This window comes from Staphylococcus marylandisciuri, from assembly GCF_025519785.1.
Classification (GTDB): Bacteria; Bacillota; Bacilli; order Staphylococcales; family Staphylococcaceae; genus Staphylococcus; species Staphylococcus marylandisciuri.
Genome location: NZ_JAOPKZ010000003.1, coordinates 115,343 through 173,013, shown reverse-complemented (window position 1 = coordinate 173,013; position 57,671 = coordinate 115,343). Strand labels below are relative to the sequence as shown.

44 protein-coding genes and 3 pseudogenes (1 of these 47 cut by a window edge) are annotated in these 57,671 nt (G+C 35.1%); 36 read left to right on the top strand and 11 right to left on the bottom strand.

All coding sequences use genetic code 11. From position 1 onward, the window contains the following. The 3 genes in view from N9R04_RS02720 to thrB are tightly spaced (at most 5 nt apart) and all read left to right on the top strand, a layout consistent with a single transcriptional unit that may run on beyond the window. A protein-coding gene (locus N9R04_RS02720; protein ID WP_262854969.1) for a homoserine dehydrogenase crosses the window boundary here: on the top strand, nt 1–490 show its end. The gene continues 791 nt to the left of window position 1, outside the view; only the last 490 of its 1,281 coding nucleotides appear in the window; its start codon lies off the left edge, out of view; its stop codon occupies nt 488–490. A 5-nt stretch (nt 491–495) separates the two neighbouring features. Further along, nucleotides 496–1,557, top strand: coding sequence for a threonine synthase (gene thrC, locus N9R04_RS02715; RefSeq protein ID WP_262854968.1), 1,062 nt, complete (start codon nt 496–498; stop codon nt 1,555–1,557). Between the two features lies 1 nt (nt 1,558). Further along, entirely contained in the window at nt 1,559–2,473 is a 915-nt protein-coding gene (gene thrB, locus N9R04_RS02710) for a homoserine kinase (RefSeq protein ID WP_262854967.1), read from the top strand. A 113-nt stretch (nt 2,474–2,586) separates the two neighbouring features. Here the strand turns inward: thrB and N9R04_RS02705 are convergent, their stop codons facing one another. The 3 genes from N9R04_RS02705 to rpmG form a co-directional block, all read right to left on the bottom strand. Further along, nucleotides 2,587–2,901: a hypothetical protein gene (locus N9R04_RS02705; protein WP_262854966.1), complete on the bottom strand. Its 315-nt coding sequence runs from the start codon at nt 2,899–2,901 to the stop codon at nt 2,587–2,589. Nucleotides 2,902–3,053: 152 nt separating this feature from the next. Then, entirely contained in the window at nt 3,054–4,499 is a 1,446-nt protein-coding gene (locus tag N9R04_RS02700) for an amino acid permease (RefSeq protein WP_262854965.1), read from the bottom strand. A gap of 208 nt (nt 4,500–4,707) precedes the next feature. Next, the gene (gene rpmG, locus N9R04_RS02695) at nt 4,708–4,857 is read right to left on the bottom strand and encodes a 50S ribosomal protein L33 (protein ID WP_262854964.1); all 150 of its coding nucleotides are present in this window, start codon (nt 4,855–4,857) and stop codon (nt 4,708–4,710) included. A 223-nt stretch (nt 4,858–5,080) separates the two neighbouring features. On the opposite strand from rpmG, the gene rpsN reads away from it, so the two are divergent. The 3 genes and pseudogenes from rpsN to N9R04_RS02680 form a co-directional block, all read left to right on the top strand. Continuing rightward, nucleotides 5,081–5,350 (top strand): 30S ribosomal protein S14, encoded by a 270-nt coding sequence (rpsN, locus tag N9R04_RS02690; RefSeq protein WP_262854963.1) that lies wholly within the window; start codon nt 5,081–5,083, stop codon nt 5,348–5,350. A 774-nt stretch (nt 5,351–6,124) separates the two neighbouring features. Then, nucleotides 6,125–7,003: a CAP domain-containing protein gene (locus tag N9R04_RS02685; protein ID WP_262854962.1), complete on the top strand. Its 879-nt coding sequence runs from the start codon at nt 6,125–6,127 to the stop codon at nt 7,001–7,003. Between the two features lie 1,000 nt (nt 7,004–8,003). Then, nucleotides 8,004–8,156 (top strand): annotated as a pseudogene (locus tag N9R04_RS02680) (IS110 family transposase); the annotation flags it as partial. Between the two features lie 110 nt (nt 8,157–8,266). Here the strand turns inward: N9R04_RS02680 and N9R04_RS02675 are convergent. The 3 genes from N9R04_RS02675 to lexA form a co-directional block, all read right to left on the bottom strand. Continuing rightward, nucleotides 8,267–8,680, bottom strand: coding sequence for an Rrf2 family transcriptional regulator (locus tag N9R04_RS02675; RefSeq protein WP_262854961.1), 414 nt, complete (start codon nt 8,678–8,680; stop codon nt 8,267–8,269). A 69-nt stretch (nt 8,681–8,749) separates the two neighbouring features. Continuing rightward, nucleotides 8,750–9,379 (bottom strand): NAD(P)-dependent oxidoreductase, encoded by a 630-nt coding sequence (locus tag N9R04_RS02670; protein ID WP_262854960.1) that lies wholly within the window; start codon nt 9,377–9,379, stop codon nt 8,750–8,752. Nucleotides 9,380–9,857: 478 nt separating this feature from the next. Next, nucleotides 9,858–10,481, bottom strand: a complete 624-nt coding sequence (gene lexA / locus N9R04_RS02665; RefSeq protein WP_262854959.1) for a transcriptional repressor LexA — start codon at nt 10,479–10,481, stop codon at nt 9,858–9,860. A 142-nt stretch (nt 10,482–10,623) separates the two neighbouring features. Between lexA and sosA the strand changes: the two genes are divergently transcribed. The 7 genes from sosA (at nt 10,624) to sbcC (ending at nt 19,581) form a co-directional block, all read left to right on the top strand. Next, nucleotides 10,624–10,878 carry a DNA damage-induced cell division inhibitor SosA gene (gene sosA, locus N9R04_RS11420; protein WP_306439794.1) on the top strand — a complete coding sequence of 85 codons (255 nt, stop codon included), beginning with the start codon at nt 10,624–10,626 and terminating at the stop codon, nt 10,876–10,878. Between the two features lie 98 nt (nt 10,879–10,976). After that, a complete protein-coding gene (locus N9R04_RS02655; protein ID WP_262854957.1) occupies nt 10,977–11,213 on the top strand; it encodes a DUF896 domain-containing protein in 237 nt (78 codons plus the stop codon). A 387-nt stretch (nt 11,214–11,600) separates the two neighbouring features. Next, entirely contained in the window at nt 11,601–13,589 is a 1,989-nt protein-coding gene (tkt, locus tag N9R04_RS02650) for a transketolase (RefSeq protein ID WP_262854979.1), read from the top strand. 266 nt (nt 13,590–13,855) lie between these two features. Then, nucleotides 13,856–14,095 (top strand): YneF family protein, encoded by a 240-nt coding sequence (locus N9R04_RS02645; RefSeq protein ID WP_262854956.1) that lies wholly within the window; start codon nt 13,856–13,858, stop codon nt 14,093–14,095. 451 nt (nt 14,096–14,546) lie between these two features. Next, entirely contained in the window at nt 14,547–15,014 is a 468-nt protein-coding gene (locus N9R04_RS02640; RefSeq protein WP_262854955.1) for a CcdC family protein, read from the top strand. A gap of 398 nt (nt 15,015–15,412) precedes the next feature. Beyond that, a complete protein-coding gene (sbcD, locus tag N9R04_RS02635; protein ID WP_262854954.1) occupies nt 15,413–16,546 on the top strand; it encodes an exonuclease subunit SbcD in 1,134 nt (377 codons plus the stop codon). After that, entirely contained in the window at nt 16,543–19,581 is a 3,039-nt protein-coding gene (gene sbcC / locus N9R04_RS02630) for an exonuclease subunit SbcC (RefSeq protein WP_262854953.1), read from the top strand. Before sbcD ends, sbcC begins: the two co-directional genes overlap by 4 nt. A 250-nt stretch (nt 19,582–19,831) precedes the next feature. Here the strand turns inward: sbcC and mscL are convergent, their stop codons facing one another. After that, complete coding sequence (gene mscL / locus N9R04_RS02625) at nt 19,832–20,197, bottom strand: large conductance mechanosensitive channel protein MscL (protein ID WP_262854952.1); 366 nt, start codon at nt 20,195–20,197, stop codon at nt 19,832–19,834. Between the two features lie 212 nt (nt 20,198–20,409). Here mscL and N9R04_RS02620 point away from each other — a divergent pair, with 212 nt between their 5' ends. From N9R04_RS02620 to menI, 3 genes are all read left to right on the top strand, one after another. Next, on the top strand, nt 20,410–22,044 hold the full coding sequence (locus N9R04_RS02620) for a BCCT family transporter (protein ID WP_262854951.1): 1,635 nt from the start codon (nt 20,410–20,412) through the stop codon (nt 22,042–22,044). 424 nt (nt 22,045–22,468) lie between these two features. Next, nucleotides 22,469–25,174: an aconitate hydratase AcnA gene (gene acnA / locus N9R04_RS02615; protein ID WP_262854950.1), complete on the top strand. Its 2,706-nt coding sequence runs from the start codon at nt 22,469–22,471 to the stop codon at nt 25,172–25,174. 117 nt (nt 25,175–25,291) lie between these two features. Then, the gene (gene menI, locus N9R04_RS02610; RefSeq protein WP_262854949.1) at nt 25,292–25,774 is read left to right on the top strand and encodes a 1,4-dihydroxy-2-naphthoyl-CoA hydrolase MenI; all 483 of its coding nucleotides are present in this window, start codon (nt 25,292–25,294) and stop codon (nt 25,772–25,774) included. A gap of 519 nt (nt 25,775–26,293) precedes the next feature. On the opposite strand, the gene plsY is transcribed toward menI, so the two are convergent. Further along, nucleotides 26,294–26,902, bottom strand: coding sequence for a glycerol-3-phosphate 1-O-acyltransferase PlsY (plsY, locus tag N9R04_RS02605; RefSeq protein ID WP_262854948.1), 609 nt, complete (start codon nt 26,900–26,902; stop codon nt 26,294–26,296). Nucleotides 26,903–27,098: 196 nt separating this feature from the next. On the opposite strand from plsY, the gene parE reads away from it, so the two are divergent. The 5 genes from parE (at nt 27,099) to mprF (ending at nt 37,491) form a co-directional block, all read left to right on the top strand. After that, nucleotides 27,099–29,099 (top strand): DNA topoisomerase IV subunit B, encoded by a 2,001-nt coding sequence (gene parE / locus N9R04_RS02600; protein WP_262854947.1) that lies wholly within the window; start codon nt 27,099–27,101, stop codon nt 29,097–29,099. Beyond that, complete coding sequence (gene parC / locus N9R04_RS02595; RefSeq protein ID WP_262854946.1) at nt 29,096–31,516, top strand: DNA topoisomerase IV subunit A; 2,421 nt, start codon at nt 29,096–29,098, stop codon at nt 31,514–31,516. The genes parE and parC overlap by 4 nt, the downstream gene beginning before the upstream one ends. A gap of 337 nt (nt 31,517–31,853) precedes the next feature. Next, nucleotides 31,854–33,314, top strand: a complete 1,461-nt coding sequence (gene alsT / locus N9R04_RS02590; protein WP_262854945.1) for a glutamine transporter AlsT — start codon at nt 31,854–31,856, stop codon at nt 33,312–33,314. Between the two features lie 150 nt (nt 33,315–33,464). Then, nucleotides 33,465–34,715: an AI-2E family transporter gene (locus N9R04_RS02585; protein WP_262854944.1), complete on the top strand. Its 1,251-nt coding sequence runs from the start codon at nt 33,465–33,467 to the stop codon at nt 34,713–34,715. 256 nt (nt 34,716–34,971) lie between these two features. Then, nucleotides 34,972–37,491, top strand: coding sequence for a bifunctional lysylphosphatidylglycerol flippase/synthetase MprF (mprF, locus tag N9R04_RS02580; RefSeq protein WP_262854943.1), 2,520 nt, complete (start codon nt 34,972–34,974; stop codon nt 37,489–37,491). A 59-nt stretch (nt 37,492–37,550) separates the two neighbouring features. On the opposite strand, the gene msrA is transcribed toward mprF, so the two are convergent. Beyond that, nucleotides 37,551–38,069: a peptide-methionine (S)-S-oxide reductase MsrA gene (gene msrA, locus N9R04_RS02575; protein ID WP_262854942.1), complete on the bottom strand. Its 519-nt coding sequence runs from the start codon at nt 38,067–38,069 to the stop codon at nt 37,551–37,553. Between the two features lie 137 nt (nt 38,070–38,206). Here msrA and N9R04_RS02570 point away from each other — a divergent pair, with 137 nt between their 5' ends. Further along, nucleotides 38,207–39,196, top strand: a complete 990-nt coding sequence (locus N9R04_RS02570; RefSeq protein ID WP_262854941.1) for an LCP family protein — start codon at nt 38,207–38,209, stop codon at nt 39,194–39,196. Between the two features lie 517 nt (nt 39,197–39,713). On the opposite strand, the gene thmT is transcribed toward N9R04_RS02570, so the two are convergent. Continuing rightward, nucleotides 39,714–39,899, bottom strand: coding sequence for a 2-hydroxymuconate tautomerase (gene thmT / locus N9R04_RS02565; protein WP_262854940.1), 186 nt, complete (start codon nt 39,897–39,899; stop codon nt 39,714–39,716). Nucleotides 39,900–40,042: 143 nt separating this feature from the next. On the opposite strand from thmT, the gene N9R04_RS02560 reads away from it, so the two are divergent. From N9R04_RS02560 to N9R04_RS02500, 13 genes and pseudogenes are all read left to right on the top strand, one after another. Continuing rightward, on the top strand, nt 40,043–41,305 hold the full coding sequence (locus N9R04_RS02560) for a Y-family DNA polymerase (RefSeq protein ID WP_262854939.1): 1,263 nt from the start codon (nt 40,043–40,045) through the stop codon (nt 41,303–41,305). Nucleotides 41,306–41,479: 174 nt separating this feature from the next. Next, nucleotides 41,480–41,602 (top strand): annotated as a pseudogene (locus N9R04_RS02555) (transposase); the annotation flags it as partial. A 352-nt stretch (nt 41,603–41,954) separates the two neighbouring features. Further along, a pseudogene (locus N9R04_RS11535) lies at nt 41,955–42,200 on the top strand (zinc ribbon domain-containing protein). A 789-nt stretch (nt 42,201–42,989) separates the two neighbouring features. Continuing rightward, entirely contained in the window at nt 42,990–44,396 is a 1,407-nt protein-coding gene (locus N9R04_RS02545) for an anthranilate synthase component I (RefSeq protein WP_262854938.1), read from the top strand. After that, complete coding sequence (locus N9R04_RS02540; protein WP_262854937.1) at nt 44,393–44,983, top strand: anthranilate synthase component II; 591 nt, start codon at nt 44,393–44,395, stop codon at nt 44,981–44,983. Before N9R04_RS02545 ends, N9R04_RS02540 begins: the two co-directional genes overlap by 4 nt. After that, on the top strand, nt 44,970–45,983 hold the full coding sequence (gene trpD, locus N9R04_RS02535; protein WP_262854936.1) for an anthranilate phosphoribosyltransferase: 1,014 nt from the start codon (nt 44,970–44,972) through the stop codon (nt 45,981–45,983). The genes N9R04_RS02540 and trpD overlap by 14 nt, the downstream gene beginning before the upstream one ends. Further along, nucleotides 45,967–46,749, top strand: a complete 783-nt coding sequence (gene trpC, locus N9R04_RS02530; RefSeq protein ID WP_262854935.1) for an indole-3-glycerol phosphate synthase TrpC — start codon at nt 45,967–45,969, stop codon at nt 46,747–46,749. The genes trpD and trpC overlap by 17 nt, the downstream gene beginning before the upstream one ends. Then, complete coding sequence (locus N9R04_RS02525) at nt 46,746–47,375, top strand: phosphoribosylanthranilate isomerase (RefSeq protein WP_262854934.1); 630 nt, start codon at nt 46,746–46,748, stop codon at nt 47,373–47,375. The genes trpC and N9R04_RS02525 overlap by 4 nt, the downstream gene beginning before the upstream one ends. Next, nucleotides 47,376–48,605 carry a tryptophan synthase subunit beta gene (gene trpB, locus N9R04_RS02520; protein WP_306439793.1) on the top strand — a complete coding sequence of 410 codons (1,230 nt, stop codon included), beginning with the start codon at nt 47,376–47,378 and terminating at the stop codon, nt 48,603–48,605. Next, complete coding sequence (trpA, locus tag N9R04_RS02515; protein WP_262854933.1) at nt 48,598–49,332, top strand: tryptophan synthase subunit alpha; 735 nt, start codon at nt 48,598–48,600, stop codon at nt 49,330–49,332. Before trpB ends, trpA begins: the two co-directional genes overlap by 8 nt. A 100-nt stretch (nt 49,333–49,432) precedes the next feature. Continuing rightward, complete coding sequence (locus N9R04_RS02510) at nt 49,433–50,092, top strand: type 1 glutamine amidotransferase domain-containing protein (RefSeq protein ID WP_262854932.1); 660 nt, start codon at nt 49,433–49,435, stop codon at nt 50,090–50,092. Between the two features lie 449 nt (nt 50,093–50,541). Then, entirely contained in the window at nt 50,542–51,807 is a 1,266-nt protein-coding gene (locus N9R04_RS02505; RefSeq protein WP_262854931.1) for an aminoacyltransferase, read from the top strand. A gap of 26 nt (nt 51,808–51,833) precedes the next feature. Beyond that, complete coding sequence (locus N9R04_RS02500; protein ID WP_262854930.1) at nt 51,834–53,093, top strand: aminoacyltransferase; 1,260 nt, start codon at nt 51,834–51,836, stop codon at nt 53,091–53,093. 1,978 nt (nt 53,094–55,071) lie between these two features. Here the strand turns inward: N9R04_RS02500 and N9R04_RS02495 are convergent. Further along, nucleotides 55,072–55,488: a hypothetical protein gene (locus N9R04_RS02495; RefSeq protein ID WP_373316334.1), complete on the bottom strand. Its 417-nt coding sequence runs from the start codon at nt 55,486–55,488 to the stop codon at nt 55,072–55,074. A gap of 202 nt (nt 55,489–55,690) precedes the next feature. On the opposite strand from N9R04_RS02495, the gene pepF reads away from it, so the two are divergent. Beyond that, a complete protein-coding gene (gene pepF / locus N9R04_RS02490) occupies nt 55,691–57,502 on the top strand; it encodes an oligoendopeptidase F (protein ID WP_262854929.1) in 1,812 nt (603 codons plus the stop codon). Nucleotides 57,503–57,671 lie beyond the last annotated feature (169 nt).

Sequence of the window (57,671 nt, the reverse complement as noted above, 5' to 3'; positions counted from 1 at the left end):
GCCTACTTTAATTAAAGAGACACACCAATTAGCTGCCGTTGAAAATGAATATAACGCAATTTATGTTATCGGGGATGCGGTTGGCGAGACGATGTTTTACGGTAAGGGTGCTGGTAGTTTGGCAACAGGAAGTGCTGTAGCAAGTGATTTATTAAATGTTGCATTACAATTTGAATCAAACCTGCATACATTGCCGCCTCACTTTGAACTTAAGACGGAACAAACTAAAGAGTTCATCGAAAGTGATGAACCAGTTACGATCAAAGATAAAGAGAATTATTACGTTGTTCTTTACAACGATTCACAAACTATAGGTCAATTCGAGAAAGAAATAAAAAATGCACTACCATTCCATAAATCGCTACAACTTTCTCAAAGGGATGATAATACTATTGGAGCTATTATCGTGGGGATTGACGAATCACCTGAACAAACTTTAATAGAAGCAGGGTTTGAGATTAAGAAAATTTTTCCAGTCGAAGGGGTTTAAATATTATGAAAAAATGGCGAGGTTTAGTTGAGGAATTTAAAGAATATTTACCGGTGGATGACCATACACCTAAAGTTTCGTTAAACGAAGGTAATACGCCCTTAATCTATTGTGAGAATCTTTCACAAATGCTTGATATAGAACTGCACGTTAAATTTGAAGGAGCTAATCCTACGGGATCTTTTAAGGATCGTGGCATGTGCATGGCAATCACTAAAGCTAAAGAAAGCGGCAAGAAGGTGGTCATATGCGCGTCTACAGGAAACACCTCTGCCTCAGCAGCGGCTTATGCAGCACGTGCGGGTTTAAAGGCTATAGTAGTGATACCTGAAGGTAAGATCGCATTAGGTAAGTTATCTCAAGCGGTGATGTATGGAGCAGAAATTGTGTCTATTGAAGGGAATTTTGATCAAGCTTTAGAAATAGTGAAAGAAGTTGCTGAGAACGGAGAGATTGAACTAGTTAATTCAGTTAATCCATATCGCATTGAAGGCCAGAAGACGGGGGCGTTTGAGGTTATAGAGCAATTAAGTGGTGAGGCACCTGATATTTTAGCTATACCTGTAGGAAATGCAGGTAATATTACTGCTTATTGGCAAGGGTTTAAAGAATACAATAAGCATCATCAAACTCAATTACCGACCTTATTTGGTTTTCAAGCCGAGGGAGCTTCCCCTATAGTGCAAAATAAAAAAGTTGAGCAACCTGAAACGATTGCTACTGCTATTAGGATTGGTAACCCAGCTAGTTGGGAGAAAGCAAACAATGCACTTGCGGAATCTAGCGGATTAATCGATAGCGTGACTGATGAAGAAATATTGGAAGCGTATCGGTTGATGGCGAGTAAGGAAGGGATTTTTAGCGAGCCAGCTAGTAATGCTTCTATAGCTGGATTAATTAAATTGCATCGAGAAGGAAAGTTACCTAAAGATAAAAAAGTGGTGGCAGTGCTGACAGGAAATGGATTAAAAGATCCAGATACAGCTATTTCTCTATTAGATAACCCTATTAAAGCATTAGCTAACGATAGAGAAAGTATCCTCGATTATATTCGCGGGGTACTTTGAGATGAGCATAAGTTTGCATTTAGAGGTTCCAGCATCAACAGCTAATTTAGGGGTAGGATTCGATTCTATAGGGATGGCATTAAATAAATTCCTATATATAGATGTGAAAAAAATTGAGCATCCTAAATGGATATTCAACCACCATGGACCTAACTTAGAAGACTTACCGCAAGATGAATCTCATTACATCTATCAAATTGCTAATAAGGTTGCTTCTAAATACAATGTTCAATTACCTTCCCTCCAAATTGATATGCGTAGCGAGATTCCATTAGCTCGAGGGTTGGGATCTTCTGCTTCTGCATTAGTTGGGGCATTATATATCGCTGATTTCTTTGGTGATATACAATTATCTAAATATGAGTTGTTACAATTAGCCACTGATTTTGAAGGGCATCCTGATAACGTCGCTCCGACAATTTATGGAGGCTTAGTAGTGGGGTATTACGATTCCCTAACACGTGAAACTGATATATCGTATATTGACACGCCTAAAGTAGACTTTATTATTACGATACCGTCTTATGAGTTAAAAACCTCTGAATCTCGCAATGTGCTTCCCGAATCGTTTACTCATTACAAAGCTGTTCAGAATAGTGCTATTAGCAATACTATGATAAGTGCATTAATTCAACATAATTATACTTTAGCCGGTAAGATGATGGAGAGAGATGGATTTCACGAACCATTTCGACAACATCTTATTCCTGAATTTACTAAAATAAAAGATTTGGCAAATAGATATGGAGCTTATGCGACTGTTATAAGTGGTGCTGGCCCAAGTATATTAACTATGATTGCTAAGGAAAAAAGCGGGAAATTAGTACGTTTGTTGAAAAGGGAATTCGTTAACTGTAAATCAGAACTAATTACTATTAATGAAACGGGCATAGTTAATAAAGTAGAATATCATTAATTAAAGCAAAATATACACCTCAGATTATCGGCTTTCTTGTCTTTGAGGTGTATATATTATTCATCATATACCGATTCAGGTAATGATTATTTTCCTAAATGAAGTAAGAATTGTTACTTAGCAGTATGTGTCCATTCCTTCTTATTTCGATGACGTTTGACGTGAGCGTAAACCTGATCACCTGCATAGTCAAGATTCGTATACACAGTGATAGCAAAAGCTGATTGATTTTTTTCAAATTTTTTTTCTAAAAATAAATCTTTTAAGTGTGTAAACAAACTATCCATCTGCTCATGAGATAAACTGTTGTATTCTCGAAGAGTTCTTTTAATTAACCGACCCTTTTGTTCTTCAAAAGATTGAACAACTATCACAAATCGCTCCTCTGTTTTCATAACATCATCAAAAAGGTTCGTTTGTCCAACCATGCTAACCACCCCTAATGACAGTATTTTCTGTCATTCAATTATACTACAAGTCGCTACATTATAAAATATTAGGCCTCTTACATGTTAAGCACTAAATAAGAGTACTTCTCAACATAAGTGATTAGTTGAAAAGTACTCTTCATATTTTAAGATTATTTGTGAGTATGTGGGTCTAGATTAATATCTTTCAACTTAACAATTTTAGTTTTACACAATACCTTATGAGTAAAGTAAACTACAGCTATAATAGCGATAGGTAGCACATTTCGAACTAAACTTGTCATGTCACCGACTAAAATTGCCTTAAATGAATTACCACAGAATAAAAATAATAAAGTGATTATTACAATAATAGGGCCAATTGGGAAGAAAGGTGCTTTATAAGGTAACACCTCATCTGGATTACGATTCTGCTTTTTAATAGCTAACCTTAAACGAATCTGAGCAAGTATACTTGATCCCCAAACAACTATAATAAGTGAACCAATAATATTAAGTAAACCAAAAACGATACTCGATTTAAATTGAGCTACGATAATAATAGCTAATATAATCAGTGTGGTTACTATAATAGAAGTGATTGGTAATTTCGTCACTCGGTTCAACTTGCCTAAAAACTTCGGTGCCTGTTTATCTTCTGATAGAGAAAATAACATTCTGCTAGTTGTATATAATCCAGAGTTTGCAGCTGATAATAATGAAGTAAGTATGACTGCATTAATTACTGAAGCCGCGAAAGCAATACCGACTCGATCAAATACAATAGTAAACGGGCTTTGGCTTACAGATTGATCCTTGTTTAAAAGCAGTGGATCTGTATAAGGAATGATAGCTGAAATAACAGCAATGGACAGTACATAGAATAGTAATATTCGCCAAAAGACTTGCTTGATAGCTTTAGGCATAGATTTTCTCGGATTATCGGATTCACCCGCAGTTACTGCAACAACTTCAGTACCTCCTACAGAAAAACCGGCTACTAATAGTACACCTAAGAAACCTGAAATGCCCCCTACAAATGGAGCATCTTTTACAGTATAATAGTGGAATCCGTACATCTTTCCACCTAATATACCAACAATCGTTAACAAGCCTAAAATGATAAATATAAAAATTGTCAGGACCTTAATAAGTGATAGCCAAAATTCAGTTTCTCCGAAAGCTTTTACTGAAAAAATATTCAGTAAAAAGAGTAGAATTAAAAAGATGACACTCCACGCGATAGGAGATAAAAAATGGAAGGCATCCCAATAATATAGCACGCTAGAAGCTATAATAATATCTACACTTGTAACTAGCGTCCATATGGCCCAGTATAGCCACCCCATAGTAAATCCAAGTGATTGATCAAAGAATCGTGTTGAATACGAGCTAAATGATCCAGAAACTGGATAAAAAGTTGCTAACTCTCCTACGCTCGTCATTAAGAAGTAAAGCATTACTCCAATTAGAAGGTATGCTAAGATTGCGCCACCTGGGCCTGCTTGTGAAATGACACTTCCTGTTGCGACAAAAAGTCCGGTTCCTATTGCGCCACCAATCGCAATCATCGAAATGTGCCTTGAACTAAGACCTCTGTTCATATCATGTTTTCCCATATTCCATCTCCTAATTTAGAATTACAATATTTAATACTGTATTTACCTATTTTAACCAGGGTAAGAGGATTTATCAACACTTTAAAGCGATAAATTTTAGAATTTTTTCAAAAATTCAAAATCGGATGAGTTAAGTTTTATTACTACAATAAAAAAAGAGGTTGAATGAACTCTCAACCTCTCGTCGTATTATGAAGATATAAGCAAACTACTTAGTTTCACGATGCAAAGTATGTTTATTTAATCTAGGACAGAATTTTTTCATTTCAATTCGTTCAGGATTATTACGCTTATTTTTAGTAGTTATATAATTACGATCGCCACATTCAGTACAAGCTAATGTAATATTAACGCGCATAAGTAACACCTCTCTTAATCATTTATAGTAACCTTTACGATTTAAGATTTTAGCACATGCTAGATAGTTATACAAGTTATTTTGATAAAGTTATTAAGTTTGTACAGTAAAGTAGATGTATCAATTTTATATACCCAACCTAGAAACTTTTTCTTTATTTAAGGAAAAGACTGTGGTATATTATAAAACGTAATGATTACGATTTATAAAGTGAGGTATTAGCATGGCAAAAAAATCTAAAATTGCTAAGGAACGTAAAAGAGAAGCCTTGGTAAACCAATATTATGAACTAAGAAAAGAACTTAAGGCGAAGGGTGATTATGAAGCTTTACGTAAATTACCTAGAGATTCTTCTCCAACTCGACTAACTAGAAGGTGTAGAGTAACAGGAAGACCTAGAGGTGTATTACGACAATTTGAAATGTCTCGTATTGCATTTAGAGAATACGCACACAAAGGTCAAATACCTGGTGTTAAAAAAGCAAGTTGGTAACTTTACTGATAAATCAAATAGTATTAATATAAGTGTATTATTAGACGAGGTTGAGACATAACGCTTCTGTGCTCTGGGAAACCGATTAACGGTGTCCTAAAAGCAGTATTTTTAACAGAAACGCTTACGATTCGGGAGCGGGACAGAAATCTAATTTGAATAAAAAGATGTCGTAGTCCCGCCCCGGCAAGGATGGCTAGAATTGAAAAAAGCTTGATACAAGCGCATTTTCAAATCAGTCATCTACTGCCGAGATGCTGAAGAGGCTGGGATTAATGTCCCAGCCTCCGGCTTCGCTTTTATAGGGCCGGCCCAAGTCGCTGTGCTTGTTGGGAGCGGGACAGAAATCTAATTTGAATAAAATGATTTCGTAGTCCCGCCCCGGCAAGGATGACTAGAATTGAAAAAAAGCTTGATACAAGCGCATTTTCAAATCAGTCATCTACTGCCAAGATGCTGAAAGAGGTTGAGACATTACATTATGTACCAGTTTCTCCGTGTGGGGGCCCCACCCCAACTCGCAGTGCTTGTTGAAACTGGTTGACCAGTTTCTCCGTGTTGGGGCCCCTGCTCACATCCTAAACGTTTTTGTCGCGATCTCGTTCTATTTGTATTGATTAGTGAAGTAGGTGTTAATGTATCAAAAGAATTTTTATTTACGTTATAATTTGCGCTTTTTTAGCAATTCTTCTTCCATTTCAAACACCGAACATCTTAAAACCTTTTGAGTCTGGTGTTAACAGTAAAATAAGTGAGTGGACGCAAAGTTATTCAGTGAGTAACGATACATTGAAAGTTCCTAATAAACAAGAATTTGCTATTAATAATATTCAAATGAATATGAGCCGAGCCGAAGTAGAGAAGGTATTAGGGAAACCTAAAAGAGTAACAACAAATGAATATGGAACTAAGTGGTATACTTATTATCATCACAATTATAAAGGATTTATTTTAGTGAGTTATATTAATAATAAAGTTCACGCATTATATACCAATCAAAATTCAATTTCTTCTAAGAGTAAAATCAAATACAACAGTCCTAAGCACTTCGTGAGAGAACAGCTAGGAAAGCCTCTAAAATATAAACGTAAAGGTAATAAAAGGTTTAAAGTTGACAATCGCGAATATGATAATTATGAAAAGGACGGGATGTATACTACTATTTTCTATGATAAATATAACCAACAGAACTTAACTGCCATATTAATAGTGAGTAAAAAAATGGAGAATAGATTACAAGATCAGTATGGCGTTCAGACTAAAAATCTTGCTTCTAGTTTTGAATTACAAAACTTCGACATTATAAATGGAGAGCGAGCACAGAGAAATCTAAGTACATTAAGTTATAGTAAAGCGCTGCAATCTGTAGCAAAACGTCATAGCTACGATATGATCAAAAATAACTACTTTGATCATCAGGATTTAGAGGGCAATTCTCCCTTTGATCGTATAAAACAACGACAAATAAGCTTTAATGGTGCTGGAGAAAACATTGCTGCTGGCCAACAGAATAGTATTTTTGCTCACCAGGCTTTTATGAATTCAAAGGGACATCGAAGAAACATCTTACGTAGTGAATATAAAATGCTAGGAGTAGGCGTCGATTTTGACAAGACTAATAGACCGTATTGGACTGAAAATTATCTTTATTGATTGGAATGTTTAGGATGTTTTATTTCATCCTAAGTGGGTTATACTACATCTGTAAGGATGGATAAGATGTCTACAAATAATAATGAACAAACTGAAGATATTTTAGAAAAAGTGAAAGATGTATTAAATAAAAATGATAAGTAACATATACTAAGATTAGCTATGAAGAAGTCTATGCTGATAGATTTTTTCATAGCTATTTTTTTATAGTTAGAAAAAAGTAGGCGTTTGAATCTCTTGGATTATAAGTCCGTTAAATAAATCGGTCAGCTTTACTGTCGCCTTTTGAAATTTGATTGGAGTACGTTGGGTTCTTGAAAATGAGTATAGAAGAGTGAAATGAGAAAGGTTAAGTAAAGTTCACGCGTGTTATCATCATATAGTAGGTTTGTCATATTAATTATTTAGTTAGTAATATTAAGTGCGAAAATAGTGTCCTCACTCTTTATAAGTGTGAAAAGCTCTAAAAGGATTTGACTATTCAAAGTAATAAAAATAGTTATAATTATTAACTCAAATATTTAACTAAAATGTATAGCACTGCATTTCTGTCATCCTAACATCGTCTATTAACAAGATTTAGAAACACTTTAACAAGCATTTTTAAGTTTACAGACAAAGGTTTACCTATAAAGAAAGCAGAAAACTATGTGAAAATGAGTTAAACGCGAGCGTGAAGAAAGTGAGACTCATGTTTTCTAGTCCAGAGAATAAACTTACTCCTTCAACACTTAAACGCTTAGGTGGATGAGGTTGAGATATAACGTTTCTGTGCTCTGGGAAACCGCTTAACGGCGTCTCAAAAGCTGGATTGTAGACAAAACCGATCGTGATTCGCCAAATTTAGAGTACAATTTTGGTCTGCGCTCGGTTCTGCTTAAATAATCAACGCTTTTGACCTGACCAGCTTGAGCAACTCGATTCAGAGTTACAATTAATAAAAGAGATAATAAAAAAGATAGTAGGTAAACATTTTGACTTGTAATTATTATCATTAGGGGGACAGCGATACTATAACAACCATAAATTAAAAAAGCAGCCTAATGAGAGGTCTCATTAGACTGCAGTAGTCGCATGTATCAAACGACTACTAAAAACAATTCATTACTTAATAAACCATAAATTATACGATTATCAAATGGCCCCTCATTAGCCATCTGTATAATCAACTGTAGTATAACGCCTTTTTTAAAAAAGTAAAAGTGAAATGGTTTAGATAGGTACGCTTATTTTTGAAGAAGCGCTAGACTAATCGTAGGATAATTACTCTATGGTTTCAGTCATTTTAGATGTTAAATCTAATATGGACGTTTGATTGAGTGTAGCAATAATTTGTTGATCTACTTGAGTATAAACGTCATCTAATGCAGACTGAATATTTTTTCCGACGATACAATCTGGATTTGTATCTTGATGAATTTTAGCGAAATGCGCTTCATCTTGAATAAGTTTATAAACGTCGCCTAATAAGATTTGGTCTGCTGATTGTGCGAGTTGATAGCCTGATTTACCTTGTTGGCTTTCAATCAAGTTACCATTTCTTAAATATTTACATATTTTTCTTACAAGGGTAGGGTTACTATTAATACTACCTGCTATAAATTTACTAGATATAGGTTCTTTATTAATGGATAGTAATGATAATATATGAATTGCTACTGATATTTGTGTATTCACGCTTTTCACCTCTTAGATTCAATAATTATTATAACTTTGAGAGATGAAAATTGCGATAGTAAATGTGTATTATTTTGATAATACTGAAATTCTCTCTTGTATATGGTCGCCTTCAGTTGCTTCATCTACTAATGCAATTGCGTAATCCGCATAGCTTAATTTACTTTCACCTTTACTGTTTAAAGTGAAGACTTCCCCAGCTAAAATATATTCTCCAGTTCTTTCTCCATCAGCTATGAATTCTGCTGCAGGACTTATAAATGTCCAGCGTACGTCATCTCTTTTACGAATGTCTGCAAGCGCTTTACTTTGAGCTTCTGCAAGTGGTTTAAATTCTTCTGGAAAATCAGGTGTTTCAAATAGTTGCTTCTCTAATTGATCATCAACGTATAAACTACCTGCGCCTCCGATAACGATTAATCGCGTGTTTGTGTTAGATAAAATGTCACTTAAATGTTGAACAGAGTCCTGGTGTAAATGAAGTTTGTGTTCTCTCATTTCACCGAAAGCATCTACAACAACATCGAATTGTGTTAAGTCTTCTGTTGTTAAATCAAAAATATCTTTAATAATAGATTGTGTTGCGACTGATTTATTTTCGTTACGCACGATGGCTGTTACATCTAATCCTCTGTTGATTGCCTCTTCTGTAATTAATCTACCTGCTTTGCCGTTTGCTGCTATGACACCTATTTTCATTTTACATAACCTCTTTCTTGTATTTATTTTAGATACAAGTAGAGTATATTATGTCTATCTGTTTTTGTCAAAGCTTTTTTAGAGGTTGAGATAAAATCGTTGAGGATTTGAGCAGGGGGCCCCAACACAAAGAAACTGGTTCATCAGTTTCCACCAGCAATGCGAGTTGGGGTGGGGCCCCAACAAAGAGAAACTGGTAAACCAGTTTCAGCAAGCACAGCAAGTTGGGGTGGGGCCCTAATACAGAGAGGCTCGGACATAAAGGTCTTTGACTAGAGTGAAAGAGGCTGGGACATAAATCCCAGCCTCTTCAACATCTCGGCAGTAGATGACTGATTTGAAAACGCGCTTGTATCAAGCTTTTTTCAATTCTAGTCATCTTTGCCGGGGCGGGACAGAAATCTTTTTATTCAAATTAGATTTCTATCCCGCTCCCATTTAGGTTAAATTTTTTTGAGAGTGTCTGCATCGTTCAATTTTAAAGTTCTCTAAATAGACCTACCACTTTACCAAGGACGCTAACTTGATCTAAATAAATAGGGTCCATTGTGCTGTTTTCAGGTTGTAAACGATAGCGTGTTTTTTCTTTAAAGAATCTTTTAACCGTAGCTTCATCTTCCTCGGTCATAGCTACGATTATATCTCCGTTTTCCGCTATTGATTGGCTCCGAACAATAACTTTGTCACCATCAAGTATACCAGCTTCAATCATACTATCTCCCACTACATTTAGAATAAAAATATCACTATTGTGCGTGGAAGTGAAATGCTCTGGTAACGGGAAATATTCCTCAACATTTTCAACTGCAGTTATAGGAACCCCAGCCGTTACTTTTCCGATAACAGGTACCTGTATAGTATCTTCCATATCAATGGGTTCACTCAAATCTTCATTAACTATTTCGATAGCACGCGGCTTAGTCGGGTCACGGCGTATATAACCCTTTTCTTCTAGACGCGATAAATGACCATGTACAGTTGAGCTTGAAGCTAATCCAACTGCTTCGCCAATCTCTCGCACGCTCGGGGGATAACCTTTATTTTGAACTACATTCTTTATAAAATCGAAAATTTCATTTTGGCGTTTAGTTAATTCTTTCATAGTAGGCACTCTCCTAATTTGATTTAAACCAATTATAGCATGCTATCTAGCTTTTTACAAACGTTTGTTCGTTTCCTATTGACATAGAACTTATGTTCTGTTAATTTAGTTATACAAACAAACGTTCTAGGAGTGAAGGAATATGACTTTAATTAATCGTTTTCATTTAAATTCATATATAACAGTCTTTATAGCGACTATAATAATATGTGCAGTCTTTCTTATCAGTGTAAATTTTAATTCTAAACAGGAACATACGTACCAAATGACCGATCATACCATCTCTAATTATACTATTAAAAACGAACATAAACATCGAACGGCTGATGTGAAAGATAAGGAATCTAATCAAGGTGTACAATACGCTTATATACCTCTAGTAGCGAAAGAAAACTAAATAATTTATTTGTTAAATGGGAGAAGTGAGCGGAACTATTTTTGTTTTGCTCACTTTTTGGTATATTTTTCGTATAAATTGAAGTGATGGAGGTTACTATGGTAGAAAAAGATAATTTGAATATTGATCGTATTAATGAATTAGCTAGAAAGAAAAAGGAACAAGGATTAACTGAGGCTGAAAAGAAAGAACAGCAAAAATTAAGAAAAAAATATTTACGTTCTTTTAGAGAAGGGTTTAAAAAACAACTTGAGAATACTAAAGTGATTGACCCTGAAGGTAATGATGTCACTCCAGATAAAGTTAAGCAAATAAGAAACTCTGATAATAAATAAGTGGTTGAGACATAGCGTTTCTGTGTCTGGGGAACCGAGTAACGGCACCCCAAAAGCACGGTTTTCGACTGGAACTCCTATGATTCCACAAAATTTGAACAACAATGGTCTTCATCGGTTGCTTCTGTTCTAATCCCTAACGTTTTCGTCCCGACCTCTGCTTTATTGCTTTAAGCCCGAACAATTTTTTAGGAAAGTAGTAGGGAATTAAAAGAATACAGGTTGTTACAATTTTTCCATATTAGTTTGAAACTCTGTACTCTTTTCAATACCTAGAACTACGAATAAGCTTTAATCACATTTTTTTCAGGGTTTAAACTTTGTCCTGGTTTTTTAAATTAAGTTATAATATGAGATAAGATGCACTTAAGAAAGGAAGTCTTAGAGATGTTTAATAAAAATGATCAATTTGCGATAGATACAATTCGGGCACTGAGCATAGATATGATTGAAAATGCTAATTCTGGTCACCCAGGCTTACCTATGGGGGCTGCTCCTATGGCCTATACTTTGTGGACTCGTCACCTAAATTTTAATCCCCAGTCAAGTGAATATTTCAATAGAGACAGATTTGTACTATCAGCAGGGCATGGTTCAGCATTATTATATAGCTTACTACATGTAGCTGGTAGTTTAGAAATGAATGAATTGAAACAATTTAGACAATGGGGTTCTAAAACTCCAGGACATCCTGAGTTCAAACATACTCAAGGCGTAGAGATTACTACAGGCCCACTTGGTCAGGGGTTAGCGATGTCGGTCGGCATGGCCCTGGCAGAAAAGCACTTAGCTGGAAAATTTAATAAAGAAAATATGAATATAGTAGATCATTATACTTATGTACTGGCTTCTGACGGCGATTTAATGGAGGGTATTTCACACGAAGCTGCTTCTTTTGCAGGTCATAATAACCTTGATAAGTTAATTGTGCTTTATGATTCGAATGATATTTCTCTAGACGGCGAGTTAAATAAAGCTTTTTCTGAGAATACTAAGGAACGTTTCGAATCATATGGCTGGAATCATATCCTAGTTAAAGATGGTAATAACCTGGAAGAAATCGATAATGCTATTAGCAAGGCAAAAGAGCAAAATGGGCCTACGATAATAGAAGTTAAAACAATCATTGGTTTTGGAGCAACTAACAAGCAGGGCACACATGGAGTACATGGGGCTCCATTAGGAGAAGAAGAACGTAAAATAGCATTTGAAAATTACGGGCTCGATCCAGATGATCGCTTTAATGTGCCGGAAGAAGTCTACCAATTATTTAGAGAGACTATGTTAAAAAGAGCAAATGAAAATGAATCGCAATGGCACCAAATCTTAGAAGAATATGGTCAAGTATACCCTGAATTAGCTCAGGAATTTAAGCTAGCTATGAGCAGAGAATTACCCAACTCTTATGAAAAAGAGCTACCCCGTTTTGGTTTAGAACACAACGCCGCATCTAGAGCTGATTCTGGAGAGATAATTCAAGCACTAAGTCAAAGTGTACCTTCTTTCTTTGGTGGCTCAGCAGACTTAGCAGGTTCTAACAAATCAAACGTTAAAGAAGCTATTGATTTTGATAAAGAACATCCTGAAGGTAAAAATATTTGGTTTGGCGTAAGAGAGTTTGCTATGGGAGCTGCTGTTAACGGTATGGCTGCTCATGGTGGTATCCATCCTTATGGTGCAACTTTCTTTGTCTTTAGTGATTACTTAAAACCAGCCCTTAGACTTTCAGCACTTATGGGTCTTAACTCTACATTTATCTTTACACATGACTCTATAGCAGTCGGTGAAGATGGGCCTACGCATGAACCTATTGAACAGCTTGCGGGATTGCGAGCAATTCCAAATATGAACGTGATCAGACCTGCTGATGGTAATGAAACGCGTGTAGCTTGGCAAGTAGCTCTCGAATCAAAATCTACTCCGACATCGCTAGTATTAACACGTCAGAACTTAAAAACAATAGATGTTGAACAAGATAAATTAGAAGAAGGTGTTCGTAAAGGCGCGTATGTAGTGTTCGAATCTAACAGGAACCCAGAATATTTACTGTTAGCTACCGGCTCTGAAGTCAACTTGGCTATTGAAGTAGCTCACGATTTAGATGAGCAGGGTAAAGGGGTACGTGTTGTTTCAATGCCTAATTGGCACGCTTTTGATCAACAATCAGAAGAGTATAAAGAATCTATCATACCTTCACATATCACTAAACGTATCTCTATTGAAATGGCTTCTTCATTAGGTTGGCATAAATATGTAGGATCTAAGGGTAAAGTTATAGCTATTGATACATTTGGTGCTAGCGCTCCAGGGAACTTAGTCGTTGAGAAATATGGCTTTACTAAAGAAAATGTACTAAATGAAATTCAAAACTTCTAATCTGTTATTTTCTTTAACTTACCTTGAAAGATTACTATAAAGACTATGAGGGAACCAAATTTATTTTAACCTGTATAAACAAAAGCTTGTAGTTCTCATTCACCTAAGAAATCTGCTTTTCATACTTTGAAATCGACCTCTAACCTTATTTACATAGGTTGGAGATATTGATATAATTTACTGGTTGACAATAAGGTTATATTTAACCTTGAATTACATTCTGTAATTTAGTAAAATGCAAACGGATATGGAAAGTGGGTGAAATTATGGCAACATGGCTAGCAATACTTTTAATTGTAGTTGCTCTCATCGTAGGATTGATCGGTGGTTTCTTATTAGCACGTAAATACATGATGGATTACTTTAAAAAGAACCCGCCAATTAATGAAGAAATGCTACGTATGATGATGATGCAAATGGGTCAAAAGCCTTCACATAAAAAGATCAATCAAATGATGACTATGATGAACAAGAACATGGATCAAAAGATGAAAAACGGTAAATAAAACATTACGAAAGAGGCTGGGACATAAATCCCAGCCTCTTCAACATCTCGGCAGTAGATGACTGATTTAAAAATGCGCTTGTATCAAGCTTTTTCAATTCTATTTATCCTTGCCGGGGCGGGACTACGAAATCTTTTTTGTTCAAATTAGATTTCTGTCCCGCTCCCTTGAATTTTAATTTGATAATTAGCCTAGTTTTTTACAGTATTCGGATAGAAATGACCATGTGTTCACCCTCATGTATTAATATAACTTTAAAAAATGGTTACATATTAAATTACAATATAATTTGTTCAGCATTTTATGACTTTAAATTTTTTTGAGCACTATTTGTTGTAAAAAGGGTGCTATAATAAATTTAACTTTGTGAATAAAATAACTGATAAAGAGTTTACATAGTGATATAATATCGAATGTAATAAAGTCAAATGCAATTAAAGAAGGTGTATAAATGCTTTATCTAACTTTTTCCATAGGTTTCGCCTTTTTAATGGGAATAGCAGTTATTATTATTAGAATGAAAGCTCAAAAATATCCAGTTAATGAGAAGAAAATAATTTTACCGCCTTTCTTTATGGCTACAGGTGCTCTGATGTATGTAGTACCTTATTTTAGATTGACTGGTTTGGAGATATTAGAATCAATCATATTAGGTGTACTATTTTCAAGTGTGTTAATATGGACATCAAAATTTGAAGTACAGGGAAGCGAAGTTTACATGAAGAGATCTAAAGCTTTTCCTATTATCTTAATTGGTTTATTAGTAATAAGAACTGTTATTAAAATTTTTGTGAGCAATACAATCGAACCAGGTCAATTAGCAGGTATGTTCTTCTTGTTAGCATTTAGTATGATCGTACCATGGCGTTTAGCTATGTTATATAAATATAAGAAGCTAAAACGAACTTTAGTACAATAATAGCTATAGATTTTGTAATGAAATTAGTTATATTATAGGTAGGTCTGTAGCTGAACTTATTAGAGGGCTAAAAAAGAAAAGTTCAGTTATTTTAGATTCCAGTGTACCTAGGGAGAGGCTGGGACATAAATCCCAGCCTCTTCAACATCTCGGCAGTAGATGACTGATTTGAAAACGCGCTTGTATCAAGCTTTTTTCAATCCGGGGCGGGACTACGAAATCCTTTTATTCAAATTAGATTTCTGTCCCGCTCCCTTTGTTATGCACCCAGTTTGAACGCACAGAGCACCAGACTAGCTCTAAATTTTGAGATCTAATCCGGGGGGTCATGAGTTGAATTGAAAGGAGAAATGTTATACGATAATAACGAACAAATGTTCTATTAAGAGGTGGTTGATTTGAAAATTATACATACAGCCGATTGGCATCTAGGTAAGATTTTAAATGGTCAATCGCTGATAGAGGATCAGCGTTTTATACTAGATAAATTTATTAAAGCAATGTCTGAAGAAGAACCAGATCTTATTATTATTGCTGGGGACGTCTATGACACGAGTTATCCTAATAAAGAAGCTGTTAATCTGTTAGAGACGACTATTCAAGAACTTAATTTAAACATGCATATTCCTATAATAATAATTAATGGGAATCATGATGGTCGCTCAAGATTAAATTATGGATCAAAATGGTTTGATAAGACTTCTTTATACATACGTACTGAGATAGAAGATATCTATGAACCGGTTAATATAAATGGGGTAAAGATATTCACACTGCCTTTTGCAACATTAGCTGAACTAAAAGATTATTTTAGAGACAATAGCATTGAGAACTACGAAGAAGGCATATCACTTTGTTTAAATGAAATTTCAAAGCAGTTAAATTTAAATGAGGTCAATTTGTTAGTAGGACATTTAACCGTTCAGGGTGGAGTTAAGAGTGATTCTGAGCGTGAGATAACAATCGGTACAGTTGAAGAAGTTCAAGAAAAAAACTTTAAGCAGTTCGATCGAGTTCTTTTAGGACATCTACACCATCCTTTCAGTATTCATTCAAATTACATAAGCTATAGTGGATCTTTACTTCAATACTCTTTCTCAGAAGCCACTCAGGCTAAAGGCTATAAAGTATTACAACTTTCTGACGAAGGGATAAAAGAAACATTTCGACCTATCGACCCGTTAAGAAGCTTAGAAGTAATTGAGGGAAGTTATGAAGATGTTATTCAGGAAAATATTAAATTAAAAAATAAATATAACTATGTTCAATTTAAACTATCTAACCTTGAACATGTTACAGATCCAATGTTACACCTCAAATCTATTTATCCCAATACGCTATCTCTAATAAACGACGATTTAGCTTTAATTGCTGAAAAAACACAAACAAAAGTAAAATTAAATAATCGTACTGATAGTGAGATAATAAGTGATTTTTTCGAATATGCTACAGATATTAAAATGAGTGAGGTTCAACGACAGACAGTTGAACAAATGCTTAGTCAACTTACTGGAGGTGATGCTAATCTATGAGACCTTTAAATTTATCTATTCATAATTTTGGTCCTTTTATTAAAGAGGAAATTAATTTTTCTCAAATTCAGCAGAACCAACTTTTTTTGATAAGTGGCAAAACTGGTTCAGGTAAAACAATGTTATTCGATGCAATGGTCTATGCTTTGTTTGGGGAAGCTTCAACTAAAGATAGAGACAAGAGTGAATTACGAAGTCATTTTGCTGATGAAGAATCTCCTATGTCAGTGACGTTTGAGTTTAGGTTAATGAATCGTATATTTAAAGTGAAGAGACGAGCAAAATTCACGAGAAAAGGTCGTAAATCTGCAATTCCAGCTGAATTAGATATTTATGAAAAAACATTGAATGATTATCGTCTAATTGAAAGTTCGATAAGAAAGGGTGATTTATTCATAAAAGAGTTACTGGGAGTTAATGCCGACCAATTCAGACAGTTATTCATTTTACCCCAAGGAGAATTTAAAAAGTTTCTCGTTTCAAATAGTACAGATAAACAGCAGATTTTAAGAACATTATTCAACACAATAAGATTTGAAAATATTCAAAACGTTCTTAAAGAAAATGTAGCGGAAGTTAAAGAACAAATTGATCATATGTTTATTCGTCTAGAGGGCATATTTGAAGATCTATACGATTATGACAGTGAAGAGTTAATCACGTCAAAAAAGATAAATGTTAGACAAACAAGTAAAATTATCGAAATGCTACCTTCATTCGAAGAGATAGGTAATGAGATTACTGACAAACTTTTAAAAAGAAAACATAGCATTAATAGAGAATACACTCGTCTACAAAAATCGGTTGAATTTCAGAAGAAGTTGCATATTAATCTCGATAAACTTGATGAATATCAGTCACAATATGATGACTTAATAAAGCAAACGCCGCATATAGAATTCCTAAAAAAAACGGTAAAAGAAATGAATGAAGCGAAGTTGCTTGTCCAGCTAATTAAAGATAAGGAACGTAATAGTTTGGATCAAGGAAAAGTGAATGAGGAGTTAATTGCTAAAAGAAAGCTTATTAAAAATTTGTCTCATGATCTTAATGCTAAAGAGAAAGATTTGAGAACTCAAATTGATAAGCAGTCACTTTATGAAGAACTAAATGAATGGCTAGCAGAAAATAAAAGGTTTTTTAGTAATATTAAAGAGTACGAGTCAGCTTTTAATCGACATCGCGCTTGTGAAAAAGATTTAATAAAGATTGAGAGTGATTGGAAGTTTAATGAAAAAACGCTTGACGATATTGCTTCCAAAATAGAGAATAAGCAACCCGATTATGAAAAAGAAAATCTTCTACTAGCAAGTATTTATGAAGAAAAAAGTCATTATAGCGATTGCGAAAGGAAATTAAACCAAAAGATAGAACATGATAAGTTAGTGACAGAAATTAAGGAGAAAGAGGACCATTTAGCAAACATTAATAAAGAACTAACTAAAGTAAATGATGAATGTAATAAAATTAAACAGGCTAATGATAATTTGGGAAATATTGATCAATTTGAAAAACAAGTTATCTCTATACAGAGTGAGTTAAATGAAGGGGACAAATGTCCGATTTGCGGTAATAAAGTTGAGAGTATAGAACAACACATTAACTTTAAGAAAATCAGAGAAACTAAAGAGAAACAAGAAGAGTTACACAACACTTATCGAAGTCTTGAAAAGCAACAAATTGCTGTAGACAATCAACTTAAGAGTAAGCAGGAGCAATTAAAATACTTTGAGAACGTCGCGATTAATGAAGATCAACTTAAAGTGATTCAAAACCAAATTGATTCCCTTACAACCCAACTTAATCAAGTAAAATCTGAGAATAGAAATTTAGATAGTTTAATTGAAAAACAAAGATTAACAAAAGATAAACTTGTACAAATTGAAAAAAAGAAAACGTCTCTAGAAAATGAAAAAGAGAAGGTAAACACTTTAATAAGCGATTTTAAAAAGACTACCCAATATGATGACGTGGCTACGTTTGAGAATGAATATCGAAATAAAGAAGTTGAACTCAATAAATTCCAAAAAGAATTAGAGGATTTACAACAAGAAACACATCAAATAAAAAGTCAATATGATATTGAAAAGAATAACTTAACCCATCTAAACAGTAAGAGAAAAGAGCTGCTGCAAGCACAAGATGAGCGAGAAGATTATATTCAGCGTGAGATGAAAAAAATTGGTTTGACATCTAAAAGCGATATACGAAGAATAATAGAAATATCAGATAAAAAAGAAGCGTATGAAAATGAGATCAGCGCCTTTGAAACTAAAAAGCAAAAACTGATTGCCTTTATAGAAGATCTAAAAGTACAAACACAAGATAAAGAGGTGATTGATTTAACCCATTTAAACGAAGAATATCAACTTAGTGAAGCCAATTTAAACAATATCAATCATGACATAAGTCAACATGAATACAAAAGGGACGTAAATAAAGAAAAAATAGAAAATATTAGAGACATTATCAGAAAGCTAGAGGGTGAACTTCATTCTCAGAAAGAAATAATGCAACTATCCGATGTTTTATCTGGAAAAAATCCTACTAAACTTAAATTGGAAAATTATGTACTTATACACTATTTAGAGAATATATTAAGACAAGCGAATAAGCGATTAGCACTCATGACAAGTCAACGTTATCAACTTGTTCGTAAAACTTCTCTTTCTCAGGGATATAGTGGTTTAGAAATCAATATATTTGATACGCATTCGAATAAAGAGCGTCACATTACCACGTTATCAGGAGGAGAGACATTCCAAGCGTCTTTAGCTTTAGCACTAGGATTAAGCGAAGTAGTTCAACAAGAATCGGGTGGGATTGTACTTGAATCAATTTTTATTGATGAAGGTTTCGGAACGCTAGATCAAGAAACGCTTGATACCGCTCTGAATACTTTAATCAGTTTACAGTCTGCTGGTAGATTAGTAGGTATTATTTCTCACGTATCTGACTTAAAGCAGCGTATACCGTTAGTTTTACAAGTTAAAGCAGGTTCTGATCAAAGTTACACTTCTTTCGTTCACCAATAGATGAGGCTGGGACATAATGTAATGTCCCAGACCCTTTTAGCATCTTGGCAGTAGATGACTGATTTGAAAATGCGCTTGTATCAAGCTTTTTTCAATTCTAGTCATCCTTGCCGGGGCGGGACTACGAAATCTTTTTATTCAAATTAGATTTCTGTCCCGTTCCCCTATCTCTTGAAGTGATTATACATTAAGGCCATCAAATGCTTTTTTACACATTTGATGGCCTTCAATAAACGTTATAAATTATGAATTAAAGGTTCTTTTCGCGTAATAAATCTCGTATTTCAGTTAGTAACACTGTATTCGCTTCAAGTTCCTCTTCTTCCTCATCTTCTTCTTTTTTCATCACAGTATTCGCTATTTTAACAAAGACAAATAATGCAAAAGCAATGATGAGAAAATCAATTATTGACTGAACAAACATTCCATATTTTATTCCCATAAATGACCAGCTTTTAGCAAAATCAACAGTACCAAATAGTAGTCCTATAAGCGGCATAATGATGTATGTTACTAATGCGGTTACGATTTTATTGAAAGCAGCACCCATGACTACGGCTACAGCTAAATCAAGGACGTTTCCTTTAAAAGCAAACTCTTTAAACTCCTTTAACATTTTAAGTTACCTCCAATTTAGAAAATAAATTAATAGTTTTTTAATTATACCTTATTTTCTAAAATAAAGGAACACTACAAAAAGTAAATTTGATTAGATTGTGGAGGTTTGTTATTCTATTTATTAGCTTATGGAATAGTGGTGAAAATTTGAAATACAAATAGATCACTTTTTCTGTTGTACAACTTAATATGAAAGGGGAGTAATTAGTTATGAATTCTTCAAATCAGTACGATAGTAATAAGAAGATTTCGCCCGTATTTCTTTACAGTGCTATCTTAGTTGCTATTGTAGTACTTATAGGTGCGATTTTCCCTGAAAAATTCGGAGAAGTAACAAATAATATCAAATTATGGATAACTAATAAACTCGGTTGGTATTATCTCATACTAACAACAATTATAGTTTTCTTCTGTATCTTTTTAATTTTCAGCCCTATTGGAAAATTAAAACTCGGTAAGCCTAATGATAAGCCCGAATTTAACACTATCTCATGGTTTGCTATGTTATTTAGTGCTGGTATGGGAATTGGATTGGTATTCTATGGTGCTGCTGAACCAATGGCAGACTTTGCTTCACCACCAAGTGCTACACCAGAGACTAAAGCTGCTTACACTGAAGCATTGCGCTCTACGTTCTTCCACTGGGGCTTCCATGCTTGGGCTATATATGGTGTGGTTGCTCTAGCATTAGCTTATGCTCAATTTAGAAAAGGGGAACCAGGTCTGATTTCAAGAACTTTAAGACCGATATTAGGTAATAAAGTTGAAGGACCTATAGGAATAGTTGTAGACGTATTAGCTGTATTCGCTACTGTAGTTGGTGTGGCTGTATCACTAGGTATGGGTGCTCTACAAATTAATGGTGGATTAAGTTATTTATTCAACATACCAAATAATATATGGGTTCAAGCGATTATTATCGTTGTTGTTACTATATTATTTATCACTAGTGCATGGTCAGGTTTAAGTAAAGGTATTCAATATTTAAGTAACTTAAATATTACCTTAGGCGCAGTCTTAATGATTGCAGTATTAATTATTGGACCAACAGTACTTATATTAAACTTAATGACTAGTTCTACAGGTCATTTACTTAATTCATTCTTACTCAATACTTTTGATACTGCTCCATTAAATCATCAGAAACGTGATTGGATGTCAAAATGGACGCTTTACTATTGGGGCTGGTGGTTAAGTTGGAGTCCGTTCGTTGGTATCTTCATCGCCCGTGTATCAAAAGGACGTTCAATCAGAGAATTTATTGCTGGTGTTCTATTAGTTCCAGCATTAGTTAGTTTCATATGGTTCAGTGTTTTTGGTGTTCTTGGTATTGAAACTGGTAAGAAACATCATCACCTTTTCAATATGTCACCTGAGACTCAACTATTTGGTGTCTTCCATCACATACCACTCGGCATGGCCTTATCAATCATCGCATTAATTTTAATAGGTTCCTTCTTTATTACATCAGCAGACTCTGCAACCTTTGTATTAGGTATGCAAACGTCATTTGGTTCTCTCGAGCCACGTAATACAGTCAAAGTATCATGGGGGATAGCACAATCTCTTATCGCTTTCGTCTTACTATTCGCTGGTGGAGGAAATGGTGCCGAAGCTTTAAATGCAATTCAAAGTGCGGCGATTATCAGTGCCTTGCCATTCTCGATAGTAGTTATAATGATGATGATTTCATTCTATAAAGATGCTAACCAGGAACGTAAATTCCTTGGCTTAACATTGACACCTAATAAACATCGTTTACAAGAGTATGTTCAATATCAACAACAGGATTACGAAGAAGATATTCTTGAAAAACGTGAAGCAAGAAGAAATGCTAATAAATAAGCTTAATTCTAAAGAGGCTGGGACATAATGTAATGTCCCAGCCTCTTTCAGCATCTTGGCAGTAGATGACTGATTTGAAAATGCGCTTGTATCAAGCTTTTTCAATTCTAGTCATTATTGCCGGGGCGGGACAGAAATCTTTTTATTCAAATTAGATTTCTGTCCCGCTCCCTTTTTTTCAATAATAGAGATTTCTAAACACACGTAGGGGAGAGAACCTACGGATTTATAAGTGATAATGATTCTCAATTGATAAAAATAACTTATGATACGTCAACGAAACTATAAGAAAAAGTTATATGACCTGATTGAAAAATCAAAAGGAATATTACCGAATTTCTCCTACCACACAGTTGTATTCCTCAATAGTTAATTATACAATTTAGTTAAGGCATATTAAAATTAAGGTTCAGGGGGGATATATATGGCTTCAAGTATGAGAGATCAAGCGAAAAAAACGTTCGATCTTAACGGTAAATCATATACTTATTATGATTTAAATACTTTAGAAGACAACGGTCTTACTAAAGTTTCTAAATTGCCATATTCAATCAGAGTTTTATTAGAATCAGTATTAAGACAAGAAGACGGACATGTTATTACTGATGAACACATTAAGTCACTTGCAGAATTCAACCAAGGTGCTAAAGGTGAAGTGCCTTTCAAACCTTCACGAGTTATTTTACAAGACTTCACAGGTGTTCCTGCTGTAGTTGACTTAGCATCTTTACGTAAAGCGATGAATGATGTTGGTGGAGATCTAAATAAGATCAATCCAGAAGTGCCTGTAGATTTAGTTATCGACCACTCTGTACAAGTTGATAGCTATGCTAATCCAGATGCATTAGAACGAAATATGAAATTAGAATTTGAACGTAACTATGAGCGTTATCAATTCTTAAACTGGGCTACAAAAGCTTTTAATAATTACAAAGCTGTGCCACCTGCAACAGGTATTGTGCATCAAGTTAACTTGGAATACTTAGCGAATGTGGTACATGTAAGAGAAGATGATAATGGCGACGAAGTAGCATTCCCTGACACATTAGTAGGGACAGACTCACATACTACTATGATTAACGGTCTTGGCGTTCTAGGTTGGGGCGTTGGTGGTATCGAAGCTGAAGCAGGTATGCTTGGTCAACCATCCTACTTCCCAATCCCTGAAGTTATAGGGGTCAAACTTACTAATGAATTACCTCAAGGTTCAACTGCAACAGATTTAGCTTTACGTGTGACTCAAGAGCTACGTAAAAAAGGCGTTGTAGGTAAATTTATCGAATTCTATGGCCCAGGGGTAGTCAATCTTCCTCTCGCAGATCGTGCGACTATCGCAAACATGGCTCCAGAATACGGTGCTACGTGTGGTTTCTTCCCAGTTGATGAAGAATCTCTTAAATATATGAAACTAACTGGTCGCTCTGATGAGCACGTAGATTTAGTTAAAAAATATCTTCAAGAAAACAGTCTGTTCTTCGACGTAGACAAAGAAGAACCAGAATATACTGATACTATTGAAATTGATTTATCAACAGTAGAAGCTTCATTGTCAGGTCCTAAACGTCCTCAAGACTTAATCTTCTTAAGCGATATGAAGAAAGAATTCGAAGACTCTGTTACTGCACCAGCAGGTAACCAAGGGCATGGTTTAGATAAGAGTGAATTCGACAAAGAAGCTACAGTGGAGTTCAAAGATGGTTCAACTACTAAAATGACTACAGGAGATATCGCGATTGCTGCGATTACATCTTGTACAAATACTTCTAACCCATACGTCATGCTAGGTGCTGGGTTGGTTGCTAAAAAAGCAGTAGAAAAAGGACTAAAAGTTCCTGAATACGTTAAGACTTCATTAGCTCCAGGTTCAAAAGTTGTAACAGGCTACTTAAGAGATGCAGGGTTACAAAATTATTTAGACGAACTCGGATTTAATCTTGTTGGTTACGGTTGTACTACATGTATAGGTAACTCAGGTCCGCTTCTTGAAGAGATAGAAAAAGCTGTAGCTGAAGAAGATCTCTTAGTTACATCAGTCCTTTCAGGTAACCGTAACTTTGAAGGTCGTATACATCCATTAGTTAAGGCTAACTACTTAGCTTCACCTCAACTTGTTGTTGCTTACGCATTAGCTGGTACGGTTGATATTGATTTACAAAATGAACCACTTGGTAAAGGTAAAGACGGTCAAGATGTTTATCTTAAAGATATTTGGCCATCAATCAAAGAAGTTGCTGATACAGTAGATAGTGTTGTAACACCTGAGCTATTCAAAGAAGAATACGAATCAGTGTACAACAACAATGAAATGTGGAACGAAATTGATGTCACTGATAAACCGTTATACGACTTTGACCCTAACTCAACTTATATTCAAAATCCATCGTTCTTCCAAGGATTATCAAAAGAACCAGATAGCATTAAACCATTAGATGGATTGAGAGTACTAGGCAAGTTCGGTGACTCTGTAACTACTGACCATATTTCTCCAGCAGGAGCAATAGGTAAAGATACACCAGCAGGTAAATATTTATTAGACCATGGTGTGCCAGTTCGTAACTTTAACTCTTACGGTTCACGTCGTGGTAACCATGAAGTGATGGTGCGCGGTACATTTGCTAATATCCGTATTAAGAACCAATTAGCTCCTGGCACTGAAGGTGGTTATACTACGTATTGGCCAACTGATGAAGTAATGTCAATTTACGATGCGGCTCAAAAATACAAAGCTGATAATACTGGCTTAGTTGTATTAGCAGGTAATGATTACGGTATGGGATCATCACGTGACTGGGCTGCTAAAGGTACTAATTTACTAGGAGTTAAGACTGTTATTGCTCAAAGTTATGAACGTATTCACCGTTCAAACTTAGTAATGATGGGTGTACTTCCATTACAATTCCAAGATGGAGATTCAGCAGATAGCTTAGGTCTTGATGGTTCTGAAACATTCTCAGTAGACATTAATGAAGATGTTAAACCACATGACTTATTAGATGTAACTGCAACTAAGGAAGATGGTTCTCAAGTTAGCTTTAAAGCCATTGCACGTTTCGACTCTAACGTTGAAATGGATTATTACCGTAATGGCGGTATATTACAACTTGTTCTTAGAGATAAACTTGCTCAATAATGTGAGTTAATAGAGAGCGGGGCAGAAATCTTTTTATTCAAATTAGATTTCTGTCCTGCTCCCTTCTTTTTTATGTTAAAATTTGTGTGTGTTAAAGCATAGAAAGGGAAGTTTTAAATGATTTATAGTATCACAGAGGTAGAATCGCGTTATCAAGAAACCGATCAAATGGGTGTCATCTATCATGGTAACTATCCAACATGGTTCGAAGTTGCACGGACTGATTACATCAATAAATTAGGATTTAGTTATAAAGATATGGAAGATAGTGGCGTTATTTCGCCTGTAACTGATTTAAATGTTAAATATATTAAATCAATAACTTATCCAGAGAAAGTTAAAATAAAAACGTGGGTAGAAAAATACTCTCGATTAAAGTCTCTTTACTGTTATGAAGTTTACAATGAAGCAGGAAAACTAGCCACAACTGGTTCCACGACACTAACGTGCATTTTAAAAGAGAATTTTCTCCCGATACGATTAGATAAAATGTTTCCGGAGTGGCATGAGGTCTATAGAAAAGTAGAACAGCTTAATAAAAAAGGAGTTGATTATGAAGTAACAGAATCAACTCCTATCAGCGACATTGAAGTTGATTAAATCTACATTTATTAAAATTTTATAGAACGAGCTGACACGATCACATAGTTAAACTACTGATATGTTTTGGGGAGCGGGACAGAAATCTATTTTGAACAAAAAAGATTTCGTCGTCCCGCCCCGGCAAGGATGACTAGAATTGAAAAAAGCTTGATACAAGCGCGTTTTCAAATCAGTCATCTACTGCCGAGATGTTGAAAGAGGGAGCGGGACAGAAATCTAATTTGAATAAAAGATTTCGTCGTCCCGCCCCGGCAAGGATGGCTAGAATTGAAAAAAGCTTGATACAAGCGCGTTTTCAAATCAGCCATCTACTGCCGCGATGTTGAAGAGGCTGGGATTTATGTCCCAGCCTCTTTCTCTCTAGTCAAAGACCTTTATGTCCCAGCCTCATTTTTAACAATATTAGGGGCATTCTCCTCCTTCTACAAGGGATAGGCGTAACAACATTGACTCGATGGGATTTGATATAAAAAATCCTCAGAAGCTTTAACACAGTTTCTGAGGATTTCTTCATATTTACATCCACTTTATCTTAGGCTCTTCACCTTTAAATATCCTTACTATGTTTGTTCTGTGACGAACAATCAATATGATACCCACTACAATACTCATGCCGAGTAAAATAAAATTACCGATAAAAATGGAAGCAATAACGCAACAGATTGCTGCGATAATACTTGATAAAGAAACATATTTAGTAAGGTAAAGTATTAAGAAAAATACGATTGCTAATGATAGAAGGAGTATAGGATGCGTTCCGAGTACAACTCCTGCGCTCGTAGCTACGGCTTTACCACCTTTAAAACCTAAATAAATTGGAAAAACATGGCCTATAATTGCGAAAACACCTACGATTAACCCATTTGAGAAAAATCCACTTATAGGTCCCGTAACGTGAATGGGTAACCATAAGGGTAAGAAGACTACAATAAACCCTTTAAAAATATCTAAAAAGGTCACTATAAAGCCGGCGGGTTTTCCTAATACTCGGAAGCTATTCGTCGCTCCTGTATTGCCGCTTCCAAAATTTCTAATATCTTTTTTAAAAAATAATTTGCCAATTACTAAACCACTTGGTATAGCTCCAATGAGATAGCTTAAGATTAACATTATTACAATCATCATTTTATTAAATCACAACCTTTAATGACGTTAGATATATTCTATCATATATCCTCGAAGTAATACGAATAAAACTTTTACCGAGGGTCTTTTTACACTGTTAAAATTATTTTGACGCTTGCATTTTAGGTAATTTTATATAAGAATAACTATTGTATGGTTTAAAAAACGAACGTACGTTTGTAGGAGGGCGAAACGATTGGTTAATAAGAAAAATAATCATTATTCGGATGATTCCATACAGGTTCTTGAAGGACTAGAGGCAGTTCGCAAAAGACCTGGTATGTACATAGGTTCCACCGATAAACGTGGTTTACATCACTTAGTTTATGAAGTAGTTGATAATTCTGTTGATGAAATACTTAACGGACATGGAAATGAGATAAAAGTCACAATTAATAAAGATGAAAGTATATCGATAGAAGATAACGGGCGCGGTATGCCTACAGGAATTCATAATTCAGGAAAACCGACTGTACAAGTTATCTTCACTGTATTACATGCCGGAGGTAAGTTTGGTCAAGGTGGTTATAAAACATCAGGTGGCTTACACGGTGTAGGTGCCTCTGTAGTTAATGCACTCAGTGAATGGCTAGAAGTAGAAATCTATCGAGATGGAGCAATTTACAATCAACGCTTTGAAAAGGGTGGTTGTCCTAAAAGTGGTCTAGAGAAAAAAGGGAAAACACGTAAAACAGGGACTAAAGTTACTTTCAAACCCGATCCAAATATCTTTAAATCTTCTACAAGCTTTAATTTTGAAACCCTCAGCGAAAGGTTACAAGAATCTGCTTTTTTACTTAAAAACTTAAGAATTGAACTTAAAGATCTACGCGTAGGTAAAGATCGCGAAGAAGTATATCACTATGAAGAGGGAATTAAAGAATTTGTTAGCTATGTGAATGAAGGTAAAGAAGTGTTGCACGAAGTTACTAAATTTACAGGGTTATCCAATGATATAGAAGTAGATATCGCTTTTCAGTATAACGATCAATATTCCGAAAGCATTTTGAGCTTTGTTAACAACGTGAGAACCAAAGATGGTGGTACGCATGAAGTTGGTTTCAAGACAGCGATGACCCGTATGTTTAACGATTATGCTAGACGCATAAATGAATTAAAAGATAAAGATAAAAACTTAGAGGGAAACGATATCCGTGAAGGTTTAACAGCAATCATTTCTGTGCGGATTCCGGAAGAATTATTGCAATTTGAAGGTCAAACTAAATCTAAATTAGGTACTCCGGAAGCGAGAGGGGCTGTAGAATCAGTCGTGGCGGATAAATTACCATTTTATCTAGAAGAGAAAGGGCAACTCTCTAAATCTTTAGTAAAGAAAGCCATAAAAGCACAACAAGCAAGAATGGCTGCACGTAAAGCGAGAGAGGACGCTCGGTCAGGTAAGAAAAACAAACGTAAAGACACGTTGCTTTCTGGTAAATTGACGCCAGCTCAAAGTAAAAATACTGAGAAAAATGAATTATATCTCGTCGAGGGTGATTCAGCAGGAGGTTCTGCTAAATTAGGACGGGATCGCAAATTTCAAGCTATTTTACCTTTAAGAGGAAAAGTGATCAATACTGAAAAAGCACGCTTAGAAGATATCTTTAAAAATGAAGAAATAAACACAATTATTCATACTATAGGTGCTGGAGTAGGAACCGAATTTAAGCTCGATGACAGTAATTATAACCGTATTATCATTATGACAGACGCTGATACTGACGGCGCTCACATCCAAGTTCTACTCTTAACGTTCTTCTTTAAATACATGAAGCCTTTAGTAGAAGGAGGAAGAGTATTCATTGCATTGCCTCCATTATATAAACTTGAAAAAGGTAAAGGAAAGAATAAAAAAGTAGAATATGCGTGGACTGATGATGAGTTAGATAAGCTTCAAAAGAAATTGGGTAAAGGCTTTACTCTACAACGCTACAAAGGTCTAGGGGAAATGAATCCAGATCAATTATGGGAGACAACGATGAACCCTGAAACACGTACTTTAATTCGCGTACAAGTAGATGATGAGCTACGTTCGTCAAAACGCGTCACTACTTTAATGGGTGACAAAGTAGCTCCTAGACGTGAGTGGATTGAAAACCATGTGGAATTTGGATTACAAGAAGAACAAAGTATTCTTGATAATAATGAGATACAAGTTCTTGAGCAACACGGTATCGATGAGGAGGGTGTAAGATGAGTGAAATCATCCAAGACTTATCACTTGAAGATGTAATTGGAGATCGCTTCGGACGATATAGTAAGTACATCATACAAGAACGTGCACTGCCCGACGTTCGTGACGGATTAAAACCTGTGCAGCGGCGGATCTTATTTGCTATGTATTCGAGCGGGAATACTTTCGATAAAAACTTCCGTAAAAGTGCTAAATCAGTTGGTGATGTTATAGGTCAATACCATCCTCATGGTGACACCTCTGTATATGATGCCATGGTCCGTCTCAGTCAAGAATGGAAACTACGTCACGTTCTAATTGAGATGCACGGTAATAATGGTAGTATCGATAATGATCCACCAGCAGCAATGCGTTATACTGAGGCTAAATTAAGTCGTATTTCAGAACAGTTGTTAAGAGATATCAATAAAGAAACTGTTCCATTTATGCCTAACTATGATGATACTACCAATGAACCTATGGTCTTACCTGCTCGTTTACCCAATTTATTAATCAATGGCAGTACTGGAATTTCAGCAGGTTATGCCACAGATATCCCACCTCACAATCTCGGTGAGGTGATTCAGGCTACGCTCAAATTCATTGATCAACCAGATATTTCAGTTAAGCAGTTAATGAAATACATCAAAGGTCCTGATTTTCCTACTGGTGGTATTATTCAAGGAATTGAAGGCATAAAAAAAGCTTATGAAACTGGAAAAGGAAAAGTTGTGGTGCGTTCTAAAGTTGAAACTGAGAAACTACGTAATGGGCGTACTGAATTAGTTGTATCTGAAATACCTTATGAAGTTAATAAAAGTAGCTTAGTTAAGAAAATAGATGAGTTACGGGCAGATAAGAAAGTAGACGGCATCATAGAAGTAAGAGATGAAACTGATAGAACGGGTTTACGTATTGCTATAGAACTTAAGAAAGATGTTAATAGTGAAGCAGTGTTAAATTATCTATTCAAAAATACTGATTTACAAATATCCTATAATTTTAATATGGTAGCCATAAGTGAAGGACGTCCTAAATTAATGGGACTGAGAGATATTATTAACAGCTATCTTAATCACCAAATTGAGGTTGTGACAAACCGTACGCGCTACGATTTAAGACATGCTGAAAATCGTATGCATATAGTGGAAGGGCTAATGAAAGCGCTCTCTATTTTAGATGAGGTTATTCAATTGATACGAAATTCTAAAAATAAAAGAGACGCTAAAGACAATTTGGTTGCTGAATATGACTTCACAGAAACACAAGCTGAAGCTATCGTAATGTTGCAGCTCTACAGATTAACAAATACAGATATTGTACAATTAGAAGATGAACATGCTGGATTAAAAGAAACGATTGCTCATCTACGCCACGTATTGGATGATCATGATGCTTTATTAGCGGTTATTAAAGATGAACTGACAGCTATCCGTAAGGAGTTTAAAGAACCACGCTTATCCGTTATTGAAGCAGAAATAGCTGAACTTAAAATAGACAAAGAAGTAATGGTTCCTAGTGAGAATGTGGTGGTTAGCTTAACCCAAGATGGTTATATTAAGCGAACTTCATTACGTAGCTACAATGCGAGTGGAATACAAGAAGTGGGTGTGAAAGATGGAGATAGGTTACTTAAACATTTTGAGGCTAACACTTTAGATACTGTTTTAGTGTTTACTACTAAAGGTAGATATCTATATATACCGGTGCATAAGTTAGTTGAGATTAAGTGGAAAGAATTAGGTAAACATATTTCACAAATTGTAGCTATAGATCACGATGAGCATGTAGTTGATATCTATACTGAAACAGATTTTAAACCTAACGGTTATTACATCATCGCGACCCAAAATGGCATGATTAAGAAAAGCAACATTTCAATGTTTAAAACAACTCGTTATAGTAAGCCACTAGTAGCTATGAAGGTTAAAGATGGAGATGAAGTGATTAGCGTATTCAAAGTTAACAAACAACCTGAATTCATCACAGTCCTTACTCAAAGAGGTATGTCTCTTACTTATAGTTCTGAAGAACTGAACGATACGGGTCTAAAAGCGGCCGGCGTTAAATCTATAAACCTTAAAGATGAGGATGTCGTTGTACTAACTCACAGTGTTAAAGAAACAGATACGCTTCTTATGGTCACTCAGCGAGGTGCTCTAAAACGTATTGGTTTTAAAGTATTACAACAAGCTAAACGTGCACAAAGAGGGCTCACGCTGCTTAGGGAGTTAAAGAAAACGCCTCATCGCATTGTTGATGCTAAGGTAGTTCAGGCGGACGATTCGAAGTATGTTATTACTTCAGATCAAACATTTAAATCAGGCAACGTAAGGGATGTACATTTATCTGAACAATATACGAATGGTAGTTTTATCGTCGACATCGATGAATTTGGGAAAGTGAAGTCACTGATTATAGAGGAAAATAATTCTAGATAATAATAGTCTTTCTCCATTTATAATGATAAAATGATTAACAGGACGGTACACGCAGTTAATAATTAAAGACAAAACTTAGTGTTGCTGAATTATATTTATTTGATGCGTCAAATGGTATGATTTAGCAGCACTATTTTGAAGGAACATTTTTTAGAAGATGCTAAACTTCTAATTTAAAAAATAGTTTCTTAATACATATAACCTGCACGTCCCTAATTGAGGTAAAGTGATATTTATCGAGTTGGATGGATTAGAGCTTTCGCCAATATTTGTAATTAATCCGCTAAAAAACTCAAAGACAATATCGCAAAAAATTATATAGATGAGAGTGATGATAATGAATAACTTTGATAGTTATATCCCAGGTTGGTTTAAGTCATTCGTCCAAGTTGGAAATGATCTAATTTGGTCGCAATACTTAATTGGCTTACTTATTACGGTTGGGATATTTTTTACAATAGGTTCTAGGTTTGTCCAAATTCGATGGTTCTTTGAAATGTTTAGAGCCTTGGGAGAAAAACCAGAAACGTTAGATAATGGTAAGAAAGGGATTTCTCCTTTCCAAGCGTTTGCGATTAGTGCAGGATCTCGCGTGGGTACTGGTAATATCGCAGGGGTGGCAACTGCAATCGTTCTCGGTGGTCCGGGAGCTGTCTTTTGGATGTGGCTCATAGCGCTTATCGGTGCAGCAAGTGCTTTCATGGAAGCGACATTGGCGCAAGTATATAAAGTGCCTGACAAAGATGGCGGTTTTCGTGGAGGACCGGCATATTACATCACTAAAGGCTTAAACCAGAAGTGGCTAGGTGTGGTGTTTGCCATTTTAATTACGATAACGTTTGCTTTTGTCTTTAATACTGTTCAATCGAATACAATCGCAGAATCTTTATCGACTCAATATAATGTAAATCCGGTAATTACAGGTCTCGTTTTAGCAGTGCTCACTGGTATTATTATTTTCGGTGGCGTGCGTAGTATCGCTAAGTTATCTTCTGTAATCGTGCCTGTAATGGCATTGATCTACATTGGCATTGTACTTGTCATTTTAGTTATGCATTTTGATCAAATTATACCGATGTTAGCTACTATAGTGAAAAGTGCGTTTGGTTTAGAACAAGTTACAGGCGGTGCAGTCGGTGCTGCAGTATTACAAGGTATTAAGAGAGGGCTTTTCTCTAATGAAGCCGGTATGGGTTCTGCGCCGAATGCTGCTGCGACCGCTGCTGCTCCTCATCCTGTTAAGCAAGGTCTCATTCAATCACTTGGTGTCTTCTTTGACACGATGTTAGTTTGTACATCAACAGCTATTATGATTTTGTTATATTCAGGACTGAAATTTGGTGAAAAGGCTCCTCAAGGTGTTCAAGTTACTCAATCAGCATTAAATGAGCATTTAGGAAGTGCTGGAGGTATTTTCTTAACTATTGCTATTACCTTATTTGCTTTTTCATCAGTGATCGGTAATTACTATTATGGACAGTCTAATATTGAATATTTATCTAATAATAAATCAATTCTATTTGTTTTCAGATGTTTAGTAGTAGTACTCGTATTTGCAGGAGCTGTAGTTAAGACTGAGACGGTATGGAGCACAGCAGACTTATTTATGGGCTTTATGGCAATAGTTAACTTGATCTCAATTATTGCCTTATCTAACATAGCGTTTGCAGTTATGAAAGATTACCGTTTACAGCGTAAAGAAGGTAAGCGACCAATCTTTAGGCCAGAAGAATTAGAAATTAATCTTTTTGGTATTGAAAGTTGGGGAGCTAATAAGAAAAATAAATCTTTATACTGATGAGCACAAGGCTATGGCGGCACGACGCTGTCATAGCTTTTCTCTACATAAGTGACAATCAAGGGATTTTGTGTTTATGTAGTTTACTAAAATAGTATATAATGTAGTAGTTATATAATTTTAATTTTTAGCAAGGAACGGTGATTTAGTATGGAAAAGGAAGCGAAGAAGAAATCTTCCACTCATACATCTGAGAACGCTAAGAAACTAAAACTCTCTTTTCCTGAGACCCGTTTTATGAAGTTTCTTGGTGGTAAGGATATAATTTTCGGATTAATACTCCTTATATTACTTGGAATCGTGATTTTTATTTTTGATCAAATATCGTATATCTTTAAACCTTTCATCATCATTTTTAATACAATAATGGCACCAATCATAGTGTCGTTGATACTGTACTATTTACTTAACCCTATAGTTAATTTCATGGAGCGCTATCACATCTCTCGCTTATGGGGCATAGTGATTATATTTTTACTGATTAGTGGCTTAATCACTCTAGCAGTTAATTTATTAATCCCGATTATTTCTGACCAAATTAAGAGTATGGCTAATAATTTCCCTTATTATGTAAGAAAAGTAAATCATTTTATAGATCAGTTTTCTAATTACTCAGTGATCGCTACTTTTTACGATCAAATACAAGGTAACTTAGATAAATTCGCTAATAAATTACCGTCGTTAGCCACTGATTATACAGATGGATTGGGTTCAAAGTTAAAGAATATCGCTGAAACTCTAGTTAATGTAGGAATTGTCATCGCCACTACTCCATTTGTATTGTTCTTTATGTTGAAAGATGGTCATCGCTTTAAAGAATTCACAACTGGAATCATTCCTCCTAAGTTTAGAAAAGACTTTCACGACTTATTAGAGAAGATGAGTTTACAGGTAGGTTCCTATATACAAGGTCAAATGATCGTATCGCTATGTATCGGAGTGCTACTGTATATTGGCTACGAAATTATCGGCTTAGACTACGCCTTGATTCTAGCTTCAATTGCAGCAGTAACAAGTGTGGTACCTTATATTGGGCCGACAATTGCTATTTCGCCAGCTATCATCATCGCTATTATTACATCACCTATCATGCTTTTAAAATTAATCGTAGTGTGGACGCTCGCGCACTTCTTTGAAGGTCATTTTATTTCTCCAAACATTATGGGGAAAACACTTAAAATTCATCCATTAACGATTATTTTTATACTTTTATGTGGTGGAAATATACTAGGTCCAGTAGGTATTATATTAGGTATCCCTGGTTATGCTATTTTAAAAGTACTCGTATCCCATATCTATCTCTTATTTAAACGTCGCTACAATAAGTATTATGGTGATGATGCCGGGGAATATGAATTTAGCAATGAGGAGAAAGAAATTACTAAACAAATTAGCAAATAATATAAGTTAAGGTAATGCTATGGTTGTTATCTTAATTTGCAATATCTATCGTATTCACTATTAACTACTTAATAGAAAAATTATAATTTTTAGGCTGATTTTATGAGTTGTTTATTATAAAATAATTTAAAGATCAGCCTTTTTTATAAGCTTATAAGTTTATTTTATTTTTTAGTATCATCCTTAGCAGTAATATGCTATATTCTTGTTACCTTATGAAAACTTTTGAATAGAATTGAGTGAAAAAATGTCAGATATGTCTAAAAGTCAAAAGAATAAATTATTATCAATTCTTAAATTTAGTTTTGCGTGTATCTTATTCATTATTGTAGTTTACTCACTTTATAAAGAGCTACATAATATTAATCCGAAAGATGTCATTTTAACTTTTAGTAAGACAGATCGTATGAGTTTAATTACGCTGTTCTTTAGTGGAGGCGCAGCAGTCATTTTGCTCTCATTATATGATGTAATCCTTGCTAAAGTTTTGAAATTAAACATATCAATATGGCGGACGCTAAGAGTAGGCTATATCATTAATGCTTTTAATGCGCTGATTGGTTTTGGCGGCTTTATTGGTGCAAGTGCCCGCTTCCTTGTCTACAAAAAGTATTCAAATAACTACAAAGATTTGTTACATACCATTTCAATTATATTATTGTCTATGTTGACAGGACTTAGTTTACTTTCGATATTAGTCGTTGTACATATATTTGATGTTAAACACGTATTTACACCTTTCCCTTGGATTCACTGGTTACTTTATCTCGTCGCATTATTTTTACCTATTTTTGTAATAGTGACGATTCTTAAACCGGTACAGGGTAATAATAGATTGACGGGGGTATATTGTACTTTAATTTCAAGTCTTGAGTGGCTAGCTGCTTCTGGAGTCTTATTTATGGCTATGCACGTAGTTAATATTGAGACGCACTATCCTACGTACATGGGCATTTTTATAATAGCTTCTTTGTCAGGATTGATTAGCTTTATTCCAGGCGGTTTAGGTGCTTTTGATCTAGTTATGTTACTAGGCTTGAAAGCTATAGGCGTAAGTGAAGATAAGATTGTTCTAGCATTACTCTTATACCGCTTCGCTTATTATTTCTTCCCGGTGCTTGTCGCTTTAATATTATCAATATTTGAATTTGGTGGTTCTGCTAAAAAATACCTTGAGGAATCTGATAAATTTCTACCGGCAAGAGAAATTACTTCATTTTTACTTTCGTTCCAAAAAGATATTAAATCACGAATTCCTGCTTTATCCATGAGTTTACTTTTAATATTTACATCGCTGTTATTTTTTATTAATAATGTGAACATTATCGATGATGGATTATACAGTAAAGGTCATACGTTCTATTATATTTTAGTGGCTATTCATACCACAGCGTGCTTGCTGTTATTATTGAATGTCATCGGTGTTTTTGCGCTTTCTAAAAGGGCACTGCTTTTCGAGATTATTTCTATAATCATAATTATCGGCGTGACGTTGTGTACGTATGCTTCTTACATTTCGCTTTTATGGTTAATCGTCATACTTATTCTTTTGATTGTACTTTATAAGAGTGCTCGTGTATTGAAAAGACCTGTTAGGATAGGTAAATTAGTAGGAAGTATCTTATTAAGCGCATTGATGTTATATCTCAATCATCTATGGATCGCGCATTTCTTTGATACTTTAGATATTTATCATGTGGAAAGAAATACATCATTATTACGTTATTACTTCTGGCTTACACTCTTGTCCGTAGTTATCATTGTAGGGATCATTGTATGGTACTTTGAAAGAAAAACAACTTTGCCTAAGGGTAAAGATGATTTATCAATTTGCGAGACTATAATTAAACAGTTCGGTGGCAATTATTTAAGTCATCTCATCTATAGCGGAGATAAGAAATTCTTTATTACTGAAAATGAAGATGCGTTCATTATGTATAAGCGTAAGCATAATGCTTACATTATTCTCGGCGATCCTATTGGTAATCCAAGTAGTTTTCCTAAGCTGCTGGAAGATTTTTACGAGCACGCGCATTATTTAGGTTACGATGTTATTTTCTATCAAGTCACGGATAATTACCTCTCTTTATATCATAATTTTGGCAACCAGTTCTTTAAATTAGGAGAAGAGGCTTTAATCGATTTATCTAAATTTAGTACTTCTGGTAAAAAGAATCGAGGTCTTCGTGCCACTATTAATAAGTTCAAAGATTTAGAAATGAAATTTGAAGTTATTGAGCCGCCTTTCGATAAACGGTTCCTTCAAGAAATACGGCAGATTAGCGATGATTGGCTTGATGGTCGAAAAGAGATGAAGTTCTCAGTAGGTTCATTCAACGAATTCTATCTATCTAAGGCACCCATAGCTGTTATTAAAAATGCTGAGGGTGACATTATCGCTTTTTGTAATATGATGCCTACTTATCACAATGAAACGATCTCAGTTGATTTAATCCGCTGGCGTTCAGAGTCTGATTTACCATTAATGGATGTTCTTTATCTTAATATACTGTTATGGGCACAAGAGAAAGAATATCATTATTTTAATATGGGCATGGCAACGCTCTCTAATGTAGGGCAAGTTTCCTTTGCTTTTACAGGTGAAAAAATTGCCGGTCGCGTATTTGAACATTTTAATGGTCTGTATCGTTTCCAAGGGTTAAGACGTTATAAAGAAAAGTTTAGACCCTATTGGTCGCCGCGCTTTATCGTTTATCGCAAACATAATTCACTTTGGTTGAGTATGATACGAGTAATAAGAGCTATCCGCAAATAAGTTGAATAATAAAAGTTCGAGACAAGAAAGATTAAACTTCTGTCTCGAACTTTTATTTATTATTGAGTTCTCGTTGCTTTGCGGTAAGCTTCACGTTCAGCCTGTTGTTGTTGATAGCGTTCAGGATTCTTTTTATAGAAGTCTTGATGGTATTCCTCAGCCTCATAGAACTGAGAAGCGGGCAATAACTGTGTTGCTATACTTTTATCATTATTGAATGTGTGACGCATTGATTCTAAGAATTGAGTTGCAATATGTTGTTGCTCTTTATTGTTGTAAAATATCGCTGTCTTATACTGAGGACCACGATCTTGATATTGTCCACCTTCATCAGTAGGATCGATTACTGAAAAGAAGATATGGAGTAATTCTTCATAGGAAAAGCGGTCGCTATCATATCTTATCTTTACCGTTTCAATATGGCCAGTGTCGCCTCTTTTAACTTCCTCGTATGATGGATTGTCTAGGTGGCCGCCCATATATCCAGATCTGACTTCTTCTATACCCTCATGTGTATCAAATGGCTTAACCATGCACCAAAAGCAACCACCCGCAAAATATGCTGTCTCTATCGTCATCTTCTCATCGCTCCTATCTAAGTCTTAGGGTGTATTTATTAAGATATCACTTGATTTTTAATCGCTTTTTATATAACTTTAATATATATTAATTATAATATAACGGTTTGTAATTTTGAAGATATAAGGTTGGTATTATGGACGAAGAGAAAAGAAATAACGAGTATAAACGTAGCAATTATAATCAAACTACATCATCACGAAGAAAGAAAAAGAAGAAAAAACTAAAGAAGTTACCTATAATAATTTTAGTTCTTCTTATTATATTAGCTTGTGTGGTCGGTTACGCTGTCCACGGTTATCATTCAGGTATAGACTACGCTAAAAAACACGGGAAGTCTTTGAAGATGCATAAATTTAATGGGGCAGTAAAGAATGACGGTAAAGCCACGATAATGATTTTAGGTGCTGATAAACAACAAGGTGGCATTTCGCGGACGGATTCCATAATGATTGCTCAATATGATTACATACATAAGAAAATGAAGCTTATGTCGGTTATGCGTGATATTTATGCAGATATTCCTGGTAACGGGCAGCATAAAATTAATTCAGCTTACTCTATCGGCGGCCCGGAATTATTACGTCAATCACTTAAGAAGAATCTAGATATCGATCCAGAGTATTATGCTATTCTTGACTTTACTGGGTTTGAAAAGATGATAGATGAGTTGCAACCGAACGGTGTACCTATTGATGTTGAGAAAGATATGTCTAAAAATATAGGCGTTTCCCTTAAAAAAGGTCATCACCGATTAAATGGTAAAGAACTATTAGGTTATGCCCGCTTCCGCCACGATGCTGAAGGGGATTTCGGACGAGTTAGAAGGCAACAGCAAGTAATGGAAGCCTTGAAAAAAGAACTAGTTACACCTACCACTATTTTTAAACTTCCAAAAGTAGCAGGCATATTACGCGGATATTTAAATACAAATATGTCAGATGGTACATTGATTAAGACAGGCGTGAATTTTGGGATACGTGGTGACCATAATGTAAAAACTTTAACTCTACCTGTAAAAGATACGTATTCAGATATTCAGACAGAAGCGGATGGTAGCGCCCTTAAAATTGATAAAGAGAAGAATAAAGAAGAAGCGCGTAAATTCTTTAAAGAAAATAAGTAGTTTACTGATCCAGCGACGGAACTGCAAACTTTTTTCGCTATTTTTAAATCCGCGCTATCAACTGACTTACTTGAGAGTTGATGATCAATTCTAAATAAATAACGCTAAGAGGTCGGGACATAAAGGTCTTTGACTAGAGAGAAAGAGGCTGGGACATCAATCCTAGCCTCTTTCAGCATCTCGGCAGTAGATGACTGATTTGAAAACGAGCTTGTATCAAGCTTTTTTCAATTCTAGTCATCTTTGCCGGGGCGGGACTACGAAATCTTTATACAAATTAGATTTCTGTCCCGCTCCCTCTTCAACATCTCGGCAGTAGATGACTGATTTGAAAATGCGCTTGTATCAAGCTTTTTTCAATTCTAGTCATCTTTGCCGGGGCGGGACTACGAAATCTTTTTACTCAAATTAGATTTCTGTCCCGCTCCCTTATAGAATGTCATAAAGAAGTTTCCATTAACTGTGATAATTAAGTCGTATCATATTTATCTCTCTTTTTTTAATAAAATGACTCAACTTAGTTATCTGACTTTCTAATTCCCGCTACTCCATAATGCTCTTTTTTCATTTCCTCGATAATTACATGTATAGCTTCTTTGTTAGCACCCGTAGTTCTTTCGACTGCATCGGTTACTTCTGATACAAGATTTTTTAATTGCTCATCTGAGCGACCCTCTATCAATTTAACGTTAATAATTGGCATATATAACACTCCTCTAGTTTATTATCTCCTACATTATAGCATAGGTTTGATTTACTACTATTTTAGAGAACGTTTGTTCCTTAATGTGTTGATAAAGAACGTTTGTTCGTATATAATGGAAGTAATCTGAGGAGGGCAGTGTGATGTATGATTATAATCTATTAGAAGATAGAGATGTACTGTGTATTGATCAAACAAGTTTCTTTGCGAGTGTAGCATGTATTCAAAAGGGACTCGATCCTAAAAAGGTGAAACTTGCCGTTGTGGCAGATACGAAGAGACAAGGATCAGTAGTGCTAGCAGCTACACCCGAATTGAAGAAGTTGGGAATTAAAACAGGATCTAGATTATTTGAAATACCTCACCGAAGTGATATTTATATTATCAATCCAAGTATGAGAAAGTATCTTGAAGTATCTGTAGCTATAACGAAGATCGCTTTAAGATATGTTCCTCCTGAGGATTTCCATCAATATAGTATCGACGAATTTTTTATGGATGTAACAGATAGTTATTATCGCTTTAGTAGTACTGTCAAATCATTTTGTGAGCGCTTAATGAAAGAAATTAAAGAGGAAACTCAAATCGATTGTACCATCGGTATCGGTTCGAACATTTTGTTAAGTAAAATTGCACTGGATGTAGAAGCAAAGTGTAACAGAAGTAAAATAGCAGAATGGCGCTATCACGATATACCAGAAAAACTATGGCCAATAAAACCCCTCAGCGAATTTTGGGGTATTAGTAAACGCACAGAGAGTAAGTTAAATAAACGCGGTATCTTGACTATTGGTGATTTAGCTCGTTATCCGTATCGTTATTTAAAAAAAGATCTAGGTATTATAGGTGTGGATTTACATTTACATGCTAATGGTATTGACCATAGTAAAGTGAGAGAAAAATATGAGGCTGTCAACTCATCAATTTGTAAAAGTCAAATTCTTATGCGAGATTATCGACTCGATGAAGCAAAGGTAGTTATGAGTGAATTGATTGAAGATGTAGCGAGTCGCATTAGAGCTCGCAACCAACTCGCTAGAACAATTCATTTTTCTTTTGGTTACAGCGACGGCGGGGGAGTGCACAAGCAGTATACTTTAGACGACCCTACTAATTTAGATAAAGATATTTTTAATGTGATAAATCACTTTGCTGATAAGTTATGTGACCCGACAGAGCTTTATAGAACCTTAAGCGTATCGTTAACACAGTTTATTAATGAGAGTGATCGACAGCTTAATTTATTTATTAACGAAGATGAACGTACGAGAAAGGAACGCTTAGCAAAGACAATAGATCACTTACAACACAAATACGGCAAAGGTGTAGTATCAAAAGCTATATCTTATACAGATGCCGGAACAAAACACGGACGCTTAGGCTTAATGGCTGGGCACAAGATGTAGTAGAGATAGAAATTATTTAACTTCATTCAGGCAGAAGTTGTCTATCCTCTATGGGTGGGTGATGAATGCCGTTCGGTATGGGGATTACTGTTGGTGACTCGAGAGCCGACATGTAAAGCTTAGCGCTTTTTATTTCGTTCTAAGTTATAACAAACCAACTTTTGTGAGAATGGCAGCTCTTATTATATGACTCTAGTTGAGTGCTATCACGATACAGACCATGTTCATATGATGTTCAAAGCACAACCCAAAACAGCATTGATACAATTCATCAATGCCTATAAAAGTGCCGAGGCTGGGACATAACGGTCTTTGACTAGAGAGAATGAGGCTGGGACAAAAATCCCAGCATCTTTCAGCATCTTGGCAGTAGATGACTGATTTGAAAATGCGCTTGTATCAAGCTTTTTTCAATTCTAGTCATCCTTGCCGGGGCGGGACTACGAAATCTTTTTATTCAAATTAGATTTCTGTCCCGCTCCCTTCAACATCTCGGCAGTAGATGACTGATTTGAAAACGCGCTTGTATCAAGCTTTTTTCAATTCTAGTCATCCTTGCCGGGGCGGGACTACGAAATCTTTTTGTTCAAATTAGATTTCTGTCCCGCTCCCGTTGTGAAATCATAAACTGGCTAAAAGAATTTCTGATGTGTCGTGGTCTAGCTTTGTGACTAAGCTACAATACAAAGCTGATTGGTATGGACGTGAAATAATCAAGATTGATCAATGGTTTCCATGAAGCCAAATCTGTTCAGAGTGCGTACGTAATGATGGCAAGAAAAAACTCAAAGTTCGAGAATGGTCTTGTCCTATTTATTATGTTTACCATGACCAACATATCAACGCGAGTATCAATATTTTGACGGAAGCTCTACGACTACAGCACTCAACATAAAGAGAATCAAGAACCATAGGAACTGTGGGGATAGCTAGGTCGATAAGAGCAACCGTTGTGAGGCAAGACATACACTTACAAGTACGCTCTATTCTCAAGAAGCTCCTACTTCAAGCGCTAAGCATCGTTAGGTTGAGCTAACTGGTGAGTAATTTTCACATCAAGTAAGCAGAATGACTCATATTATTATGTTAAATGAAGTACGCATATGAATTCTAGACTTATTGTTGTTCATAAAATTATTATGTAAACTAAATACGTGAGTAGTATTACTGATGATACGATAATAGATGAGCAATTATTCTGAACTTTCTATTGACAATTTATTAAACTATCGTTAATATTTAGTCTATAGTTTAATATCTTTAACACATAGAGATGAGTAGTTAGTGATTGTCGTAATTTACAGAAAGCTAATGGGTGATGGAAATTAGCACGTTTCGCTGAACGAATTGGACTCTATAGTGGACAACTTTATATATAGTTATTAAGTGAACTTATATGTTAACTAAGGTGGCACCACGGTAACGCGTCCTTATAGATCGCGTTATCGTGGTTTTTTAATTAACTATTGCAAATAAAATGAAGTATGTATTATATGTGTACCGTCAGAAAGCTAGTGGTCGATGAAAACTAGCATACTTTAATACAGAAATTGGGTTTTATTGAAGAAAATAAATAACGTTTAAGAGAACAAAGTACGTCAACTTTGTTAATTAAGGTGGTACCGCGCATGTAAAGCGTCCTTGTTTTTACAAGGGCGTATTTTTTTATAGGAGGATGATGAGAATGAAAGTTTATTATGAACGTCTTAACGCAGAAGTTACGCCAGAAGCTTTCGCACGGTTAAGAGAAAAGAAAATCGTACTTGAAAGTGCAGATACGTCAAAGCACAAGGGACGTTATTCAATTATTGTATTCGACAGTTATGGAGAAATAATGCTCAATGAAGATAAGTTAACTCTAAATACTAACGATAACCACTTAAATATAACCGAACAACCTTATGAGTACTTAAAGGACTTTATCAATCGATTTAAAACTTCAGTAGAAGACGAAGAATTAGGATCGCTACCTTTTATAAGTGGTTTCATCGGCTCATGTAGCTTTGATTTAGTCAGACATGAGTTTCCTATTTTACGAAAGTATCCATTAGAGAGTCACCCTCATCATGATGTTCACTTTTATATGGTTGAAGATGCCTACGTATTCGACCATTATAAGGAATATTTATATATAGTGTCGACAAATCTTTTCTCAAATGAACCTAAGGAAGCGTTAGTTTCTAGGGTAAAAGAAAATGTAAAAAAACTAAAAGACATAGAAATATTTAAAGCTCCAGTTCACTTTAGTCAACACGAAAAACAAATTGAAAGCAATATTCAACCTCAAGCTTTCCTTTCAAATGTTAGAAGATTGAAAAAATTAATTTGTAAAGGAGATATGTTCCAAGTTGTACCGTCCATTATTTATCGATATGCACATGGTTTCAATGAGGAGAGGATGACATTGAGCTATCAACTTTATCAAAATTTAAAACGGCAGAACCCTAGCCCATACATGTATTATATGAATTTTAGCGAACTGATTATTGTCGGAAGTTCACCTGAAAGCTTTGTTAAAGTTGAAGATCGTATGGTAATTACAAACCCTATTGCTGGAACGATTAAAAGAGGTAAGAGTCATAAAGAAGACTTGGAAAATGAAAAAAGTTTAATTTCAGATGAAAAAGAGCTGAGTGAGCATCGCATGCTCGTTGATTTAGGGAGAAATGATATTCATCGTGTTTGTAAACGAGGAACGTCCAAAATGAAAAAGTTGATGACTATCGAAAAATACGAACATGTGATGCACATCGTTAGTGAGATTAGTGGTGAGCTTCCGAAAGATTACTCTCCTATGTCAGTAATAGCTAGCTTATTACCTACAGGTACAGTCTCAGGAGCACCTAAGCTGAGAGCAATCCAACGCATTTATGAAACAGAGAAATCAAAGCGAGGTATTTATAGTGGAGGGATAGGTTATATCAATTGCACTCATGATCTAGACTTTGCACTGGCTATTAGAACGATGATGATTGATAAAGATTATGTAGACGTACAAGCAGGGTGTGGGGTCGTTCACGATTCAATACCAGAGAAAGAGCTTGAGGAAACGAGGCTTAAAGCGAAGAGTTTGCTGGAGGTGACACCATGATTTTAATAATTGATAATTATGATTCGTTTACTTACAACCTTGTCGATATAGTGAGTCAACACGTGTCAGCAGAAGTGAAATACGTGGATGATCCTGACATATTCAAACTTGATAAGAGTGAAGTAGAAGGTGTGATCTTATCGCCAGGACCGGGACATCCACTTGATACAGATCTTTTGATTAATATTATTGACTTTTACAGCAGCAAACCCATATTGGGCGTATGTTTAGGGTCTCAAGCACTAACTTGTTATTACGGTGGTGACGTGTTACAAGGAGAAAATATTAAACATGGAAAGACCGACCAGTTCAAACGCTTAGGAGAATCTAGACTTTTTAATAGAGTACCGAAATATTTCGAAATTATGCGTTATCATTCTTTAATTAGTCATCCTGATACGTTTCCGTCAGTGTTAAATATCACTGGTACTACATCGGATTGTATACAATCTTTTGAACATAAGAAGTTTCCGCACTACGGTATTCAATTTCATCCAGAATCGTTTGCTACTGAGTTTGGAGAGGAGATTCTTTTAAACTTTATTAACATCACTCAAAAGGAGGGTACTCAACTTGAGTATAATTGAACAACTTAACGCTTATAAGCCACTTAATCAACAAGAGATAACTGAGTTTGTAACATTGTTACTTTCAAATGAGGACGAGGATGTTAAAGCGACTTACTTACAAAAGTTCTCGGACAAACCAATAACCCAAGAGGAGTTAACTTACCTTACAAGGTCTCTTATTAAGACGACTTACGACCCACAACCATATATTCCTAAAGGTATGTGTATATGTGGAACTGGAGGAGATAAATCCAATAGCTTTAACATTTCTACTACCGTTTCTTTTGTCGTCGCTTGTGCTGAAATCCCAGTAATTAAACATGGTAACAAAGGTATTACTTCATCGTCTGGAAGTACGGATCTTCTAAAGGCGATGAGTATAAAGACCTCTAAAGTTAAAGAAGTATCAAAGCAGATTGAAGCGCATCATCTTGCGTTCTTAAGTGCAACAGAGACTTTTCCTATTATGAAACGACTTCAATCGGTAAGAAAGCTAATAAATTCTCCAACTATTTTTAATATTACCGGCCCTTTAATTAATCCTTTCAATCTCGATTATCAGATGATGGGTGTCTATCAAGCTAGGTACTTACCGCAGATTGCTCAGACGCTCAAGGATTTAGGGAGGAGACGAGCAATTGTAGTTCACGGAGCGGGAGGCATGGATGAGGCTACTTTAGCAGGGGAGAATATCGTCTATGAAATATCAGAAAATGATGTGCTTAGATCCTATACAGTGAAGGCTGAGGAGGTAGGGTTAGAGCCAGCTAGTAACTCTGAATTGATAGGTGGCACGCCTGAAGAGAATCGTTTAATTTCTGAAAGCATTTTAAAAGGGGAAGAACAGTCAGCTAAGTTAGATGTAGTGTTGCTCAATGCAGCGTTAGCCTTATATGTAGCAGAAAAAGTACCGACAATTATAGAAGGGGTTAATCTAGCACGTAAAATTATTTTTGAAGGTAAAGCTTACGAAAAATATTTACAGTTAAAGGGGAAAAGTTATGACTATATTAGATGAGATTGTTTCCTACAAAGAAGAATTAATTCGAGAGGGTTATTATAGCAAGAAATTAACTACTTTAAGAGATGTGGATATAAAGTACAAAAAACCTTTCTTAAATAGGATTAGAAATTCTAACACTATAAATATAATAGCTGAAATTAAGTCCAAAAGTCCTAGCGTTAAGACGCTACCCGCAAGAAATTTAAGTGCTCATGTTCGAGCTTATGAGCGTTATGGAGCTAGTGCTATTTCAATATTAACAGATGAAGCATATTTCGGAGGAAGCTTTGAACGCTTACAGAGTTTATCTGAGGAGACTGCGTTACCAGTTCTTTGTAAAGATTTTATTATAGAACCTATTCAAATCGATGTAGCAAAAAAAGCAGGTGCTTCAATCATATTACTCATCGTAAATATACTAAGTGATGCTCAGCTTAAAGCACTATATAATTACGCGACAGAGAAAGGTCTAGAAGTATTAGTTGAAGTTCATGATGAGAAAGAGTTGGAACGTGCACATGATTTGCAACCGGAAATAATCGGTGTAAATAACCGAGATTTACACAATTTCTCAATAAATATAGAACAAACGAATAACATTTTAAAAGATAATATGCAGAACTGCTGTTATATATCAGAAAGTGGAATTAAATCCTCTGACGATGTTCATAAGATTATCAATTCGGGGATAAATGGCGTGTTAATTGGTGAAGCCCTAATGAAATGTGAAAATTTAGAAGACTTCTTACCGAGCTTACAACTTCAGAAGGTGAAACGATGATAGTAAAATTTTGTGGTTTTACTTCCTTAGCGGATATAGAAAAAGTTAAATCTTTAGACATAGATATGGTGGGATTCATTCATTATAAAAACAGTAAACGATACGTATCGGTAGGTGAAATAAAAAAATTGATGCTACAGCTTCCGAAACATATCGATAAAATAGTTGTGGTTGTAAACCCTACGATGAGTACAATAGATCAGCTTGTTAATGAAACTGATTTAACTACTATACAGCTTCATGGAGAAGAGAGCGTTGAATGTGTTCAATATATACGAAAACGATACTCTCACGTAAAGATTATAAAAGCAATTAGTGCCACAAGTTACAAAAACATTAAGAGTAAAGTTGCGTTTTATCAGAACTACGTTGATTTATTTATCATTGATACACCTTCCAAACATTACGGAGGCAGTGGTAAAAGTTTTGATTGGAATATCCTTAATGAATTAAATGATACTCCGTTTCTTATAGCTGGTGGAATCAATGAAGACAAAATTAAGTTAATCGAAGAGATGCACTTATCACATGCAGGCTATGACATAGCTAGTGGTATTGAAACAAAGGGCTGTAAAGATAAAAATAAAATGATAAAAATAATCGAACAAGTCAAAGGAGTGAAATAAATGAAATCGAGTGAGTTTATTAATATTAAAACTGAAGTAGATGAGTTAGGTTTCTTTGGAGATTTTGGGGGTCAGTTTGTACCTGAAACGCTAATACCAGCCGTTAATGAGTTGAAAAAAAGTTATCTAGAAGCAAAAGAAGACCCTGAATTTCAAAAAGATTTTAATTATTACTTAAAAGAGTATGTCGGTAGATCAACTCCATTAACCTATGCGAAATCTTATTCGGAACATTTGGGTGGTGCAAAAATCTATCTTAAAAGAGAAGATTTAAATCACACAGGTGCTCATAAGATTAATAATGCTTTAGGGCAAGCTCTTCTGGCTAGACGAATGGGGAAAAAGAAATTAGTTGCAGAAACTGGAGCAGGTCAACACGGTGTAGCTAGTGCAACGGTAGCAGCTTTATTCGACATGGAGCTCGTTGTCTTCATGGGGGCTGAGGATATTAAGCGTCAAGCTCTCAATGTATTTAGAATGGAATTGCTTGGTGCTAAAGTTGTCTCAGTGACTGAAGGGCAAGGCACACTGTCGGACGCAGTTAATAAAGCGTTGCAGTATTGGGTCAGTCACGTAGATGATACGCATTATTTGTTGGGATCAGTGATGGGGCCAGATCCATTTCCAACGATGGTAAGAGACTTTCAAAGCGTTATAGGACAAGAGATTAAAGCACAAATCGTTGAGAGAGAAGGGCGTTTACCCGATGCGATTTTGGCTTGTATAGGTGGCGGTTCGAATGCTGCGGGTACATTCTACCCCTTTATTAAAGAAGATGTAAAGTTGTATGGCGTAGAAGCAGCAGGTGAAGGTGAGCATAGTAACCGCCATGCGTTGGCATTAACGAAAGGTCGTCCAGGTGTACTACACGGCTCAAAAATGTATTTACTACAAAGCGATGACGGACAAATCCAGTTAGCACATTCTATTTCAGCCGGCCTAGATTATCCGGGTGTAGGACCTGAGCATTCTTACTACCATGAGCTAGGTAGAGTGAATTATGTATCAGCAACTGATGAAGAAGCGATGGAAGCTTTACAGAACTTTACTCAAGCAGAAGGGATAATCCCAGCTATAGAAAGTGCTCACGCGCTTAGTTATGTAGAGAAATTAGCGCCTCAAATGTCCTCTGAAGAAATTATAGTGGTTACCGTATCTGGACGAGGTGACAAAGATATGGAGACGATCCGAAATTATATTCAAGGAAGGGAGGAAAATCATAATGAGTAAATTATTTATCCCCTATATTATGGGAAATAAAAATCTCATGAAAAATATTCAACTGTTGAGCGATAATGGAGCAGATATAATTGAAATTGGTATTCCCTTTTCAGATCCAGTTGCTGATGGTCCTACAATAATGGAGGCTGGTTGTAAGGCTATAAAAGAAGGCGTCAATGCAGATTATTTGTTTACAGAATTGAAAAAACATAAAAATGAAATTTCTTCAAAATATGTTCTAATGACCTACTATAACATTATTCATCATTATGGTGAAAAGGCGTTTATAAAAGCATGTGAGGAAGCAGGTGTGTATGGAGTTATCGTTCCTGATTTACCATTTGAGCTAATCGAACAAATGAAAGAAAGGAATATGAAACGAAATGTAAAGCTCATTTCCTTGATTTCTATGACAGCTTCTGAACAACGCATTAAATGTATAGCTGAGAAAGCAGAAGGCTTCGTGTACACCGTCACTATGAACGCAACTACTGGAGAGAATGGTAAGTTTCATCCTGATTTAAAGGCGCGTATTCAAGCAATTAAGAATTATACAACTCTACCGGTTGTAGCAGGATTTGGTATACGCACCCCAGATCATGTACGAGATATAAGTTCTGTATCAGATGGTGTGGTCATTGGTAGTGAAATTGTTAGACAGCTATATGACAATGGTGAAAATGAAGTAATTAAATATTTAAAATCAATACGTGATACTTTGAACCAAACTAATTAAGCTAAAGGAACTCACAGGTGATCCATGTTAGGAAAATCCTTTTTCAGGGTATAGCTTATAGCGATAACAACTATTTAAATTCTAGATAGAGGTGTTTCAAGTGAGTAAAAAAGTCTTATTTGTACTAACTAGCGCAAGTCAATACTCAGATGGAACTGAAACTGGACTATGGTTAGAAGAAGCAAGTGAACCGTATCAAATTTTAACTCAGTCTGATATTAAAGTAGATGTTGTATCCGTTAAAGGTGGAGAAGTGCCTATTGATCCTAATTCCACTCAAAATGGAGAATTAGAGAAGTATAATGACTTTGTTGACCTTATCAAAGATGTACCCTCAATTGATTTAGTTAAAGTGAATGAATATGATGCTATCTATCTGCCTGGTGGGCATGGTACCGTATTTGATTTTGCTAATAACGAGCAATTATCAGAGTTACTTGCTCAATTTAAAGAACAAGGTAAATATATCACTTCTGTTTGTCATGGCCCAAGTGCTTTTGTAGGAGCTAAAGATAAGAATGGGAAATCACTTATAGAAGGTGTAACTCTGACGGCTTTTACTGATAGTGAGGAAAAAGCGATGGGGCTGGATGAAAAAGTTCCATTTCTGACACAAACTCAATTAGAGAATCAAGGTGCGGATTTCAAACCTGCAGATAACTTTACTTCTCATATCGAACAGGATGGCCAATTTATCACCGGCCAAAATCCTCAATCAAGCGCAGCTATCGGCGAAGCCCTCCGAGATCAGTTGCGATAAAAGTTAATTTAGAGTGCTTAGGCATCAATATGACTATCTAATTAAGCTATTCCACATGTATTAACTGCCTAGTAGCTCTCTGCACTTCAAAGAGTATACAAGCATCCTAGTTAGCTCTGCTTTGGGGGTGTGACATTGAGATCAATTGATTTCTGTCTCACTCCTTTTTCACTTATATATAGCTGAGTAACTTAATGAAGCATCCAAGACATACCCGGTTATTTGACTGCAATAAGAAGTTAATTAGCGTGATGTTAGCGTTTAGTACATGTGAGACTCACATTTTAAAAATTTAAATGTTACAATGAGAAGTATAATAAAGATTTAAAATAGGTAAATGAACTTACCTTAGTGAATTAATTTCGTTTTAATCTTGAATATTGTATAATGAGCAAGATTGAAATTTATACATATATAAAGAGAATTATAACTAAGAAGAGGTAAGATAAATGAAATTTACTAATTTAACAGCGACAGAGTATGGAGCGTTTGTTGATGAAATGCCTAGTCATTTTACTCAAATGGTAGGTAATTACAATTTGAAAATAGCAGAAGGCACAGAAACTCATTTAGTTGGAGTGAAAGATAACGACAATAAAGTTATTGCAGCGTGTCTCTTAACTGCGGTGCCAGTAATGAAAATCTTTAAGTATTTCTACTCTAATCGCGGACCTGTCATCGATTACGATAATAAAGAACTCGTCTATTACTTCTTCAATGAATTAACAAAATATGTAAAACAACATCGCGGTCTATACCTTAGAGTTGATCCATATATGAGCTATCAGTACTTGGACCATGATGGTAATGTTCTAGCTAACGCCGGTCACGATTGGATATTTGATACTATGAACTATTTAGGATATCAACATCAAGGATTTTTAACGGGCTTTGATACTGTTCGCCAAATTCGTCATCACTCAGTACTTGATCTCGAAGGAAAGTCGGCAAATGATGTGTTAAAAGGAATGGACAGTCTCCGTAAGCGTAATACTAAGAAGGTTAAGAAAAACGGTGTTAAGATTAGAATGTTAAGTGAAGATGAATTACCTATATTCCGCTCATTTATGGAGGAGACTTCAGAGAAAAAAGACTTTGATGATAGAGATGATAGTTTTTATTATAATCGGTTAAAATATTATAAAGACAGAGCCCTCGTTCCTCTTGCTTATATTAATTTTGAAGAATATATTGCAGAACTACAATCAGAAAAGAAAAATTTAGAAAAAGAGATTAATAAAGCTGTTAAAGATCTAGAGAAAAGACCAGATAATAAAAAGTCACAAAATAAAAAAGATAATCTCGAACAACAACTTGAAGCGAATCATCAAAAGATAATTGAAGCAACAGAATTGCGCGAAGAGCACGGCGACGAATTACCTATTTCAGCAGGGTTCTTTATTATAAACCCTTATGAAGTCGTTTATTATGCTGGAGGAACTGCGAATGAATATCGTCATTTTGCAGGTAGCTATGCCGTACAATGGCATATGATCAATTATGCTCTCGAACATGGAATTAACCGTTATAATTTCTATGGCATCAGTGGTGATTTCTCAGAAGAAGCTGAGGATGCAGGGGTAATTCGATTTAAGAAAGGTTTCAACGCAGATGTAGTAGAGTATGTTGGAGACTTTATCAAACCTATAAATAAGCCTATGTATAAAGTCTATACTCTACTTAAAACGTTAAAGAACAAAGTGACTAAATCCTAATCTTACGAAGAAAGGACAAGTTGTACATGAAATTTACAGAGTTAACGGTTCAAGAATATGAAAATTTTGTTCGTAATCCTTCATTAGAAAGTCATTACTTCCAAGTGAAAGAAAATATTTCAACGAGAGAAAGAGATGGCTTTCAAGTAGTATTATTAGGAGTAAAAGATGACAGCAATCAAGTTATTGCAGCGAGTTTATTCTCCAAAATACCAACTATGGGTAGTCATGTTTATTATTCTAACCGCGGTCCTGTCATGGATTATGATGATTTAGGATTAGTTGATTTTTATTTAAAAGGTTTAGATCAATACTTACAACAGAACAATTGCCTTTATGTGAAACTAGATCCATATTGGATATATCAAATTTACGATAAAGATATCAATCCATTTTCTGAGAGAAGACCGAATGATGCGCTTATCAACTTATTTAAATCGCATGGTTATGAACATCATGGTTTTACGACTGAGTATGACACTTCTAGCCAAGTGAGATGGATGGGCGTGCTTAATTTAGAAAATAAAACACCAGAGTCAATAAAAAAGAATTTTGATAGTCAAAGAAAACGGAATGTCAAAAAAGCAATAAAATACGGTGTTAAAGTAAGATTTCTTGCAAAAGATGAGTTCCCTATTTTCTTAGATTTGTATCGTGAAACAGAGGCTAGAGCGGGCTTTGTCTCTAAAACAGATGAATATTTCTACAACTTTATCAATACATATGGGGATAAAGTATTAATTCCATTAGCTTATATTGACTTAGATGAATATATTGGAAACATTCAAGGTGAAATTAATGATAAAGAGAACCGTCGTGACCAGATGATGCAAAAAGAAAATAAATCTGAAAAGCAATTGAAGAAAATTGCTGAAATAGATAAGCAAATCGCGCATGATAAGAAAGAATTACTCAATGCCAGTGAGTTAAGACAAACGGATGGTTCGATTTTAAATTTAGCTTCTGGCGTGTATTTTGCTAATAGTTACGAAGTCAACTATTTCTCTGGAGGTTCGTCTGAAAAATACAATCAATATATGGGGCCATATATGATGCACTGGTATATGATCAATTACTGTTTAGAACATGGCTATAGTCGATATAATTTTTATGGTTTATCCGGCGATTTCACAGAGAATAGTGAAGATTATGGCGTTTATAGATTCAAGCGAGGATTTAATGTTCAAATCGAGGAGTTAATAGGCGACTTTTATAAACCAATTAAAAGAGGCAAGTATTGGTTATTCAATACTTTAACTAAAGTTAGAGAAAAAATAGGTAAGTAACTCGTATAGAGAAGCCGATGGGTGCATGCACTCATCGGCTTTAAAAATTCTAGGGTGGGTATTGTGCACTAAAAGTTTGTGAGACCTTTTAGCAATATACAGAGCTTATCTATAGATTGAAACTATAGTTATGCCCTTGATTAAATTATAGCAGCTCTACACCATTTAGCAATATTACTTTAAATTATTATATAAATAATATTGCAATAAAACATAACATGATATGAAGTGTTATTATTATCTATTTAATTTTCAATATAGTCAGATCTTATATTTATAATGAATCAGAGATAAATAATGTTATGTTTAAGAAGTGAGGATTTACTGATAAGAGAAGGAGTAGGAGAGCTGAGGAAGTAAAATGATTGATATAGCTCTAATAAATTAGTTTAAATTAGTTAAGTTAGCATATACTCTGGTGTTAAATTTCGCATTGCGTCACCGATGAGAGAAACATGTAAAGTGTAGAGGTAATATAGAAGTTTGAATACTGATTAGTTACGATTCAAATGGAATGAAGAGTAAGAGGCTTGGACATAATGTAATGTCTCGCCTCATCAACATTTCGGCAGTAGATGACTGATTTGAAAATGCGCTTGTATCAAGCTTTTTTCAATTCTAGTCATCTTTGCCAGGGCGGGACTACGAAATCTTTTTATTCAAATTAGATTTCTGTCCCGCTCCCATTATTATGTAAACTTAAATATATAACTGGTACTTCTATTTCATTAATCGTAATTATTACTCTTTAAAATGATATAGCGTCTACTAAACTATTAAGCTTCAAATCTCAAAGCGCTAGTTAGTTATCATATCGAGTAAACAAACATATAGGTTAATGAGTGATTGTAATGCACGTTACAGCAATTTAACCGTTTTTTTATAACTATTCCACATTTGTTTCGCTTCTATGAACGACTAATCACTAGCTTGATAAGCGTGTAAGCAACTATTGTAGTCTTGTTATTTGCAATAATTAAATAGATATACTTACGTCTAGAGTACTGTAAGATAAATTTATAGTTTGGCAGACTATAATGATTTAAGTAGATTAAGTGTTTAGTAACGATGAGTAATTCGACGAACTATTGTTTCAAAGTGAGTTATAACTAAGCCAATTTCTTTTACGTAAAAATGTTCTTACTAAGTATATGATACATAGAATGTATTTATTTTAGTTAGTAGTTATAGAATAAAGCGAAGTTAAATAGTTTAACCAGAGAGATTTTTTAACTTTAGTTTACATAATATATATTATAGGAAGTTATACGTTGGAAAGAATTATGATATAATATCATTGCATGTCACTTAGCAGCGCACCCCTTGTTGTCATTACTATTAACTCAAGTAGCCGGAGGTTTTTGATATGTTCATTAGGCTGAGACATAAAGCTTTTGTGCTCTGGGAAGCTGATTAACGGCGTCCCAAAAGCAGGATTTTCAACAGAAACGCTCACGATTCGACAAAATTTGGAAAACAATTTTTGCTCATCGTTCGGTTCTGCTCAAATCCTAAACGCTTTTGTCCCGACCTCGAGAAATATTAAGTATTATGAAGACAATCCACAACAGCTTGAAAAAGATAAAGAGAAGTTTCTATCTAAAGAGGAATTAAGACGGCAAAGGTTCCGTGAGAATAAAAAACATGCAAATGCAACTAGAGATTCGTAAATCCAACTCATGATTACAAATTATAGGAATCATGCTGAGGTTAAATGTACTGGATAGAATGACTAGTTATCAACTATAAAATTTATTTCCATAATAAATAAGGAGGCTGGGACATAAATCCCAGCCTCTTCAACATCTTGGCAGTAGATGACTGATTTGAAAACGCGCTTGTATCAAGCTTTTTTCAAATCTAGGCATCCTTGCCGTGGCGGGACTACGAAATCTTTTTATTCAAATTAGATTTCTGTCCCGCTCCCTTCAATAACTTGTAGTTGAAATGAGTCAAGACTTAGATATTATATATCAGTTTATTTGTGGCGTTTAAATCTACTCAATGGTTTATCGCGAGATATTCTTTCAATGTTGTCACTCTCATTATTAAATTGTCGGTATTGCTCAATATCTTCTCTTGGAACACCGCCCTGCTTTCTGAGTTCTTTTCTACGTTTCTTCTCACGACGTTTTTTACGCCACTTTCTTGTAGAGAACCATGTTAAAAAACTTATAATTAAACTTAAAACACCTAAGAATGCGGCATAACCTAATAACGGTTCATAAGAAATATGTTGAAAGTTAGGAATGAGGAATGCTACTACACCTAATATAACGAAAGTGATAACTGCAGGCATTATCCACTTATTCAAAGCGAGATTATATATAAGTGTAAGAACCACCATACCTAACAAGGTATATGTCATATAATTTGGCATATCAAAGATAGTCATAAAGAATCTAACCTTTCCTATAATAACTTAATTCAAGTTTAGCTTATAATATAACATATGTGAATAATTTTCAGTTGTAGATACATGTAGTATGATCTAATTATACACGACGTGTACATTGAATTGATTCTCCCTTTACTATAGATAAATTAGTATATATTGAGAATTCATTTCTTTAATCTTATATCAAGGAGTGTTAAGCATGCAGACATCATTACCATTAAGAGAGCACGTTAACGACGAGGAAAAATGGGATATTAGTGAGGTCTTTTCAACGGATGAAGAATTCTATGAGACTATAAATGAAACGATTAAAGCTGTCCACACTTTTGAGAATAAATTTAAAGGGACGCTGAACAATGCTGAGCAAGTTATGAAAATTATGCCAGAGTATTCGCAGTTATTAATTAATTTAGATCGCTTAGTTAATTACGCAGAATTACGCTTAAGTGTCGATGCTACGGATGAAGCAGCTCAAACGTTAAACGCGAAATTAAACACTTCTATTGGAAAGATAACGAGCCCCCTTACTTTTGTAGAAGCTGAAATGAGTAACTTATCTATTGAAACGATTGAGGAACTCATAAAGACTTCTGATTATCCCCACTATTTCACTAAGATTAAAAATCGTAAAAGACATCAATTAGAACCTGTTGCCGAGGAAGTCCTCGCTCATTTTAGACCTACGTTTGAAAGTCCCTTTGATTTATATGGAACTACTAAAATGCTCGATATAAGCTTTGAATCTTTTGAACATCATGGTCATAAAATACCTATGGATTACGCTACTTTTGAAAATGAATATGAAGGTCATCCTGAACCTGAATTTAGACGTAAAAGTTTTAAACATTTTAGCCAAGGACTACGGAAGTATCAACACACTACAGCAGCAACTTACAACATGCACGTGCAACAACAAAAAATAGAAGCTACTTTGCGTGGTTATGACTCAGTTATAGATTATTTATTAGAAGAGCAAGAAGTGACACGTGAAATGTATGACCGCCAAATTGATGTGATTATGAGCGATCTCGCCCCTATTATGCAGAAATACGCACGCTTAATTAAAGAGATCCATCAATTAGATGAACTGCGTTTTGAGGACTTGAAAGTTTCTGTTGATCCAGAGTATGAACCAGAAATTTCTATTGAGTCATCTAAAGACTATATTTATGGAGCATTAAAAGTTTTAGGTACAGATTATGTAGACATGCTTGAAACGGCTTATCGTAATCGTTGGATTGATTTTGCTCAGAATAAAGGTAAAGAAACAGGAGCGTATTGTGCCTCCCCTTACGTCACTCATTCATATGTCTTTATTTCCTGGACAGGAAAAATGGCTGAAACGTTTGTATTAGCCCATGAACTTGGTCATGCAGGGCATTTCAAATTATCACAAGATAACCAACCTTATCTAGAGTCCGAGCCCTCTCTTTACTTTGTAGAAGCTCCCTCAACGATGAATGAAATGCTCATGGCAAATTATTTATTAGATCAAAGTAAGGATCCTCAATTTCAACGATGGGTTATCGGTTCAATGATAGCTCGAACATATTACCACAATATGGTGATCCATTTATTAGAGGCAGCTTATCAAAGAGAGGTATATAAAAAAGTAGACAATGGAGATTCTTTAAATGCGACGAGTTTAAATGCTATCACGAGAAATATATATGAGCAGTTCTATGGAGATAGTGTGAAATTAACAGAAGGTACAGAGTTGACTTGGATGCGACAACCACATTACTATATGGGATTATATTCCTATACTTATTCTGCTGGATTAACTATTGGTACAATCATGTCTCAACGTATCAGACATGAAGGTGTTCCAGCAATAAATGATTGGCTTGAAACATTAAAAGCGGGTGGTAGTCGCTCTCCTAAGGGGCTTGCACAACTCTCTGGTATTGACATTACTACGGATCAGCCTTTAAAGGAAACGATAAGATATATAGGTAAGTTAGTAGATCAACTTGAAAGCTTATCACAAGAATTAGGAACAATAGATTAGTGTTAGAATAAATGTCTTGAACTAGCATACGTATACTCGCTAATAAAAAAATAGCATCTTGTTTTACTGAAATAATCAGTACTAAACAAGATGCTATTTATAGTGAGTTTATTAATATATTGGCATCTCTTTAAACGCAGAAATGACAAGTTTTCAACCATAGTAAATA

Excerpts from the sequence above, each read along its gene's own strand:
- N9R04_RS02560 (WP_262854939.1), top strand. The coding sequence starts at position 40,043 with ATGTATGATTATAATCTATTAGAAGATAGAGATGTACTGTGTATTGAT.
- acnA (WP_262854950.1), top strand. The coding sequence starts at position 22,469 with ATGGCTTCAAGTATGAGAGATCAAGCGAAAAAAACGTTCGATCTTAAC.
- rpsN (WP_262854963.1), top strand. The coding sequence starts at position 5,081 with ATGGCAAAAAAATCTAAAATTGCTAAGGAACGTAAAAGAGAAGCCTTG.
- alsT (WP_262854945.1), top strand. The coding sequence starts at position 31,854 with ATGAATAACTTTGATAGTTATATCCCAGGTTGGTTTAAGTCATTCGTC.
- N9R04_RS02540 (WP_262854937.1), top strand. The coding sequence starts at position 44,393 with ATGATTTTAATAATTGATAATTATGATTCGTTTACTTACAACCTTGTC.
- N9R04_RS02570 (WP_262854941.1), top strand. The coding sequence starts at position 38,207 with ATGGACGAAGAGAAAAGAAATAACGAGTATAAACGTAGCAATTATAAT.
- N9R04_RS02670 (WP_262854960.1), bottom strand. The coding sequence starts at position 9,379 with ATGAAAATAGGTGTCATAGCAGCAAACGGCAAAGCAGGTAGATTAATT.
- N9R04_RS02495 (WP_373316334.1), bottom strand. The coding sequence starts at position 55,488 with ATGACTATCTTTGATATGCCAAATTATATGACATATACCTTGTTAGGT.
- N9R04_RS02655 (WP_262854957.1), top strand. The coding sequence starts at position 10,977 with ATGGTAGAAAAAGATAATTTGAATATTGATCGTATTAATGAATTAGCT.
- thrC (WP_262854968.1), top strand. The coding sequence starts at position 496 with ATGAAAAAATGGCGAGGTTTAGTTGAGGAATTTAAAGAATATTTACCG.
- mprF (WP_262854943.1), top strand. The coding sequence starts at position 34,972 with ATGTCTAAAAGTCAAAAGAATAAATTATTATCAATTCTTAAATTTAGT.
- trpB (WP_306439793.1), top strand. The coding sequence starts at position 47,376 with ATGAAATCGAGTGAGTTTATTAATATTAAAACTGAAGTAGATGAGTTA.
- trpA (WP_262854933.1), top strand. The coding sequence starts at position 48,598 with ATGAGTAAATTATTTATCCCCTATATTATGGGAAATAAAAATCTCATG.
- trpC (WP_262854935.1), top strand. The coding sequence starts at position 45,967 with ATGACTATATTAGATGAGATTGTTTCCTACAAAGAAGAATTAATTCGA.
- mscL (WP_262854952.1), bottom strand. The coding sequence starts at position 20,197 with ATGTTAAAGGAGTTTAAAGAGTTTGCTTTTAAAGGAAACGTCCTTGAT.
- sbcC (WP_262854953.1), top strand. The coding sequence starts at position 16,543 with ATGAGACCTTTAAATTTATCTATTCATAATTTTGGTCCTTTTATTAAA.
- pepF (WP_262854929.1), top strand. The coding sequence starts at position 55,691 with ATGCAGACATCATTACCATTAAGAGAGCACGTTAACGACGAGGAAAAA.
- plsY (WP_262854948.1), bottom strand. The coding sequence starts at position 26,902 with ATGATGATTGTAATAATGTTAATCTTAAGCTATCTCATTGGAGCTATA.
- lexA (WP_262854959.1), bottom strand. The coding sequence starts at position 10,481 with ATGAAAGAATTAACTAAACGCCAAAATGAAATTTTCGATTTTATAAAG.
- parC (WP_262854946.1), top strand. The coding sequence starts at position 29,096 with ATGAGTGAAATCATCCAAGACTTATCACTTGAAGATGTAATTGGAGAT.
- N9R04_RS02620 (WP_262854951.1), top strand. The coding sequence starts at position 20,410 with ATGAATTCTTCAAATCAGTACGATAGTAATAAGAAGATTTCGCCCGTA.
- N9R04_RS02505 (WP_262854931.1), top strand. The coding sequence starts at position 50,542 with ATGAAATTTACTAATTTAACAGCGACAGAGTATGGAGCGTTTGTTGAT.
- thmT (WP_262854940.1), bottom strand. The coding sequence starts at position 39,899 with ATGCCAATTATTAACGTTAAATTGATAGAGGGTCGCTCAGATGAGCAA.
- rpmG (WP_262854964.1), bottom strand. The coding sequence starts at position 4,857 with ATGCGCGTTAATATTACATTAGCTTGTACTGAATGTGGCGATCGTAAT.
- menI (WP_262854949.1), top strand. The coding sequence starts at position 25,292 with ATGATTTATAGTATCACAGAGGTAGAATCGCGTTATCAAGAAACCGAT.
- thrB (WP_262854967.1), top strand. The coding sequence starts at position 1,559 with ATGAGCATAAGTTTGCATTTAGAGGTTCCAGCATCAACAGCTAATTTA.
- N9R04_RS02640 (WP_262854955.1), top strand. The coding sequence starts at position 14,547 with ATGCTTTATCTAACTTTTTCCATAGGTTTCGCCTTTTTAATGGGAATA.
- N9R04_RS02500 (WP_262854930.1), top strand. The coding sequence starts at position 51,834 with ATGAAATTTACAGAGTTAACGGTTCAAGAATATGAAAATTTTGTTCGT.
- tkt (WP_262854979.1), top strand. The coding sequence starts at position 11,601 with ATGTTTAATAAAAATGATCAATTTGCGATAGATACAATTCGGGCACTG.
- msrA (WP_262854942.1), bottom strand. The coding sequence starts at position 38,069 with ATGACGATAGAGACAGCATATTTTGCGGGTGGTTGCTTTTGGTGCATG.
- N9R04_RS02700 (WP_262854965.1), bottom strand. The coding sequence starts at position 4,499 with ATGGGAAAACATGATATGAACAGAGGTCTTAGTTCAAGGCACATTTCG.
- sosA (WP_306439794.1), top strand. The coding sequence starts at position 10,624 with ATGACTTTAATTAATCGTTTTCATTTAAATTCATATATAACAGTCTTT.
- N9R04_RS02585 (WP_262854944.1), top strand. The coding sequence starts at position 33,465 with ATGGAAAAGGAAGCGAAGAAGAAATCTTCCACTCATACATCTGAGAAC.
- N9R04_RS02545 (WP_262854938.1), top strand. The coding sequence starts at position 42,990 with ATGAAAGTTTATTATGAACGTCTTAACGCAGAAGTTACGCCAGAAGCT.
- N9R04_RS02525 (WP_262854934.1), top strand. The coding sequence starts at position 46,746 with ATGATAGTAAAATTTTGTGGTTTTACTTCCTTAGCGGATATAGAAAAA.
- N9R04_RS02645 (WP_262854956.1), top strand. The coding sequence starts at position 13,856 with ATGGCAACATGGCTAGCAATACTTTTAATTGTAGTTGCTCTCATCGTA.
- N9R04_RS02705 (WP_262854966.1), bottom strand. The coding sequence starts at position 2,901 with ATGGTTGGACAAACGAACCTTTTTGATGATGTTATGAAAACAGAGGAG.